Below are 57,347 nucleotides of genomic sequence, written 5' to 3'. Positions count from 1 at the left end.
CAGCTCAGCAGCCAGAGGAATCAGCTCGGTCAAAAGCAAGGATAACGCATTGTCGTTGTCACGCAAATGGTCATCTCCATTCTTGTCGGCGCCCTCCTTTGCAGATAGTACGGATCCTCCAGTCACCCGCTGATTGATCTTATGCCAGCTGCTGCGCTGTTCCGGCGGCATCTCAGCCAGCAGCTCTGCCTGCAGAGCAGAGCCCTGTGCCCATATGCAAAGAGCTTCAAGAACACGCAGCTCCTGCAGCAGCACCGGGGTTACGTCTCCGGCAGTCAGCAGGTCCCGGCCTTGGCGGATCAGCGCCATTGCTGCAGCAGCTTCGTCAGTAATGATTCGGGCGCGGACCCTGTGCACAAGCGTAGCCTTTTCCAGCGGAAAAACCTGGTGCGGCAGTCCGCACACAGCCTCATAGGCATCTGCTGCGCAGAGTGCGTTAACGATTGCTGCCCTTCCGGCAGGCTGCTCCGCCGGGACAAGCTGCTGCAGCAAGGCGGCTATGCTGTGGTCAGGCACGTCCAGAGACTGAAAGGAGGTCACGATGCCCAGCAGCGCCGGTGCATATAAGGGCAAATATTGCAGCGAATGGTGGAACAGCCTCGCGGCTTCCTCCGGCTTAGATAGCTGAAGGGCAATCAGCCCCATGCGGTGCAGCGGGCGGAAGGTGGTGATGCCGTGCTCACTGACGTATTTTTCGTGGAAATCAGGATTTTCTGCTAATGCAACGGCCCGCTCATAGGACTGAAAAGCACGCTCCAGCAGCCCCTGGCCCTCCAAGGACTGGCCCAGCAGGTAATGCAGATCCGGGTAATCGCTGTAACGTTCAAGCTCCTTGGCCAGCAGCGCGTCTATCGCACTCATTTTTGCGGCGGACAGATAGATTTTGCCTAAATCGCGGATCATGGCCGGACGGTACGAAGCGGGAAGCGGTGCCCGGCTCAAGGTGTAGCGCAGCAGCTCCTCCGCCTCCTGCAGCTGTCCGTTCTGACAGCAGGCAACCGCCAGATTGTAGCGGTAAAAGTCATCCTCCGGGTGCTCTGCAACGGCGGCGCGCAGCAGCCTTTCGTTGCGTACAGCTTTATTTTTGCGGGACATCATCTCCGGCAGATAGCCGGAATGAAGCAGCTGAACGGTGCTGTGCACAATCGCCTGCGTGCCGTGCCTGCTGATAATGGACTGATCGATGCCCTCATGGATTTTTCCTGAGAAGCAGTAGCCCTGTCCACCCCGGAATAGACGTACAGCCCGGTGGTACAGGCGCTCTTCTGCCTGGTGTCCGATTACATTTTCAATAGTGACGGTAAAAGCCTCGGCTGCTGTATCCGGCAGAAGCTGGCGTATTTTTTCCAGCGGAGTATTCAGCATCTCATCGGCATCAAGGACCAGAATCCAGTCGGTTGCGGCATGGCGGAGTCCGGCATTGCGGGCTTTTGCGAAATCATCCTCCCATTTGTGCCGCAGCACCCTCGCCCCATAGGCTTCAGCGACAGCTATCGAATCATCCTCCGAGCCTGTATCGACAGCAATGATCTCGTCGGCTCCGGCTACGCTTTTCAGACATACAGGCAGCAGTACAGCTTCGTTGCGTATAATCAGATGAACTCCAATGGTAGGTCTGTTCATGAAGAGCTCCTTCCTTGCAGGCACATTCAGCAATCCTGCAGCAGACAGCCGGCTTTGACCGGCATATGTATTACTCCCTGTATCCAGAGGAAGAAAAGAGCACATGACCTTCCATGCACTCTTTGCCTCTACAGGATATGACAGAAGAATAGCTTACGTTCCCTGGGCGTCAAAAATGACATTAATTGCCGAAGCTGCCCCCGGTGTCGCTGATTGATACGAAAGACGGGTGTATTTGAGGAACCGTGCCGGCACAATGACATCTACCGAACCGGCAGGGAGCGGATTATCCCCGGTGGTATCAACAAAATAATTCGTTCCGTCCGCGCTGATTTCAACCCGTGTATTCACCGGATTCGCCCCTGTATTCAGCACGAAGTAGGAGTAGGTACCAAGCACGCTTGTTGTATTTGCGGGAAGCGGAGTGTAAGCATCAGCGGTGGGAATTGCCAGCGTGGCCTGCTCAATAAAGCTGCGCTGTGAGATCGAGGTTACACTGCTTAACGTACCGGCTGTGATCGTAGCGCCAAGCACGCTGGTGATCGTACCGTTCAGCAGGTTGGTTAATGTACCGGCAGTAATCGTAGCCCCAAGCACACTGGTAATCGTACCGTTCAGCAGGTTGGTTACAGTCCCAGCAGAGGACAACGTACCGGCAGTAATCGTAGCGCCAAGCACGCTAGTGATCGTACCATCCAGCAGGTTGGTTACAGTCCCGGCAGAGGACAGGGTACCAGCGGTAATGGTAGCGCCAAGCACGCTAGTGATCGTACCGTTCAGCAGGTTGGTAACAGTTCCGGCAGAGGACAACGTACCAGCGGTAATTGTAGCCCCAAGCACGCTAGTGATCGTACCATTCAGCAGGTTGGTAACAGTTCCGGCGGAGGATAATGTACCAGCAGTAATGGTAGCCCCAAGCACGCTAGTAATCGTACCATCCAGCAGGTTGGTAACAGTCCCGGCGGAGGACAACGTACCGGCAGTGATGGTGGCTCCAAGCACGCTAGTAATCGTACCATCCAGCAGGTTGGTAACAGTCCCGGCAGAGGACAACGTACCGGCAGTAATCGTAGCGCCAAGCACGCTAGTGATCGTACCATCCAGCAGGTTGGTTACAGTCCCGGCGGAGGATAATGTACCGGCAGTAATGGTAGCGCCGAGAACACTGGTGATGGTACCGTCGAGCAGGTTGGTTAACGTACCGGCTGTGATCGTAGCCCCGAGCACACTGGTGATCGTACCATCCAGCAGGTTGGTAACAGTCCCGGCGGAGGACAACGTACCGGCAGTAATGGTAGCCCCGAGCACACTGGTGATGGTACCGTCGAGCAGGTTGGTTAACGTACCAGCAGTAATGGTAGCCCCAAGCACGCTAGTAATCGTACCATCCAGCAGGTTGGTAACAGTCCCGGCAGAGGACAACGTACCGGCAGTAATGGTAGCCCCAAGCACGCTGGTAATCGTCCCATCCAGCAGGTTGGTAACAGTCCCGGCAGAGGACAACGTACCGGCAGTAATGGTAGCCCCAAGAACGCTGGTAATGGTACCGTTCAGCAGGTTGGTAACAGTCCCGGCGGAGGACAACGTACCGGCAGTGATCGTAGCTCCAAGCACGCTGGTGATCGTCCCATCCAGCAGGTTGGTAACAGTCCCGGCGGAGGACAATGTACCGGCAGTAATTGTAGCTCCGAGAACACTAGTAATCGTACCGTTCAGCAGGTTCGTTACCGTACCGGCAGAGGATAAGGTACCGGCGGTGATTGTAGCCCCAAGCACACTAGTAATCGTCCCATCCAGCAGGTTGGTAACAGTCCCGGCGGAGGACAATGTACCGGCAGTAATCGTAGCTCCGAGAACACTAGTAATCGTACCGTTCAGCAGGTTCGTTACCGTACCGGCGGAGGATAAGGTACCGGCGGTGATCGTAGCGCCAAGCACGCTGGTAATGGTACCGTTCAGTATGTTGGTTACTGTACCGGCGGAGGACAGTGTACCGGCGGTAATGGTGGCCCCGAGAACGCTGGTAATGGTTCCGCCCAGGATGACGGTGGTCAGGTTACCGCTGGGATCGGTTGTCAGCGGGAGGTCGTTTAAGGTGGACGGGTCCCGGCCAAAAATGAGCGTGCGCAGATTGTCCGGGTTGGATTGAAACGAGCTATAATTTGGCACAATGGTTCACCCTTTCTTCATAGAATAGAAAAATACAGGACCTGCTCGGGCAAAAGACCCAAACCGTCGTCTGGGTCTTGAACACAATAGGTCTCTGCGTAATGGAATACACGGCAAAGCCTGTACGGCTGCAAATAAGCCATTCGAATGGTGTGATATTAATATATGGCAATGACAAGAGGATGTTTGGGCAATGGAAGCAAAAATACGCAGATTTCCAAACAACCTGCGGCCGCCGGCAGCATAAAATGAAAGTATGCTAGAAAGAGGGGAGAGGCGGGAGAATGCCGAACGATGCTGTTTTTAACCAGAGCAGCCAGCCACTATTTACGGAACAGGTCAACACCTTTATTGCTCCGGCAATCGATTCCTTCCCGGAATCCGATGCGGCCATGTCCGGCCTGCTGTTCTCCATTCCGTTTGCTTCTACAGTAACGACAGCTGCTCCGCTCGTGATTCAGCTGTTTAATCCCGCGGGCAGCGGACGCACGGCCTATATATCACGCGTAACCGCAAGCTCGGCAACGGCTGCAGTAACATTGTCGCTGCTGCGCAACGCAACAGTAACGGGCGCAACGGGGACACCGGTTAATTTTAATTTTGGAAGCAGTGTAACGAGTGTGATGACGGCCCGCACCTCCACTGCAGCACCAACCGGCTCACCGGCCACCCTGGCCTCGCTGCTGCTGGCGGCAGGTCCGGTCATTGTCGATTTTAACGGGCGGATTGTCATCCCCCCGAACAGCTCCCTGACGGTCTCCATCACCATTGCCTCAGGAAGCTCAGCTGCAACCGGCTCGATCAACTGGTGGGAATATTAAAGCGGGAAGGGAGGTATTCCAGTGCCTAACCATTATGTGTTCAATGACAATGATCAGCCGCTTTTTGTGGAAATGACCAATACCTTCCGGTCGCCGGATATTACGGCTCCCCCCGAGCTGGGCGCATCAGAAAGCGCAGTCCTGTTCTCAACCAATGCTTCCGCCAGCGCTACAGTAGTTCTCAGTCTGATCTCGGCCATTATCTCGGTCCGGATTAACAATCCGGCTGGCAGCGGCAGAACGGTCTACATTTCGCGGATTACCGGCAGCATCGGGGGCTCTTCCCTGCTGTCCAACATGTCCGGCACGTTTACGATCGTAAGAGGCGGAACCTTAACCTCGCCTGCAGCCCTGCCTGCGGTGAATAATAATCTGGCCAGTGCCGCATCCAGCGGCATGACGGTGCAGTCCTCTACGTCTGCAATCAGCGGCGGAACAGTGCTGAACAGCTACCAGCTGGCGCCGGGCAGCTTTACCCAATCCTTTACCGGAAGTATTATTGTCCCTCCCGGCAGCTCACTGTGTGCCAACGTAACCTCATCCAGCTCTGCGATCGGCCTGGTCATTACTTCCGCGTTAAGCCTGACGTGGTGGGAGCGCTGAGCTGTCTCCGGCGTAAGAGCTGCCAAGTTTTTAGCGGTATGTCCGGTGCGTTCACTGCGGCACTCCAGCCAGAAATTAAATCCTCCGGCCTTGACGATTACTCCGTTAAGGCTTATTTTGCATGTATTGGATACAATGTAGGTATGCGCATCATATGCTGTATATTTCCAGAGGAAAAGAGGTCTGTTATGGACAGCTGTTTGTTTATCCACGGCTTTACCGGCGGCGAGCATGAGATTTCTCCGTTGTCCCGATACATGGAGCAGCATCAATACCGTTCCAGAACCTTCACGCTTGCAGGCCATGGGGGCGGCAGGCGGGAGCTCAGGCAATCTGACAGATACCGCTGGCTGGAGAGCGCCGAGCATGAGCTGAACAAGCTGCTGGAGGAGCAGGAGGCTGTGCATCTGATCGGATTTTCCACAGGAGCGCTGATTGCCTCCCATTTGTCTGTGCAGTACCGTCCGGTCGTCAAGTCGCTTACCCTGCTGTCAGCTCCCGTCTTCCCGCTAAATCCGCTGGAGATTGTGAGAACACTGGGCAGCCCGGCTATGCTCAGAAATTATCTCAGCAAATTCGGCTCTACGCCGCCAAAAGCCACACGGGAATTCCAGCGCCTCGTCCGTGAGAGCTTTGATATTTATCCGCAGATTACAGCGCCGACCCTGATTGTGCAGGGCACAAGAGACCACCTCGTCAAAACCAAAAGCGCAGGCTTTCTGGAACAGACGATTCCATCCGGACAAAAGCAGGTGCTGATGGTGGAAAAAAGCGGCCATATGGTCTGCCACTGCAGCGATCAGGCACGGGTACTGCAGAAGGTGCTGCATTTCATCAAACAAGCGGAGACTTTATGAGTCTGCGGCTGAAGGGAATTGACAACGTATACAGCAGATGGTAATTTCAAATTAGAGAAACCGGTTTCCCTGGCGAAAATAAGCCGATAATCACTTACATTCAGCAAAAGAGCTGCATCCGCCCCGGGAATCCGGACGATTTTACCTAATGAGGAGACTGTAAAATATGCCGACACGCTGGTTCTTCCATCATACTGCTGAAGATCCGTTTGCCTTTCCCGCCGGACAAGGGGCGCTGAAGCTGCGCCTGTTCGTACCTGCCGGCGAGCAGCTGTGCTGCACCGTCATCCATTCCGACCGTTACGAATCACCCGGAAAGGAGCAGCCGCTGCCGATGGAGAAGATTGGCGCAGCAGGCGTTTATGAGATTCATGAGGCGGTTATCCAGACCGCAACCGGCAGATGCCGTTACATATTCTATGCGGCCAATCCGGCGGGAGATTATGCATGGTATGGAGAGAGGGGCATGGCCGGGAACCGTGAGCATGCCGGGGCCTTTCAATATGCCTATGTACACCGGCCGGAAGCGCTGGCGCTGCCGGCATGGAGCAGCGGAGCGGTTGTATACCAGATTTATCCGAGCAGCTATAATCAGGGGAACCTGCAGGGTATTACTGACAGAATCCCTTATCTTCAGGAGCTGGGCGTTACCGTAATCTATATGACGCCGATTTTTGAATCACCGTCCGGGCATAAATATAATACCTCCGATTATTACCGGATTGATCCCGATTTCGGCACTGCAGACGATTTGAAAAAGCTTGTAGACGAAGCCCACCGGCATGGTATCCGGGTGCTGCTGGATGCGGTGTTCAATCATTCCGGGGATACATTTTTTGCATTCAGGGATGTGCTGGACAAGGGGGAGACTTCGCGGTATAAGGACTGGTTCTTCATCCGCTCTTATCCGGTCAGCCAGCACCCGGAACCGACCTATGAAACCTTTGCCAGAGCGGAAGCGCATATGCCCAAGCTGAATATGAACAATCCGGAGACTGCAGATTATATGCTTGCTGTCGCCAGGCATTGGGTGCGTGAAGCAGGAATCGACGGCTGGAGGCTCGATGTGGCCAATGAGGTAGACCCGCAGTTTTGGACCCGGCTGCGCCGAGAGCTGAAGGCAGAATTTCCCGAGCTGCTGCTGATCGGGGAGATCATGCATGCATCAGGCCAGTGGCTGAGAGGCGACCAGTTTGACGGCGGAATGAATTATGTGCTGCGGGAGGCGGTGCTGGAGTTTTTTGCGCTGCAGTCGGCAGGACCGGCACGTTTTATGGAGCAGCTGCTGCATATAGAGGCGCTGTACAATGACCAGGCCAACTCGGCTATGTTCCAGCTGCTCGGCAGCCATGATACTGAACGTTTTTTGACCGCCTGCAAGGAGAACGGGCGCGGCTGGGACAAGCAGGGAACAGCGCTGGCCCGGATGAAGCAGGCTGTCTTTTTCCAGATGACCTATATCGGTATCCCCATGATCTATTACGGTGATGAGATTGGCATGGAGGGCGCGACGGACCCGCACTGCCGAAAGCCGATGCTGTGGAAGGCTGAGGACCAGAATAAAGAGCTGTATGAATGGTACAGAAAACTTATAGCCTTGAGAAAACAGCATATTATCCTGCAAAAGGGCGCATTCCGCCCATGGTTCACCGATGAAGCCCGAAGTGTCATAGGGTACATGCGCCGCTGGGAGCAGGATAAAATCGCTGTGCTGATCAATCATTCACCGAATGCCTATCAGCTTGAGCTGAGCAGCATCCGCAGTGATAAAAACGTGCTGACCGAGCTGCTCAGCGGACTGACAATCCGCAACAACGAAAAAATAGTTGTAGAGCTTGAACCGTTCGGCTGTATGTTGCTGTATTGACGGCTATCTGCTTTTCTTGTTTTTCCGGGCGCGGTATTCCTGATTCTCCCACTGCTTCAGCAGCGGATACGGGTCAAAGGCCCATTCTGTAATACCGCGGTCACGGTAGATGCCGTAATGCAGATGCGGAGGGAACTTGCCCTGGGTACCAGGACTGCCGTAGCCCGAACTGCCGACCCAGCCGACGATTTGACCCGGCGTTACAATATCCCCGCGGGCAACAGATTTGTCGTAGCCGGATAAATGCGCATAGTAGTGGTAGCGGTTTTCGATATCACGGATGCCGATCCGCCAGCCGCCGTAGCGGTTCCAGCCCTTCGTCTCGACAATCCCGAAGCAGGTGCTGCGTACAGGCATACCGTGGGGGGCAAAAAGATCTGTCCCTTCATGGATACGTGCGCCTCCCCAGCTCCGGCCGGTTCCCCAGGTGCTGCGGTAGGCATAGGAGTTGCCGATGGGCAGCGGAAAGGCGCTGCCGGACAGGTCAAGCCGCCCGAAATGCTCGTACAGCCTGGCAAACTGGTTAACCCGCTGCGCGGCACGGCCGTTATGATAGTACTCCCAGATGCCGATACTGAAGTCACTTGCGGAGGTCCCGTATTTCAGCAGATGCCTGGCCATGCTGTAGAGCAGGTCGGCATCATTGTCCGGATCGGCATTGCCGTCCCCGGAGCCGTCGTAGCCCATCCCGCCAAAAAAGGAAATCGACTCCGGCGAGGTGTCTGCCTGATCCGGGTTCAGCGGCCCGGCCCATACCGGGGCAGGGATGCTGATACCGGTAATGCGTGAGGAGTCCGGGGCTTCCTTGGCGGACTTCTTTTTGGCGATGGTCCGCTCGTACTGGTCAATCGCGGCGAAGCGGAACCAGGGAATGCCGGTGGCCGCGCTCATCTGTTCATATAGTTCCTTCCGTGCAGCCAGCGGGTCCGCTTTGCCGGCGGCAGAGGCGGCTGCCCGGTCTGCACTGCACAGCATAAGGGCTGCGGCAAGGCACAGCACGGTTCTCCAAGTTGCTTTTCTTTTGCGCAGGGCCAGCATGATAACTACCTCCTGTATACAATCAGCTCAGCAAGAGCTGCCGGATGCTTTTGTTATAGAGTGAGGCAAAGTGCTGCATTTTATCCGCATCTGTCTAAAGGTACCAGTAAGCCTCAGAGAAATCCGTGCAGGCAAATTTCACAAAAACAGGCAATCGCCCATTGCACATGCTATAATATGAGGCAACGGCTACGTTGAAACTTTTACAGTTGAAAGGCAGGCGACACGCGCTTGATCGTTATAGGTGGAAAAGGCTACGAGCTGATGCTCGACCATAAAGACGGCTGGAACCCGGAGGCATTCCGCGGGCGGTACAGCGAGGTGCTGGACCGTTATGATTATATTATTGGTGACTGGGGCTACAGCCAGCTGCGGCTGAAGGGGTTTTTCCGGGATAACCATCCCAAGGTAAACCGTGATACGGCGATTTCCGGCATGGTTGATTATATTAATGAATACTGCAACTTCGGCTGCGCGTATTTTGTGCTGCATAAATCGAAAGAAATGCCCAAAGAAGGGGAATACAAGGATATTCTGATCAAAGAGGTTTCTGAACCCGCAGCGGCGGCGGAGGATTCCAAGCCGGAGCAGACGGAACCTGCGGCAACGGTCAGAGTACACCGTGAAGGCCCGAACAGAGCTGCGGACCGTAACAAGGACGGGGGAGCCGGCAGAGAGCATGCAGGCTCAGGTAAAGAGCGGCCTGTACGCGAGCATCAGAGCCGGAATCACCGGAACAAGGATGCACAAGGCAAGAAGAGCTATAAGGACTCCCAGAACAGGCAGCATAATCAGAAACAGAACCACAATCAGAAAGAGAATCACAACCAGAAAGAGAATCACAACCAGAAAGACAATGCGAACCAGAACCAGAAAGACAATGCGAACCAGAACCAGAAAGACAACGCGAACCAGAACCAGTCAAATAATCCTTCGATTTAATCCGGCTTGAGATCTGCAGTCAAACCAAAGAGCATCCCGGCAGCCATTTATGATGGCTGCCGGGGTGCTCTTTAGTATATTGATTTATTTTACAGATAATTTCAGCTGATTGGCTGCAGCATTGTAGCTCCAGGTGAAGGCCGGGAATTTCTTGGCGAACGCGCTGACATCGATCAGCGTCTCATCATTTTTGGATATGGCTTCTTTGGAGGCCAGGGTGAAACCAAAGGCTTTGCCGGCTCCGTTCGTAAATACAGCCTTCTTGTTCTTGGCATCCCAGGCAATATCGCATTCAACAAGGGCAGCCAGCACGCGTGCCGAGGCATACACTTTGTTATTCTGCTTCAGCAGACCGATATTTCCGGCAAAAGCATGGCCGTTGACGTCCAGGATATGGTTGTCGCCCGCAAGCGTAATTGTGGTCATGCCGGCAATCCGCAGGGCAGCTACCAGCTGTGCCGTTTTGCCTTGAACCTCAATGTCCGGAGCGAGACCGACATGGTTGAAATCCTCCTTGTTCGGAGTCAGGTATTTCATCGTAGTCAGCTTCAGCATATCACCGTTAGATACGGGGAGCAGGCTCTGAATCCGGGCCTTTCCGTATGAGCGGGTGCCGACAATGGTAGCCAGCTTGTTATCACGCAAAGCACCGGTCAGCGCTTCGGAGGCACTAGCTGTATATTCATTAGTGAGCACGACGACCGGAACCCCGATCTTGCTGCCGTCTGTAATGGTTTCAGGCACCAGCCGGCCATCCTGGGCAGCGGTATACATCATGATGCCGGAATCTATAAACATGGAAGCAATGTTGTAGGCAGAGTCCATATAGCCGCCGGTGTTGTCACGAAGGTCAAGAACCAGTGATTTCATGCCTGCTGCACGCATACTTGCAAGGACCTTGGCGAATTCCTCATCGGCAGTCTGGCTGAAGCCCGTAATGGCAATATAGGCTGTATTACTGCCGACGATTTGGCCGGTCACAGATGCATTGGTAATGGCATTGCGCGTAACGACGATCGTTTTGCTGGCTCCGTTTCTGCTGATCAGCAGGGTAACCTTGGTTCCGGCTGCTCCTGCCAGCTCTTCGCCGGAAGTTTCGCTGATCGCAACCCCGTTAATTTTGAGAATGGTATCCCCGCGCTTCAATCCTGCCTGCTCTGCCGGCGAGCCGGGCATAACCTCTTCAATATACAGCTCTTTGGAGGTATAGATATACATCAGACGGATGCCGATGCCTACATATTCCAAATCCACCTGATGCTCAAATTCAGCTGCTTCCTCCTGATCAAAGTAGACGCTGTACGGATCATCGAGCGAGTTGACCATGCCGTCAATAGCGCCGCGGATCAGTGTATCCCGGTCAACGCCCTCAACATTGTAGCTTTCGAGATACTGCATGATCTCGTTGATCAGATCGGTGTTCGAGCTGGCTTGCGCAGTATCCGCTGCCAGTGCTGCCGGTGAGAAGACAAGGGATAAAGCCAGACAGCCGCTTACAACAGCGGAGATCATTTTTGCCGGTTTCATAAAATAGATACACCCTTTAAATGGATTTGTAGTTGCATTAGGCAACTTATGATTGCGGATGGCCGGTCAGCTAGTCAAGATAATAGAAATCATCAATCATCCAGCCGCCGGTCTCTGTCTGATAATAGATGAAGATCATAGTCTGATCCACGCTTTCTCCATCTGCGGCATCCTTGACGGTTGTTTGCGCATAGACAGCAGCTTCACCGTCAGCAAAGTAATAGATGTTAGATTGATTCAAAGTATAACTTAAGTCGAATTCGCTGAAGAATTCCTCCAGGGATGCCCGGGTATCCGTATCATATTCTTCATCGTAGGAGTACATTTGAGCGAGTGTGGCACTTGCATCCTCGGCAGACATAGCCTGGAAATACTTCGCCAGACTCTCTTTAATAGCAGCCGCATCGCCCTGTGGTACAGTTGCAGCCTTCATTCCCTGCTCCTTGGTGAGCAGCACGGTTCTGTCCTCGTTGGTGATTTCGGAGATCTTCCATGTTCCGTTCACACGCACAAGGCTGTACAGATACTCGCTCCGCTCATCAGGAATATAATATCCGCCGGTCCGGATCTCCTTTTCAACCGTGTAAGCAGTCGCTTCGTTCCCCTGGATGCTGAGAACCTTGAGTGATTCAAGCGTGGTTTTTATATCATAGCTCTGGAAAAAATAACTGAGCGAGGTCACCTGGTCAGTTAAGCTGTCTGCATCATCAACAAGGGAATAGTAGCTGACCGCCTTCTCCTCATTGTAGTACTGGATAGCCTGCTTGATCAGCGCTGTAATAGCCTGCTCGTCGCTTGCTGCTGTTGTGGCGGCGGTTGTAATCTTCACGCTTCTGCTGGAGGCGTCCCACACCGCAGTGCCTCCGGTGGCTTCAGCTACAAAACGGAGCGGAATGTAGGTTGTGCCGTTGCTGGATACAGGGGCAACCGTCAGTTTTTTGACCGTACCGTTGACTGTAGCCAGCTTGCTGCCGATCTTGAGGGAAATGGTGAGGTTTGGGCTGGAGCCGGTCACTGTTCCGGTTGCGGCATCCCAGAGCACCTGCATGCCAAGCTTCTCAAAAACAACCCGGAACGGCACCAGCACGGAGTTGTTGTTCAGATAAGGCGTACCGGCCGGAAAGGTTAGATTAGTGCCGTTAACATAGACCGAAATAGGCTTTTCTGCCGCAAAGGCAGGGACGGACAGGACGAGTGCCAGCAGGCTGGTCCCGATAATGGCTGAGCATTTTTTCAACTAGATTTCTCCCCTTTATAGTTAACAAACTCTATGTAAAATAGGTTCATTATACCATTAGAATTTTTTCTCTGTCTATCCATTCATGTCAGCAATAATAGAAAACTTTGTAAAATTTCCTGCGCATAAAAAAACCGGGACTGCTGTTGTATCCCGGTTGAACTGCATCATGCTGGAAATCAGATGCTCTAGATGAGAAAAGCTTCACGGACGCGGTTCCAGAAGGGGAACGGCCGGTACCTGGCGAAGCTGATTTTTTTGTCTGACACCTGGCAGCGGACAGAGATAAGATCATCAACTGGAATGTTGATATGGTCTACTGTCAGAAGAAGGCGCTGCTCTTTGCGTGAATAAATATCGCAGTGATGATGCTTCGGCAGCAGAAGCGGCGAGCCCATCGTGCGGAACACGCGGTTGTTGATGGAGGCGATCTCGGAAATCTGCAGCGCATCGATCGAAGGGTGCATCATGGCACCGCCAAGGCTTTTGTTATAGGCTGTGCTGCCCGACGGGGTGGAGACACAAAGGCCGTCGCCCCGGAACATCTCAAAGTTATCATCGTTGATGTCCACCTGGATGACCACAGTCCCGTCAACGCCCTTAAGCGTAAATTCGTTCAAGGCTATATGGGAGGTGGATCCGGACTTCTTATGGATCTCCAGCTCAAGCAGCGGGTACCTTACGATACGCGGCTTGTGCGGCGGAAGATCCGTGGTGCCGCACATATGGTCGATCAGGGCTGGCAGCTCTTCCGCCTGCCAGTCGGCATAAAAGCCCAGATGCCCGGTATGCACGCCCACAAAGGCAAGATTGGGAATCTGATCAATGAACGTGTGAAAGGCATGCAGCATCGTTCCGTCCCCGCCAATCGAAATGACGATTTCCGGGGATTCTGCATCCAGTATCAGGCCTCGCTCCGCCGCCAGCTTGTGAAATTGCTCCGCAAGTTTGATGGACAATTCGTCTCCGCGGTCCAGAACATAATATCTCAAGATGTACAGGCTCCTTTGTATGTTTCAGTCATACAAAGATCATAATCAATCTTGAACTGGAACACAATATAAGGGCCTGCAAAGAATCGCTGACGGCGGTGCATAATCTGCGGAAGCCGGAACAGGGCTGTGCCAATTCAGGGCTGCCGCAGCCGCCGGGTAAACTGCTTTAGCAGCCAGATTATCAGCGACAGCAGGAGGGCCGCTCCGAGGAGCAGACCCAGCAGGGCCAGGCTGGCGGCAAAGGCTGAGCCCGGTGATCCCGTGAAGCCGGAGGCGGCCGGTAAGGTACTGAAGCCGGCGGACAGACCTGAGCCGGCAACAGGCTTCCAGAGCAGCAGCAGCAGGACTGCCGCCAGCAGGCCGTGCACCAGCCTTGCAGCCATAAAGGGCAGATAGCGCAGGCCGGTCCCGTTCAGGATGCTCGCCACCTGGGCATGTACGGACAATCCTCCCCAGGAGAGGATAAAGGCCGCCGCTGCCGCCTTGAACTGCAGCGGGATGGAGGAGGCCGCTTCACCAGCGGAACGGGCGCCGATGGTTACCTCAAAGAAGCCGCTGGCCAGCGCTGCGGACAGCTGCTGGGGGAAGCCGGCCAGGGACAGCACGCTGCCCAGGATGCTGAACAGTGCAGTCATAACGCCTGCACGGGTAAGCAGCTCCATCAGCACATTGAAGAATACCACCAGTCCGCCGACGACAATAATAAGCTGCAGGGAGGACTGGATGGAGCTTTTCAGCAGCTCCCCGAAGCTCCGTCCGTCCCTGCGCCGGGCTTCGGCCATGGAGCTTAGCGCCAGGCGGAGCCGGCCCTTGGCCGGCTGTAGGGACGCTGGCTGAGCTGTCGCTGCTTCTGCCGGCTGCGGGTCAGCATACTTGTCCCCCCGTCCGTGAAAGGACATCAGCAGGCCGACAATCAGGCCTCCGCCATAATGTGCAAGCGCCAGCACCAGCCCAAGGGAGGCATCGTGGAAAAAGCCGACGGATACGGCACCCAGCAGAAAAATCGGGTCTGAGGAGGTGGTAAATGCCACGAGGCGCTCTCCCTCCGCCCGGCTGACCAGCTGCTGCTCGCGGAGCTTGGCGGTTAGCTTGGCGCCGACAGGATACCCGGACACATAGCCCATTGCCGCGACAAAGCCGCCGCTGCCGGGGATATTGAACAGCGGGCGCATCAGGGGGTCAAGCAGCGCTCCGAACAGATGAACCACACCGAAGCCCAGCAGCATTTCAGAGATAACGAAGAAGGGAAACAGTGAGGGAAAGAGCACGTCCCACCAGATCGCCAGCCCGCGCAGGGCCGCAGCAAGCGTACTGGCCGGGTACACCAGCATCAGCATCATGCAGCAGGCCAGAAGCAGGCCGGGCAGCGGCCCCCCAAGCTTTTTCAGAGTCATCAGCAACGCCTCCCGGTCTATGCTTAGATGTATGCGGAAAGTTGGACAAACAGCACAAAAAAAACAGGAAAGCGGTTGCAGAAATCTGTGTTTTTCAGCCTTTATTATGGTATTATAAAAAAGAATAAACGGAATAACAGGGATGGAGTGATGGTGATGAGTGTAGTTGCCGGAGTTCTGGTTTGTGCTTTTGTATATGTAATCCGGGTCTCGCTCGTCCCTCCAGGTGATGAGGAGTTCAGGACCTATTAAATAATGTACCGGGTGCTAAACTTCGTTTAGCGCCCTTTTTTTAGAGCTGTTTTCAGTGTCCATGCAAAGTCCCTGGTTAGGCATCCATGCAAAGGCCCCACTTTGTGGGGTTATTTTGGTATAATAAAAAGGACGTACATTAATATGGAAGAAAGCTGGTAACCTCCATGAATCCAAACCAAAGTTTGTATGACAATCTGGGAGGCGCTGAGGGCCTTCACCGGCTGGTAGAAGTGTTCTATTCCAAGGTGCAGCTTCATCCGCAGCTCAGCCCGTTGTTCCCTGAAGATATCATTCCTGTTATGGAAAAGCAGTTTCAGTTTCTCAGCCAGTTTTTTGGCGGGCCGGCGCTTTTTTCGGAGCAGCACGGACATCCGATGATGCGGGCCAGACATATGCACGTTCCCATCACGCCGGAGCGCGCTGAAGAATGGCTGGACTGCATGAAAGACGCATTGGAGGAGACGGGAGTCGCTGAGCCGCTCCGTTCCGTTGTGCTGAGCCGGCTGTCCGGACCCGCACATCATTTTGTCAATATGCCCGAGGAATAATGAGCCGTTGATGGTGAAAGGATGAGGGCATTTTGTCAGAATTGATTCCCTTGTATTCGATAAAGGTCATTTGCATTAATTGTGAACACGAGTTTTCCACCTCACGGGTCCGTCCGAGCCTGAAACGGGCCATCCGCCGTGACGCAGATTTCTGCTCCTATTATAAGGATGAGAATCCCGATTACTATGTGGTTCGTGTCTGCCCGAGCTGCGGCTTCGCCTCCACCGAGAACTCTGCTGATAAGCTGGCTGAATGGCAGCGGAAGGCTTTTAATGAGCAGGTGGGGAGCAGGTGGCAGTCCCGTGATTTCGGCGGCAAGCGCACCTGGGATACCGCTCTCGAAACGTACAAGCTTGCGCTGATCTGTGCGCAGTGTATTCAGGATAAATCACGGATAATCGCCAGCCATCTGCACCATATTGCCTGGATGTACCGTTACACGGGGGATTCTGAGCAGGAGCAGCGCTTTCTGCGCTTTTCGCTGGAGGAATACATCCGGGTATTTGAAAATGACGGGATGGGCGGCAACGATGCCCGCCTGATGTTTCTGATCGGCGAGCTGCACCGCCGGGTGGGGGAGTATGCGAAAGCGGTCAGGTGGTTCTCCCGTCTGATTAATGACCAGCGGATTATGGATGCTGCGATGATCCGGGCAGCCCGTGAGCAATGGACGCTGCTCCGCGAGCAGATGCGCGGTGAGGATTCAGATCCGGACGGCCTGCCGTCAGACTTTATCCTGTAGCGCTTAATTAACAAAAAAAAGCGCAAACAAGGGAGCTCCCTTGTTTGCGCATTATGTGGCTGCTCAGCGCACGGCACGGTCAAACAGCAGGTAATCTGCATCATTGTCGATAACCGTCGGACTTGTGCTGCAGCAGGGGAATACGAGCAGTCTTTTTTTGCCGTCACGGATGAGCTGGAGCTCTTTCGGCCTGACCGGCAGCAGTACGTTCTCCTTGCCGCAGAAGGGACAGCTCTGCACATACAGGTCTCCGTAAATGATGTCATAAGGCCAGGTGTGGCTGAACGGAATCATTCTTGTTCCTTCTCAGGCGGTGCTTCCGTTCCGGCGTCCGTGGTCTGCTTCTTGGCCAGCTCGGCGACTTTCTGCAGCAAAATATGTTGAGGCATATGCATCAGGTGTTCCAGAGGAACGCCTAGCTGTTTGGATAGGGTAACGGCCGTTTCCGGCGAAATCTGCAGCGGCTTCATGTTGCAGCCCTCCTTCTGGGAATGTGTTAATTTGCTGTGCGGCAGCGCTTGCTGCAAGCACAGTTTTCGTATTCACTTTACCATGGCGCACTGCCAAATACAAAGAAAACCCAATATGAGCAAAGGAATGGTGGAAAGCATGAAACAGCCTATCTCAGTAACCTGGAATTTGGATTCAATTTTTCCCGGGGGATCCTCCTCCGCCGAATTCGGGGGATTTCTGATTAAGCTTGAAGAAGATATCGCTGCTTTACGGGAAAAGGTAAGCGGTGCTGTTTTTCCGGTCAGCGCATATGATACGAACGCACTCGATGATGTAATCGGGCTGCTGCAGAGCTGCGCAGGCCGCCTGACACAGGCTTCTGAGTTTGCCGGCTGCCTCGGTGCCCAGAACCAGCAGGACAAAGGGGCTGTGCGCCTCTCTGCCAAAGTAACCGGGCTGCGCGCCGGCTTTGAAGGCATCAGCTCGCAGTTCGACAACATCCTGCGCCAGACCTCTGACGAGGTGTGGGCACAGTGGATGGCCCGTCCCGAGATTGCACCGCTCACCTTCGTATTGAGTGAACGCCGCGATCAGGCCCGCGAGAAGATGAGCCCTGAGCTGGAAAGCCTTGCCCTGGAGCTGGCTGTTGACGGATACCACGGCTGGAGCGAGCATTATGAGACAATTGTCGGCAAAGTGGAAATTCCCTTTGAAGATGAAGAGGGCGTTAAGCTGCTGTCTGTCGGCCAGGCCTTTAACAAGCTGAGTGATGATGATGCCGGTGTACGTGAAGCGATGTTCCGCAAATGGGAGGAAGCCTGGACAGAGGCGGAGGACTACAGTGCGGATACACTGAATCATCTGGCAGGCTTCCGTCTTAAGCTGTACAAGGGGCGGGGCTGGGATGATGTGCTTAAGGAGCCGCTGGCCATCAACCGCATGTCGCGGGCAACCCTGGATATGATGTGGGAGGTTATTACCAAAAGCAAGCCGGCGCTTGTTTCTTACCTGCAGCGTAAAGCGAAGGTTCTCGGCAAGGATTCGCTGTCCTGGGTTGATGTCGATGCTCCTGTCGGCAAATCCTCCGGCAAAATCCCTTACGAAACAGCGGCAAAAGACATTGTAACGCAATTCCGCAAATTCAGTCCCAAGCTGGCGGATTTTGCCGAGCATGCTTTCGACAATGACTGGATTGAGGTCGAAGACCGTGCAGCCAAGCGTCCGGGCGGCTTCTGCGTATCCTTCCCGGAGAGTAAGGAATCGCGTATTTTCATGACCTACAGCGGTACGCCTTCCAATGTATCAACACTGGCACATGAGCTGGGCCATGCCTATCACTCCTTCCTGCTCGATGACCAGCCTTTCTTCAATCAGAACTATGCCATGAACGTTGCCGAGACGGCCTCGACCTTTGCTGAGGTTATCGTGTCTGACGCCCAGGTAAAAGCGTCCGCCGACGCCGATGAGAAGCTCGCGCTGCTTGAAGCGAAAATTCAGAACAGCGTAGCTTTTTTTATGAACATCCATGCCCGCTTCCTGTTTGAAACCCGTTTTTATGAGAAGCGCAAGGATGGCCTCGTCAATGCGGCTGAACTATCAGCGCTTATGGAGGAGGCACAGAAGGAAGCCTTCTGCGGCGTGCTGTCGGAATATCACCCTCATTTCTGGGCCTCCAAGCTTCACTTCTATATTACGGATGTCCCGTTCTATAACTTCCCGTACACGGTTGGTTATATGTTCAGTACGGGGCTGTACCGGCTGGCCCTGCAGGAAGGACCGTCTTTTGCTGATAAATACGACAGTCTGCTGCGTGATACCGGGGTAATGACACTTGAGGAGCTTGTGATGAGACATCTTGGCGTTGATCTTACAAAGCCTGATTTCTGGCAGGGTGCAGTAGAGCTTATTGTCGAAGACATTAACGAATTCCTGCAGATGACTGAGCAATACGCGTGAATGTTTGTCGAATATCGGACAAATCATAATATTGCAGAATAAAATGAATATTCAAGTGTACGTGTGAATGCGCAAAAGCCCCTAATCAGGGGCTTTTTTTATATGGTTTATTGTCGAAAGAGGTCGTATTTGTAAAGGTTTCTTAAAATTAATGCTGTAAACTGCGCATACATAGGGATATTCACCCAATTATGTTGAATAATGTTGAAGGTCCGAAAACTGTGTCCTATAATGAGCCTAAAGCCTTATATAAGGCGTGCTACACAACAAATTAAAGAAAAATTTCATAAAAAACGACTGAATAGCGATGTGCATATGATTTCCTAGTTTGTTTTGTCGAAGATTATCGTATGTAAGCTATGAAGCAAGTTTTGCCGAAGTAACGCAAGGAAGTAATGCTAAACAAAACTAAGCGTATGCTTCCGAAGCAAGTTTTGTCGAAGAGACCCAAGGAAGTAATGCTAAACAAAACTTTTAGGAGGAACAACATGCTACGAACGGAACAGCTATCTCTGGCAAGACAGGTGGATTTAGTATTTAAGGAGCTGCAGGAGGAATTGTCCGGGTTAAGCTCCGGCACGGTATTCATACAGATCAGAAATAATGTCATCGGCAAGTTCGGTATCCGCCATAATCCCTTGTCCGGACGCAGCGGTGCCTTTACTGATCCACAGGAGGGATTAACCGCTGGGCAGCAGTCCTCGTTCCGGCTTATGGCCCTGGAGAGCCTAAAGTACAAACGCCGCTGGACGCATGGAGAGATCAGCTATGAATTTGCTGTCCGCCAGGGCTTGGTGGTGGTTGATGCCACTCTGGAATCCAACTACAACATGGCTAACCTGATGATTCGTGCTCCGCGCGGCCCGCATTCCGGCGAGCTTTCCGACCAGTATCTCGGCTGAGCCATACATAGCTTCCAGTACAATAAAAAAGCCCGCCCGCGCTTCGGCATGAAGCGCAGGCAGGCTGTAAAGCTAGTCCGTCAAGGAATGAATCCTGCCGGATAAATCGGCTGAAAAGATGATGTTACGCACGACCGGAAAGCTGTTGCTCTGCCAGTTGTACTAGACGTTTGGTGATGTAACCTCCCAAAGAACCGGTTTCGCGGGAAGTGTAGTTACCGTAGTAACCATCTTGAGGAATCGTTACACCCAGCTCCTGTGCTGCTTCGAATTTCAACTGCTGCAGCGCTGCATTCGCTTGCGGAACGACCAGGTTGTTAGAACGGCTTCCACGACCTTGTTGACCTGCTTGACCCATGTTTGTCACCTCCTTCGTCCGTTGTGAAGATAGTATGGGCGCGGGGAGGAGAATTCATGCACGGAATCAGAAGTTTATAAGGCTGGAAATTATATGAAATTTAGAGCTTGGGATAAATGATTTCAAGTGTGCTCGGCAAAGCTACGGTATCACCGGGATTTAGGGTAATGAGCCCTGTGAAATCTGCATCCCGGTCAAGGTTGGGCGCATCCGGCAGCCAGGTATACGGCTCAGCGCATAAGTACTGGTCAGCCAGTCCCTTCGTATAGATAACCCAGTGGCGGAAATGGCTCCTGTCTGCTGTATAACGGATGCCATATCCGTCTTCACGCATCAGCAGGGCCTCTGACGGCTGCGGCCCGCCGGTTCTAAATACAGTGTCCAGATCCTTGCCTGCAAGGTTCATTCCATAATGTATGGAATCCAGCTCACCCAGAGGGAGCAGATTGCCGCTCGTAAGCAGCTCGTTATTCAGCTCATAGATGCCTTCTGCAGGCAGGGTCAGCTTCCAGCGCTGCGGTTCACCGTCAATCATGAACCAGGTATGGTAGCCTATTCCGAAAGGAATGCTTGTGTCTCCCAGATGGGTCACCTTCAGCGTCTGCTGCAGCCTGGCGTCCTGCAGCCTGAAGGTCATCTCCATACGCAGCGGTACAGGGAACTGTGACATCCAGCGGGGATCATCTGCGGTATTAAATTCTGTCGTTACAGCACAGCCGTCCTCATCTTCCTCGATATCACTGACGCACCAGGACTGGGTCCGGTGCAGGCCGTGGATGTGGTGATCTCCTGCCGAGTTCTGCTCGAACTGGTAGCTGGCGCCCTTGAACCGGAATTGCCCCTTGCGTATGCGCCCCGGGGGAACTAACAGCGGGATGCCGAAATGATAGGGCTTCTGCATATAATAGGCCAAGTCACTTTCATCAGGCGTGCGCAGGATTTGCCGCTCTTCCTTGCGGTCCCATAAGGAAATAACGTTATTTCCGAGCCGCGGCAAAAGCGTGACTTCCAGTTCACGGCTATGCAGAATATAGGTATCATAACCGCCCCACTGCCCTTTGGTCACCTGTTTCATAAGAGATATGCTCCTTTAACTTAACTTGATGGCATAGAACATGGATATCTTTATCATAACAGATTTATTCAGCGGTGGATAAGCGATTTGACAACTTCACAGTCACGCTCTATGATGAATGCATTAAGATATGATTACAATGTGATGACAGGGACAAGTAAGCAGACAGTGCGCCTTCAGAAAGCCGGTGGTTGATGCGAACCGGCAGGACACTCCTGGCTGAATGGACCCTTGAGCGCCGTGCTTGAACAGGCTGCAGGCCCCAGTAGACCGGACGGCTCTTCCCCGTTAACGGAAGCTAAGGCCTGCTATGTGCATTGTTCCGCCGGAACATCACAAGCGGCGAATAAGGGTGGCACCACGGTCTCACGTCCCTTGCGGATGTGGGGCCTCTTTGCGTTCTGTTCACATTGAAATACATTCAGGAGGTATGAAATCATGGCTAAAAAAGTATTGTCGGGCATTCAGCCCAGCGGCTCACTGACACTTGGCAACTATATCGGCGCGATCAAAAATTTCGTGAAGCTGCAGCAGGAGCATGAATGCTTCTTCATGGTCGTAGATCTGCATGCCATTACAGTGGCCCAGGACCCGGCAGCGCTGCGTGAGAATTCAGAATCTGTTGCAGCCCTTTATCTGGCAGCAGGCATTGATCCGAAGATTTCCAACGTCTACATGCAATCACATGTGCCGCAGCACGCAGAGCTGGGCTGGATTGTAACCACACTGACTGCAATGGGGGAGCTTGAGCGGATGACGCAGTTCAAGGATAAATCCTCAGGCAAGGATTCGGTGGGGGCAGGACTGTTCGTGTATCCGTCGCTGATGGCCGCAGACATACTGGTCTATAATGCCGACCTCGTGCCGGTCGGGGAAGACCAGAAGCAGCATCTGGAATTAACCCGTGACCTGGCAGGACGGTTCAACCACCGTTTCGGAGATTTCTTCACTGTACCTGAGCCTTATATTCCGGAAGTAGGGGCACGGATCATGTCGCTTGACGATGCAAGTAAAAAGATGAGCAAAAGCAACCCGAATGCGGGCAGCTACATTGCACTGCTTGACCCGCCTGACGTCATCCGCAAAAAGATCAGCCGGGCGACAACCGATTCAGGGCGTGAAGTAGTGTACGATCCGGCGAACAAGCCGGAGATCAGCAATCTGATGAGCATCTATGCAGAGTGCTCGGGACTAAGCCTGCAGCAGATTGCCGACCAATATGAAGGACAAATGTACGGAGGCTTCAAAAAAAATCTTGGCGAGGTGCTGGTGGCAACACTGGAGCCGCTGCAGCAGCGTTATCAGGAAATCCGCAGCTCGGGCACGCTAAGCGGTATTCTGGCTGAGGGTGCAGAGCGTGCGCGGAATGTAGCCTCCGAAACCTTAGCCGGTGTTAAGGAACGGATGGGCTTCCTGCCTTACCGTTAAGAGGAACGCTGTGCGCGGGCCTCTGCCCTGCGTCTGAGCCTGGCTTTGAGGATAAAGCCCCAGCCGATATTAAGGATGCACAGCAGGCCCAGCAGCAGCGCCAGCCAGAGATTATAGCTGATACTGATTGAAGCGGCTGTAAGAATGAGGATTGAAGAGGTTGAGAACCAGAGAGACAGACCTTTACCCATATGTGCCAGCCTTCCTTTCTATATTAGCCATGGATTGATCCTGCAGGGTTATAACCTGCGGGATTTTTTTGTATGCAGAAGAAGGAAATATCTTCACAATGAAGAATTGCTACTGAAAACGCTTTATGGAGATTGTGCCCTAAGCTGCTGCAGTCGTCAAGAGGGGGAATACATGGGGCACAGGCCAAACAGGCAGAGCAGCCATTCCCTGAATACAGAGAATGCTGTTCTGCCTGTGTTTCTGATACATGTGATAACTAAAGCTTCATGGAGCCGGGATCAATGGCAAACCGTTCATCCAGCTTTTCGCTGCTGAGCCAGCCTACATAGGTGTTAAGCACATGATAATCATTGTCCATAGCCAGTACGGCTACGAAAGGGAATTGCTTGCGGTGTAAATAACGCACATCCCCCCAGCGTACAATATAACCAGAGGTGAGCTCCTCAACCTCAGCCACAGCATAGGAGGTAAAGTACAGAAAGGCCTGGACATCGGGATGTGATTTGGAATGCTCTACAGCGGGGTGGGTGGAGCACACTGCATGCTTGAACCATTCCAGCCGTCCCCCGTTCAGCAAACCGACGTTGTAGCTGCCGTCCTGCTTGGCTTTGACCACATTCCAGCGCGTCGGCGAGATTGACGGGATGACAATATAGCGGTCACCCTGATCATGGTGCATATCCTTGTTCTTGATGTTGTGCGTTATCCGGGCGTGCACAACCGTCCTCCAGACATAGTAAGCTGCTACGCAGATGTACAGGATGGTGAACAGCGGCGCCGGAGGCACCATACCGCTGATCCAGAGAATGATTGCAGCTGCGTGGCTGCCGAAGATAAACGGATCAAAGATATGGATGATGTTCCAGGCAATCCATTTCTCGGTGAACGGCCTGGCGGCCTGGGTCCCGTAGGTGTTGAACATGTCCGAGAATACATGGACGGCAACGCCGATAAAGCTCCAGAGCGCGATATGACTTAACGCCTGCAGATCCGTAAAGCCGAATAACGGGCCGATTACAATGGTAATCAGGGCCGGCCACAGCAGCAGGAAGGGCATGGAATGCGTGATTCCCCGGTGGTTACGGATGTACAGGGCATTATTCTTGAGGCGCAGCGCAGTATCGGCATCAGGTGCTTGAGAAGCCAGTACAGTGGCGATCATGACGGCTCCGGCCAGGGAAGGCTGTGAGGCAACGACAGGATCGACGAAGGATAGTCCGGCGAGCCCCAGGCCCATTACAAAATGTGTAGCAGTATCCATTGGTCAGATCTCCTTTGTACGGAAGTTCTCTATTAATAACTACCCAATTTCAGGCTGACTTATTTAGGCGGAAGAGAAATAAATAAAGTCACGTAATTGTCGAAATGATGAACATCTTGGTCAATGATTGTCAAAGTCTTTTGCGGTTTGATATGATAAAGTTAACAGCGGAACGAAATTTAATCTCAAATATGAGCGGTTTAAAGGACCAAGGCTCCTGACCGAACGCTTAGAAGTCCCTAAGAAGGAGGAACACCAAACGTGGACAATCAATTAAGATATCAGGCTTCTTCCGATTCCGCGGCAGCACAGGCCAAATCGCCCCGGGAAGGCGCAGGCTGGCGTGATTTTATTACAGTAACGAAGCCGGGCATTATCCGCTCCAACCTGATCGCAGCCTTTGCCGGGTACTGGGTGGCATCCGGCTGGGATGTGCAGTATGGCAAGTTAATTCTGACACTGCTTGGTACGATGCTGGTAATGGCCTCTGCCTGTGTGTTCAACAACTATTTTGACCGTGATCTGGATATGAAAATGGAGCGGACACGCGAGCGCGGTCTGCCAACAGGCAGGCTGAAGCCGAATGTTGTGCTGATGTACGCTATCGGGCTCGGGATTGCCGGTCTGGCTGTACTGTTTGCATTCTGCGGTATGCTGGCCGGATTGTTTGGCATTGTCGGTGTATTCGTGTATGTTGTCATCTACACGCTCTGGCTAAAAAGAACATCGACCTGGAGCACCTCAGTGGGTGCCATCTCCGGCGCTATGCCGCCGGTCATCGGTTATGTTGCCGTTACCGGAACGGTTGATCTCGGCGCCTGGCTGCTGTTCGCAATGCTCTTCCTCTGGCAGCCGCCCCATTTCTGGGCCCTTGGCATACGCCGCAAAGAGGAGTACAGAGCCGCAGGCTTTCCGCTGCTTCCGGTAGTAAAGGGAGTGCGGCGCACCAAGTTCCAGATGATCCCTTACGTGGCACTGCTGCTGCCTGTACCTGTGCTCATGTATGCCTACGACTATGCCGGGATTTTTTATCTCGTTATATCGCTCGGGCTGTCTGTAGCCTGGCTATACCTGACTATAATCGGCTTCAAGGCAAAGGATGATGATGCCTGGGCCAAGAAAAATTTCTTCTTCTCCATTAATTACCTCACTGTCAGTCTGATCGCGCTTGTGCTGAATACGATCCACGGATAAGAGGGGGGAAGCCTGTGCAAACCTTGAAGCGCTACAAATGGACCTGGCTGCTGCTGCTGGTTGCTGTGGGTATGGCGGTTTATCTGGCAGTCAGCTCAATGGTTCCGGCCAAAAGCAGGCTGCCGGTCATCGGGGAGGTACAGGACTTCTCCTTGGAAAATGTGGACGGTAAACAGATTACGCTGGCAGATACGCAAGGGAAGGCGCGGCTGGTGTATTTCTTCTTCACCGAGTGTCCGGATGTATGTCCGATTACCACGTATATGCTGTCTGAAACCCAGGATTTGCTGGTCAAGGACGGCAGCTTCGGTAAAGATACGGCTTTTGTATCCGTCTCCTTTGATCCCGAGAGAGATACGGCCTTGGCTATCAGGGCGTTCGCTGACCGTTTTCACGCGAATTATGACGGCTGGTACTTTCTGCGGGGTGACCAGGAGCAGGTGCGCAAGCTTGCAGCAGATTCCTTCAAGGTTCTTATCTACGGGGATAACAAGGATAACTTTGCGCATGCCAACCTGATCGGACTGGTAGACCGGGATAATCAGCTCCGCGGACTGTATGATGCCGGTGATACGGAGAATATTACGCCCGAATTCCTTGCCGGTGCACTGAAAAGACTGGCCAGGGAATAACAGCAGGGATAATTAAAAAACGCCTTGTCCGGCTCCTCTGCAAAGGGAGACCCGGACAAGGCGTTTTTTTTACATACGTTAAAGGAAAGGGAGCGGCTGGGGATAAATGATGTATTCCTCAAGTCCGGCCTTTTCAAGCTGGGTAATGCTGTATTCGTCAGGAGTTCCTTCGACACCTGCGTAGCCTCTGCGGGTATAGATATGAACCGCATCCGGAAAGGCATCGCGCAGAATACCGCGGATTTTTTTGCCTGAGCTGTCGTTATCCATATAGAGGTACACCTCACCGTCCCCGATTTTGCGCCGCAGTGTGTCCAACTTCAGGGTGTTAAGTGTACCGAAGGTGCATTGGATGTCTACTTCCGGAGTTAGCACGCGGCGCAGACGGCTCTTGTCGTTTTTGCCTTCAACAATGATTGTAATGGACATGGGACGTCACCTCTGAATATGAAGTATCTGGAAGGGGCGGGTAAGCTTAAGCGGATTAAATATTAATACCGCTGCTTACCGCTTATTTTACCTAAGCTTCGTCATTTTTAACAGCAGGAAGGCGCAATAAGCGGAATCATTCCCCGGGAAATGTCGTAAAAAGAAAATGGCCCGGCAGAGGCCGGGCAGCGGTATGGCTGATTATAGCAGTAAAAGAGGGCGGACTTTGGCGTGATTTGTTGCAGCTGTGTTTTAAGCGAGATTAGGCTGCGGGATTGTTCAGGCCGGGATGATAGACGGAAGGCCTGCTGATGCTTCTGGGCGGAAGCAGCAGAATAGCCGTCATCAGCAGCACGAAGGCAATGAAGTAAGGCGAGACATGTCCGCGAAGCTGTCCGGCGGCAACCGGTCCGGCAAAGGCGCCAAGCGACATGGCAATCGACTGCAGCGAGAAGGTGCGGCCTAAACGGCCGCCGCTGCCCAGGCTGATGAACAGCGAGGCCATCGCCGGGAACAGCACGCCCTTTGCCGCTCCAAGCAGGAACAGCACTACGCCCGCCGGAACAGTTGTAAATGCGGCCAGTGTAAAGAAGCAGAGCGCCATTGCCAGCAGTGCGGCCGCAATCCGGCCGGACGGAGACACGCGGTTGAGGAACATGAGGCAGAGTGTGGCCAGCGCTCCGAGACTCATTAGCGAGAGTAATACGCCTGTTGAGACCATGCCGTCCTGCCCCTGGGACAGGGGCAGCTCGAAGAACAGGACGCCCTGTGAGCAGGAGACGAAGAAGGGCAGCAGATAATAACGCCTGCTGGTTCCGGCTTGTTTGCCGGAGGGCAGAGCCGGCTTCAATGAGGCTGGCTCTGACTGAGGCTGAGGCTGTGAAGCCAAAGCGCGGGCCGGCGCATGCTTTGGCACGCTGATCAGAGCCATAAGGCCTGTAGCAATCAGGAGCCAGCCGAGTGTGGTGAAGGTGCCGGAATACCCGGCCTTATGCACAATATAGGCACCGGCTGCCGGGGAGACCACTGAGGCCAGCGTATGGATGATGCCATGCCCCGACATATATTTGCCCTGGGTGGTTGAATCGCTGGACAGTGAGGCCAGCAGTGTCATGCAGGCTGGAGAGAGAAAAGCCAGCGCAAAGCCGCTGGCAGCCCGCAGCACGAGCAGATGCCAGGGAAGCTGGGCGTAAGCCTGCAGAAGCAGCAGGATTCCGGCTGCTACCAGGCTGAAGACGATATAACGGCGGCTGCCGTTTTTGTCAACGAGTACGCCGGCCAGCAGGTTGCCGGGGAGATGGGTCAGCGAATACATGCCCATCATCCAGCCGATAAAGGCGGGGCCTGCACCGAGTGACATGGCAAACGGGGTCAGGATCGGATACTGGGCGTGCAGGTCAAAAAAGGCCAGGAACAGGAACAGATACAGCCACAGTGCGGTTTTCACGGTATACACCTCCGGAAGGACCGGCTACAGCCTATAAAACAGGCCTGCCGGTGTCTTTTTGAATATCGGCATTAGGGCAGCTTCGGCCAGCGGGTTGCAATCAGGCCTACTTGTACTTTACGTGCGCCGCGGGGGGCTTATACCACTTTATTCGTCTAACCTGCATGCCGCCGGGCAATCATGAATTATATGGGGCATTCATGTATAATAATGAATATGAATATTGCGATAGGGGTGTTGTGAAAGTGATGGATCCGGCAGTATGGTCACAATTTATCAGAGAGAATTGGCTGGTTATTGTAATAGCGCTTATCATTCTGTTTGCGGTTATTAATCTGGTCAAAACGATGCTGAAGTGGGCAATTGCAATTATTATTATCGCCGGCCTGTTTATCTACAGCGGGGTTACTATGGATCAGATCGGTGATGCAGTGAACAAGGTGGCTGACAGTACGGTAAGTACACTGAAGAGCGAAGCGCAGGAGGTTATGCTGAGCGAAGCCAAGGAAGCAAGGTATACCTCGAACGGGGACGGCACCTTTACCATTACAACGCCGAATCTTGAGGTTAAGGGAAGCGCCGGAGAAGACAAGGTTGAAGTGACCTTCCGCGGTGTCAGCCTCGGGAAATGGAGTATTAACGATACGACTAAGGCTTTTATTGATGAGGCGAGGAAAAACGGGAATTAGTGTGCAGAAAGGAGAATGGACATGCTGGACAGCTGGATAGCAAGCCTAAGTGAAGCTAACGTCATCTCGGTCCTGTTGCTGCTGGTTGTGTTCTTTTCCCTCCTGCAGGGCTACAGCCGCGGATTCAGCCGTGCGGCAGGCGGATTGTTCGGCCTGCTGGGAACAGGGCTGCTGACTGCGGCAGCCCTGATTATTGCTGTGCCTGCGGCCTTGTATTTTTCACCGGTAGCCGAAGGCTGGGCAGAATCGGTTGTGCTGCCGGACACGAGGCTCAGCGGCTGGCAGCAGCTGTATTACACTGCTGTGTCTGTGCTGGCGGGCTCACCGCTGGTGCGGTTTTTCCTGCTGCTTCTGCTGGGCTACAGCCTGATCCGCCCGCTGCTTGGCCTGCTGTTTATGTTCCTGCCCTTCCGTCTGGCGCGGCAGGGCGAGCGGCCGCACAGCCGGAAGATTACCGGGACCAGCCGGCTGGCAGGTGCGGTTATCGGGCTGGCTGTCGGGCTGGTGCGCGGACTGGTGCTGGTCTTCGCCTTGTATATCGGAGTAGGGCTGAATCCGGACAGCGGATTCAGCCGCTATGTCGAATCCTCTCCTATATACAGCCAGAGTGCGGCAGCGGTGTTTGAACCGATTGCCGGTGATAATGTGCGGAGCAGGCTGCCTGTCCTTACCAAAGCGGTAGCTGCCGAAATGAACGATATCCTGCGCCGCAAATATGAGGTAATTGATCATGACATCTCACCCGACATTGAGCAGGCAGCAGCTGATATTGCCGGACAAGCCGCTGATCCTGAGGCCAAGGCCAGAGAGCTCTACGACTGGCTCGGCTCCCGGATTACCTATGATTACAGCAAGGCTGATAATTATGAGCAGAACGGGATCTGGAAGGAACAGACGCCGCAGGATACCTTCGATACCCGGCTTGGGGTCTGTATTGATTATGCCCGGCTCTATGCGGTAATGGGCCGTTCCCAGGGGCTTCAGGTCCGTGTTGTTACCGGCAGGGGCTATGACGGACAGGGCGGCTACGGGCCGCATGCCTGGAATGAGGTCTATATCCCTGACCGGCAGGCCTGGATTCCCCTAGATTCCACCTGGGCCTCCAGCGGAGACTGGTTCAATACCAAGGATTTTGCGGATACCCATATTAAAGAGGATGTGCTGTGACAAAGAGGAACTCAGACCCTGTTATATGGTACAATTCGTAGGAAGTAATGTGCATGATAGGCCGCAAAGGTTTATTTAAGCTGTAAAGGAGTGAAAAACTGTGAGTTTTTTCCGTAAGCAGGCCTCTCCGCCAGAAAAGGAGACCACCAAGAGCTCTCTTGGCCTGCGGATTAACGTGTTTTTTTTCAGCACGTTCGTTATTTTCTGCGTCATTATTATCCGTCTTGCAGTTGTGCAGTTTGTTGAAGGGCCTATGCTTACTGAGGTGGAGACCAGCCGTGATACCAAAAATGTCCCGCTTGCAGCTATCCGTGGCGTGATCCGTGCGGCAGGGGGCGAGGAGCTTGCCTATTCAACATCAGTACAATCGTTATACATTACACTAACTAAGGAATATACAGCCAAAGCCACGGACAAAATCACCGGCGAAACAGCATTGACCCCGGAGGCCAAGGCGAAGGGCGAGGCGCTGGCGGCGAGGCTGGTGGCCGATTTCAAGCAATATGGTGATCCCGCTGCAGTACAGCTGACGGAAGAGGACATCATTAGTTCGCTGGATTTGTATTTCAAGAAATATTCAGGCTTTATGGCACGGCGGATCAAGGCAGGGCTGACTTCGCAGGAAGTGGCTTATTTTATGGAGCACAAAAGTGAATATCCCGGTCTTGAAATTGTTGAGGAGAGCAGCCGCCACTATGATAAGGACACAGTAGCCGTGCAGACGATCGGTTACATCAAGCCGTTTAAATCCTCCAGCAGTCTGGACATCTACAAGAACATTCAGGCGGCGATGAAAAAGATTGATGCCGATCCGGGCCTGAGCTATAAGGATGATGAATTTGTAGGCTTCGACGGGCTTGAGCTGCAATACCAGCGCGAGCTGCGCGGCAAAAACGGCTATCAGGTCATTTCGGTCAATCCGCAGAATATGGCTGAAAAGGTCGAAGAGGTTGTGCCGCCCGTTAAAGGCAACGATGTATGGACGACGATCAACAAAACCATTCAGATGAAAACGGAGCAGGCAATTACGGATCAGATCGACTGGCTGCATTCCCATGCTGTACAGGGTAAGACTCATCCTGACGCCCTGACAGGTTATGCGGTAGCGATGGAGGTTGATACGGGAAATATCGTTGCGATGGCGAGCATGCCGGACTATGATACGAATGTGTGGACGGCCGACAAGATGGATACGAAGGTATGGAACGAAATTATGGGTAACTATCAGAACGGGACCATTACGCCGTATTCCTCGGGAATGTCGGGACATGAGTTCGGTTCTACCGTGCTGCTCGGCTCGACCATTAAGCCGCTGAGTGTGCTTATCGGCCTGAATGAGGGCTTTTTCACGACTTCCACCATCTATCAGGATAGAGGTATTGCCTATTTCGGTAAAAATGACAATGCCTCTGTCCGTAACGCTTCCGGTCACGTGTACGGATCGATGGACCCGGCCAGAGCGATTGAGAAATCCTCCAATGCCTTCATGGTTGATATGATCGGCAAGAAGCTGTGGGAGAAGTATCAAAATAAGGGGATTGAAGTCTGGGACCAGTATATGAAGGAATTTGGACTAGGCGTTTCGACCCAGAGCGGATTGCCGAGAGAGTTCCTCGGACAGATCAACTATACCGATACTAAGGCAGCAGGAAGTGCGCAGGCTGCGCTTGTCTATGCTTCCTTTGGCCAGCAGGGACGTTATACCGTGCTTCAGCTTGCCCAGTATACTTCTACTCTGGCCAATGAAGGTGTGAGAATCAAGCCGCAGCTGGTCAGCAAAATTACCGACTCTGAAGGGAATGTCGTTAAGCAATTCCAGCGTGAGGTGCTGGATGAGGTCACTACCTTCGACAAGGCACATTGGAGGGAAGTTATTAAGGGCATGAAGAGTGAGGTTTCGGCGTTCTCTGATTTCGCTTATGATTTTGCCCGCAAGACGGGAACCTCGCAGCAGACGGACAGAACAAATACCAACCGCGATAACGGGGTATTTATTGCCTTTGCCCCGCGCGAGAATCCTAAGCTGGCTGTTGCCGTAGTTATTCCAGAGGGCGGATTCGGCTCTAACAGTGCTGCCCCGGTAGCCCGCAAAATTTTTGATGCGTATGACTGGGAATACGGCCTTGACGGTGTACCGAAGAAGACCCAGCAGGCTGCTGACGGAGCTGCTTCTGCAGCAGACGGAGCAGAGACAGATGGAGCCACAGACTGACAACAACAACTAAACTAAACAAAACCCTCTATAAATGAGGGCACACAAGAAATGGAGGGGTGGCAATGACTGCCAGATACCGCCTGCTTGCACTGGATATGGATGGAACCCTGCTGAATGATGAACAACTGATAACGCCCAAAACGGTGGAATGGATTCAAAAAGCGGTCGATGCCGGCGTTCACGTCTGCCTGTCCACAGGACGCGCATTCCGGAGCGCCATGCCTTATGCAGAGCAGCTCGGCCTCAAGACTCCGATGATCACTGTGAACGGCAGTGAAATCTGGCGCGAGCCGCATGAGCTGTACCGCCGCTCGCTGATGGACCCGGCGCTGATCCGGCAGCTGTACGATATTGCCGGCCAGCACGGCATCTGGTACTGGGCCTATTCCACAGAGCAGGTGTACAACCGCAACAACTGGGATGGAGACATTATGGGCCGGGAGTGGCTCAAATTCGGCTATTCGACCGAGGATGACGAGATCCGGCACAAGCTGCTGATGCAGCTTCAGGATTTGGGCGGCCTGGAGATTACCAACTCCAGCCCGACTAACCTGGAGATCAATCCGCTTGGCGTGAATAAGGCCTACGGAATCGGTGAGGTGTGCAAGCTGCTAGGAATCGACATGTCAGAGGTGGTTGCCGTCGGCGACAGCCTGAATGATCTGGCGGCAATTCAGGCCGCCGGTCTGGGTGTTGCTATGGGCAATGCCCAGGAGACAGTGCAGCAGGAAGCGGATGCCGTAGTTGCCTCGAATAACGAGGACGGCATCGCTGAAGTGATTGAGAAATATATATTAGGTGTAACTGCAGAATAGCTGCAGTTTGTACACTTGTATTTGGGCAAAGGTGGCTCCCGCGTTTTTGCGACGTGAGTTCAAGGAAGTTAATGCTATCAAAACTGGAGGCTAAAGGAATGGTAATCCTGGGTTGGATTCTGATCATTGCTTTGTTTGCGGTAGGGCTGGCGGGGGCGGTGTATCCGATACTGCCCGGTGCGCTGGCGATTTATCTGGCCTTTTTTGTATACGGCTGGTTCTTTTCGTTCGGATCGTTTGGAGTCTGGTTCTGGATTATCCAGACCCTTATAGTAGTTGTGCTGTTCGTAGCGGACTACGTGGTCGGGGCGTGGGGCGTCAAAAAATTCGGAGGCTCCCGTGCCTCGGTTATCGGGAGTACCATCGGGATCATCGTTGGACCGTTCGCTATTCCTGCCTTTGGCCTGATTCTGGGCCCTTTTATCGGCGCGTTCATTGGCGAGCTGATCGCCGGCTCCCAGCCCGGTAAAGCGGTCAAGGTCAGCTTCGGCTCCCTGCTCGGCTTGTTCAGCAGCACCGTAGTCAAAATAATCCTGCAAATTATGATGGTGGTCCTCTTCTTTATCTGGATCTCTGTGAACTAAATTAACAGCGAAGAAGGCGAAACAGTTTGTCCAAGAAAGAGTCTTTTGTCAAAGGCACACTTATTCTGGCGGCAGCCGCGCTCATAGCCCGCGTTCTCGGGCTTGCCCAGCGGGTGCCGCTGGAGCATTTATTGAATGTTACCGGTGAAGCTGCGTTCACACAGGCCAACCAGGTGTATCTGCTGCTGCTACCGCTGGCTACCGCCGGAATTCCAAGCACGCTCAGCAAAATGGTATCCGAGCGATACGCTCTGAACCGGCCGGATGAGGCTCAGCAGGTGTACCGGGCAGCTCTAATTTTCTCTGCAGTTGTAGGTGTTCTGATGAGTATTGCCCTGTACATAGCAGCCCCTTATTATGCAGAATATGCGAAGGTTCCCGAGAGTACACTTGCAATACGGGCTATTGCTCCGGCGCTGCTGCTGTTCCCCACCATTGCCATAATGCGCGGTTATTTCCAGGGCCGTAACAACATGATGGCCGGCGGGATTTCACAGATTGTTGAGCAGATTGCCCGGGTATCCACTGCGATCCTGCTGGCCTATATTCTGCTAAAGCAGGGCTACGACAATACTTGGATGGCTGCCGGCGCTTCGTTCGGCAGCGTGTTCGGCAGTGTCGGCGCCTTCGGGATTATGCTGTATTATGCAATGAAAATGCGCCGTACTGAAGACAAGGCGGCATTATATGATTCAAGCGCGGCCAGACTTCCGCTGCTCGGTATTTATAAGGATATTTTCAAATTATCCATTCCGATTGTATTGTCTTCTATTACTGTGCCGGTCGTGAATTTTATCGATTCTTCACTGATTGTACCGCTGCTCAGCGGACAGATCGGAATAGAGGATGCCACCGGTGCCCTGGCGATTTACGGCAGCCGTGCGATCAGTGTTGCCGGTATTCCTCCGGTGCTGGCAATTGCGCTGAGCACTTCACTGATTCCGATTATTTCAGCCGCTTACGCCCGTAAGGATGAGCAGCATCTGCAGCGCCAGGTCACGCTGGCCATGCGGATCTCCATTCTGACCGGAACACCGATTGTAGTCTCGCTGATGGTCGCTGCTTATTCGATTAACGGCCTGCTGTTCACTACTCTGGACGGCAGCGGAATAGTCGCTATGCTGACGGCCGGAACGATTTTCCAGATTACAATGATGACAACGAACTCCATCCTGCTGGGTATGGGTAAATCAAGGATTTCCATGTACTATGTGTTTGCCGGCATCCTGACCAAGCTGGCGGCAAGCTTCCTGCTTAGCAAAGTATTTGGAATATACGGGATTATCGGAGCTACGGCACTCTGCTTTATCGTCATTACGCTGCTCAACCTGCGCATGCTTAAGAAGATCGTGTCCTTTACCATTATGGGCAAGCGCTGGGGCGGCTTCGCTGTTGCCGTACTGGCCTCCGGCGGAATCGGCTATGGGCTGAATGAAGCAGGCATTATGCTTACCCGCCTGATGCCGGACCGGCTCGCGTTCCTCATAACCTGCCTGGTTGTAGGCGGAGCTGTAGTCATTATTTATCTCGTACTGCTTATCGTGCTTGGTGTGCTCAGCCGTCAGGAGATTGCCGGATACCCGCGTGTTCTGCAAAAGGTGCTTAACCCGCTGATGAAGCTCCAGCCTGCCAGAGTGCGTACACACGAATAATGCTGTGATGTTTGTCTTAATTTTATGCTTTTGAATTGACTTCCTAAGCACAATTTGCTTCACTTAGAGAAGGAACACATACAGTTTAACCAGGAAAGGATTGACCTTTGCATGGACAAAATTTCATCTGCTGCTGATTTTCAGGTGGCGGTTCAATCGCCGCGCTTAACAGTTGCCGTATTTAAGGCAGACTGGTGCTCTGACTGTAAATATATAGATCCGTTTATGCCTGAGGTTGAGCAGAAATACGCGGATCGCCTGACTCTGGTTGAGGTGGATGTTGATGCTGTCGGTGACGTCAGCCAGGAACAGAACATCCTTGGTATTCCCAGCTTTGTAGCCTACAGCGAGGGACGTGAGCTTGTCCGCTTCGTCAACAAGCTGCGCAAATCCCGTGAGGAAATCGAGAATTTCCTGGACCGGGCGCTGGAAGTGTATCTGACCATCAGCAAGTAATGACTACCAGAAGTAATGTAATTTCTACAGCCTGAAGCACAAGCACCGCTTTCGCCTTGAACAGAGCAAAAGCGGTGCTTTTTTCAAACAATCATAAGGGTTCATAGGCAAGCCGTGTCCATATATCTCCTTCCATTCATCTTTGTACAATGGGGTGATCAAAGTGACGACAGCTCATTTGAAGTGGCTCAGCTACATAACCTGCCTCATGATGTTCCTCGCCTTGTTCGGAGGCGCCGTCGTAACCAAAACAGGCTCCGGCCTGGAATGCGGCAATGAATGGCCGCTCTGCCACGGTAAGCTCATTCCGGCATACACACTCGGCTCAATGATCGAATACACCCACCGCTTGTTCAGCGGCCTTGCCGGCCTGCTGTCACTGGCTTCCATGGTTTTGTTCCTGCGGTTTGCGCGCCGGCGCAAGGAACTGCTTGGTTATGCACTCTTAACCCTTATATTCGTTGTCGTGCAGGGAGGAATGGGAGCGCTTGCGGTTATCCGTTCGCAGTCGGCGGCGGTGATGGCGCTGCATATGGGCTTTTCCCTGATTGCTTTTGCCAGCTCCCTGATGCTTGCTCTTGGAACCAGGAGATGGCATGAATCTGCGGGACAGCAGGAGGCAGACGGCCCCCCGGTGAGCCGGGGCTTCCGCAACTTAACCTGGATAACGGCGTTATATTCTTATATCGTTGTGTATATCGGCGCTTATGTCAGTCATACGGATTCACAGGGAGGCTGCTCCGGCTGGCCGCTCTGTAACGGGGAATGGTTCCCTGAGCTTACAGGCGGTGTGGGGATTGTGTTTATGCACAGGGTGGCGGCAGCGCTGCTGTTTCTTTTGACGGCCATACTGGGTCACCTGGCATTCTGGAGATATAAGAAGCTGCCCGAGCTGCGGATGCTGGGAGTAGCCGCGGTTACGCTCTGCCTGCTGCAGGTGTTCAGCGGTGCGGCTGTGGTCCATACGCTGTATAACGATAAATTGTACATATTTGCTGCGCTTTCCCACATCGTGCTGATTGCCGGATTATTCGGGGTTCTGAGCTATATGAGTGTGCGGGTGTGGCAGCAAAGCGGGAAATAAAGAGTGAATATGTTGAAAATAAGTATCTGTTTGGGTTAGGGGGAACAAAACGTGGGATTCATAAATTTACGCCAGTGGATGGAGCAGCTCCGCAAGGACAAAGAGCTGGCTGTGGTGGAGGTTCCTGTGGACCCTTATCTGGAGCTCCCGGAGATTCACCGGCGTGTCTTACGGGAGGAAGGGCCGGCACTGCTGTTTACAAATGTAAAAGGAACCCCGTTCCCTGTGGTGACCAATCTGTTCGGGACCTTCCGGCGTGTGGACAGGGCGTTTGGCAGCAGGCCGGAGCAGCTGCTGAAGTCAGTGGCCGGAGCCGCTGAAACGCTGCTGCCGCCCTCGCTTCCGAACATGTGGAAGGAAAAGGCGCTGGTCTACAATCTGCTGAAGACAGGCATAAAGCATGTGCCGCAGGGGGAAGCGCCGGTTCTTGGCGTCTGCCGCACAAAGGCTCCGCTTGAAGAGCTGCCGCGTGTCACCAGCTGGCAGGAAGCGGGCGGCCCTTATATTACGCTGCCGCTTGTGTATACAGAGAGCCTGGCTAAGCCGCAGAAGCACAGTCTCGGCCTACACAGGCTCCGCTTCATCGACCACAGCACAGCCGAAGCTGACTGGCAAAGAAACCAGGGAGCGGGCCTGTTTCAGCAGGAGGCCGCTGCCCTCGGTGAAGCCCTTCCGGTCTCTGCCTTTATGGGCGGACCGCCTGCGCTGATTGCAGCAGCCAGCGCCTCTCCCGGCGTAAGGCTGCCGGGTCTGGTGCTTGCTTCGCTGATTCTCGGCAGCAAGCTGCCGATGGTCAGCGATCCGCTGGGCGGCCACCTCATTCCGGCGGAGGCGGAGTTTGCGCTCCGGGGTCTTGTCCCGCCGCAATCGGCTCCGCAGCAGGCTCCGGTTATGCACGTACAGCGGATCTGGCACCGCAAGGATGCGATTTATCCGGCTTCCATCGCTGTTACTCCGCAGGAAGACAACTTCTACCTGGTTAATTACCTCCAGCAGCTCCTCTCTCCGGTACATCATCTGGCTATGCCCTCAGTGGACGCTTTCTGGACGTATTCCGAATCTGGCCCGGGAGGATTGTCTGCAGCAGCTGTGCAGGATAATTCCCCGCAGGAGGCGCTGGCTGCCGCCTTCCGTATTCTTGGTGAACGCCAGCTGTGCAGCAGCAGGCTGCTGCTGCTGACGGGCGGCCCGGCAGTCTTTGCCGATCTTCCGGCTACTCTGGAGCATGTTCTGGAACGCTTTAATCCGGCTGCCGGCCTGCATGTGTTTAGCTGCGCAGCTCCGGACGGGAATGAACGCAAGCCTGGTTCAACCAGCCAGGCGGTAATCATGGGAGTAGGACCCGCCATACGGGAGCTTCCCCGTATCTATACAGAGGGACAATTGCCAGGAATTACGGAAGCCATTCCTTATTGCGGGGGATGCTTAACCGTTTCCGGTGCATCCTATGAAGAGGACCCGGAGCTTCCTGTCCGGCTAAGTGCTGCGCTTCGCGCACAACAAACAGCCTGGCCGCTGGTTATAGTGACGGATCATGCTGCTGAGGCAGTACGCACCCAAAGCTCCTTTTTATGGACAGTATTTACCCGGTTTGATCCGGCCGGGGATATCTATGCCGCATCTGAGCTGCGGCAGCATCATATCAGCTACAGACTGCCGGTTGTCATCGATGCACGCATGAAGCCTGGATATGAAGAGGAGCAGACACCCTGCAGCAGTACACTGGATTTGGTTGACCGCAGCTGGAGCCGTTATTTTCAGCAGTAAAGCTTAGCTAACCATTCATTAAAGGCCGGCATTATACATTCTTCGTAACCTTAAGGAGGACAAGTCATGCTGCGGATACTACTGGGAGAGCCGCCGCGCAGCAACAGCGGGGTGCTGGCCGAAGCGATGGACAACATGGCACGGGTAGCGTCCATGCTGCGCAGGGAAATGAACGACCATGAAGATCATGACCATGAATACCGCAAGCTGGAGATCTGGACACGCGGCCTGATTTCCTCGCTGGATGAGCTGGAGCAGAGCTGCTTCGCAGCAGCATTTTACCGGAAAAAGGTCGTCGCCGGGTACATGGATGACATGACGGTGGAGGAGCAGGGGGATTACGCGCGTTATGTTTATTTTTATAAAAACGGCTTTATCCGTGTCTTCTCACTGCTGGACAAGCTGGGAACAGTCCTGAACAGCCTGTACGGCTTGAATACAAGCCAGAACAAGGCCCACTTCTCCTATTTCACGGTGCTTAGGCAGTTTCAGCTGCTTAAAACGCATAGTCCGCTGGCGGATGAGTTGGAGAACATCAAAAATTCCTACCGGGAGCCGCTGCACAATCTGCGGAAGCGCCGCAACGCCGAGATTCATTACATGAACGCCGAAATGCAGGATGATCTGTGGCAGAGGCATCAGGGCCTTCATGACAAAATAAGGCTTGAGGATGTCGACAGTCATCTGGAGGATCTGAAGCAGGGGGTAGAAATGGTCTGTAAATCTTTATGCGCAGCCTTCCGTTACAGCAATGAGCAATGGCATAAAAACAAGGCTATGGCTAATAAACACGCCGGGACAGAAGCACGTTAAAGCGACAAAATCTTCCTTTGACAAAAAAGCACAAACTCACTATACTTAGGCTTGCATTATATTCTTACATTTAGCGACAAGTATTGCTTAATAATTGTATATTTTCTTATCGAGAGCGGCGGAGGGATAGGCCCGATGAAGCCCGGCAACCGATTTGTGTACAGCCCTTTAATTCTGCGCTGCCTGCAAATGTCATGGTGCTAATTCCTACAATGCCGCACGGATGCGGGCGTTGGCAGATGAGATGGCATTGTAACTAAACGCACAGGGCCTCTTGCGATCTGCAATGATCGGAAGGGGCTTTTTGATTTAAATGGCACCAGAATAAAGGGGGAACGACGGAAATTGATAGAGCTGAAAGAGTTGACCAAGGTATACGGAAAGGGCAGCAAAGCCGCAACAGCGCTCTCGGGCTTGAATCTGTCCATTAAAAAGGGTGAAATCTTCGGGGTAATCGGCCATTCCGGTGCCGGTAAAAGCACGCTGATCCGCTGTATCAACCTGCTGGAGCGCCCGACCTCCGGCGAGGTATGGGTAGACGGTGTTGAGCTTACCGCTCTCGGCAAGGGGCAGCTGCAGGAGAAACGGCGCAAGATCGGCATGATCTTTCAGCACTTCAATTTGCTGTCCTCTGCTACGGTGTATGACAATATCGCGTTCCCGCTGAGGCTCGCCGGCACACCCAAGGCACAGATTGATCAAAAGGTGAAGGAGCTGCTGGTACTGGTCGGCCTGGAGAACCATGCAGGCAAATATCCGGCCCAGCTCTCCGGCGGACAAAAGCAGCGTGTCGGCGTTGCCCGTGCGCTTGCCAGCGATCCTGATGTGCTGCTGTGTGACGAGGCCACCTCGGCGCTGGACCCGCAGACAACCGATTCCATCCTGCGGCTGCTGCTGGATATTAACCGTAAATTCCATTTGACGATTGTACTGATCACCCATGAGATGCATGTCATCCAGAGCATCTGCGACCGGGTAGCCGTTATTCACGGCGGCGGCATTGTGGAGCAGGGGGAAGTAGCTGAGGTATTCCTGAAGCCCAAGCATGAGGTGACCAAGGATTTCATCCGCAGTGAAGCCCAACAGGACGGTCCGCTGAGAGCTGCTCTGGAAGCAGGCAGCAGAGAGAATGCACAGGCGGTTAAGATTACCTTTCTGGGGCAAAAAACCTATGAATCCACCTTGTCTGAGGTTGTACGCGAAACCGGCGTCAGCTTTGCCATCCTGCAGGGTACGATCTCAACCATCAAAGATGTGCCTTATGGCCAGCTGATTGTCCGGTTTGAAGGCGAGCCGGGGGCAATTAATGCTACGCTTACTAAACTGGCGGCACAAGGACTCGATGTGGAGGTGATTTCCTGATGGGCGGTCTTAATTTTAATGATATTAACTGGCAGGAAATGGTGGATGCATCCGGCGCCACATTAAAAATGTTGGCGTATTCCGGAATTTTCACAATTATTCTTGGTTTACCACTCGGAATTGTGTTATATTTATGGGGAAGATCAAATAACCCTATTATCAGAGTTATTTACTCGGTATTATCGCTGGTTGTAAATATCCTGCGTTCTGTTCCATTCCTGATTCTGATGGTAGCCCTGATCCCGCTGAGCAAGACGATTATGGGCACTTCGATCGGGGTGCTCGGAACGATTCCGGCGCTGGTTATCGGTGCGGCCCCGTTCTTTGCCAGACTGGTGGAGACGTCGCTGCGTGAGGTAGACCGCGGGGTTATCGAAGCGGCACAGGGCATGGGGGCTTCTACAGGCCAGATTGTCATGCGGGTGCTATTGCCGGAAGCCCGTCCAGGCTTGCTTGCCGGAGTGACGATTACTCTGGTAACCCTCGTCTCCTATACCGCAATGTCGGGGATGATCGGCGGCGGCGGTCTTGGTGACCTGGCGATCCGCTACGGTTATTACCGTTATGAGAAGGAAGTCATGATTATCTCTGTAGTGCTGATGGTTATACTAGTTCAGCTGCTCCAGATGGCCGGTGACAGGCTGGTTCAATATTTTACCCGGAAATAAGGTACTTCCAAATATAGCCTTATTCATAAACACATTTTAGAGGGGGATTTACAGATGAAAAAAGTACTACTGACGTTCTTTAGCTTGACCCTGGTATTGGTGCTGGCAGCCTGCGGCAACAATAACACTGCTAATAACGCTGCGAACTCTGCAGCAACTAACGCTCCGGCAGCTGATGCTTCCGCTGAGCCGACTACAGAGCCTGCCGCTGATCCGGTAACGCTTGTTATCGGTGCTTCTCCTGTACCGCATGCCGAAATTCTGAATGCTATTGCTCCGCTGCTTGAAGCACAGGGCATCAAGCTGGAAGTTAAAGAATTCACTGACTACATCCTGCCTAACACACAGCTGGCCGAGAAAGCACTGGATGCGAACTTCTTCCAGCACAAGCCATACCTTGATGACCAGAATACAAAGAACGGTTCGGACCTTGTATCTGTAACTGCAGTTCACGTTGAGCCATTCGGCGCGTATTCCAAAAAAATCAAATCCGTTGACGAACTGGCTGACGGTGCAAAAGTAGCAATCCCGAACGATGCAACCAACGGCGGACGCGCACTGATCCTGCTGGCTAAGAACGGCCTGATCACGCTGAAGGATGACACTAACATCACTACAACCAAAGCAGACATTACTGAAAACCCTAAGAACCTGGAAATCATTGAACTGGATGCAGCAATGCTGCCGCGCCAGCTGGATGAAGTAGACATTGCACTGATCAACACTAACTTTGCGCTTGAAGCCGGCCTGGTTCCAACGAAGGATGCCCTGTTCATCGAGGGTGCAGATTCCCCTTACGCCAACCTGCTGGTAGCCCGTCCTGACAATAAGGATTCCGATGCAATCCAGAAGCTGGCTGCTGCCCTGAACTCCGCAGAAGCTAAAGCATTCATCGAAGAGAAATACGAAGGTGCCATTATCCCTGCGTTTTAAGCTGCTGATCTACACAGCTTCGTAATGTATAAGAGGCTGTCCCGGACAGGTCATTTGATGACCTTGCGGGGCAGCCTCTTTTTGGCTCAGGCTTCTGGCAAAAGCACCCGGGTTGTGGCACCGGAGGAATTCCTCTATAATAGAAAAAATCCCGCCCCCTTATTCAGGAAGCGGGACGGTATAAAATGGGATTAGAATACTTGGACAACTTCTTCTACGCCTTCTACTTCTTCAATCAGGGCGCGTTCGATCCCGGCTTTCAGCGTGATCGTGGAGCTCGGGCAGCTGCCGCAGGCGCCCATAAGCTTCAGCTTAACGATGCCGTCTTCAACGTCGATCAATTCCACGTCGCCGCCATCGCGCTGCAGGAACGGACGAAGTTTATCGAGTACTTCCAGAACCTCATCATACATGGTGGCGCTTTGTACATTCTCACTCATTTCTCAATCACTCCTTTCGTAAACTTATTATAGTACAAAAAGTTAAAAAATAAAATGGTTAGCACAGAATAAGGAGAACAACATGAGGCCAATTATTGAATTTTGTGCCAGTAATATCGGGCACGGGACAGGACCGCTTATGAACAAGCTGGAACAGAATCCCGAATATGATGTTGTAGAATACGGCTGTCTGAATAACTGCGGGGAATGCTATCTGAGACCGTTCGCCATGGTTGACGGCGAGATCATTGAAGCGGATTCCCCGGAGGAGCTGGAGCAGGCCATAGAGGCTGCCATTAAGGAGCAGGAAGCCTGGGACAGCCTTGATCTGGACTAGCGCTCCACTTGATGCACTCAGCTCAGCCGAAATGCCGCTTGGACATCCAGAGCACTCCGCTCTTCAGCAGGCGGGGAACACGCCCCATTACCGAGCGGCGGCCCATCAGGCCGAACCCGGCATTTTTGCCCAGGGAACCGAGTGTTCCCTTTAGCTTAATTGCATGAAGCCTCGGGGTCTCACCCCGCCACAGGGAACGGAGAATATACGCTACCTGCTCCCCTTGGGCGCCTGCCGCCTGTGCGCTTGGTGCAAAGGGCAGGCTGGCACAGTCGCCGATCACATATACCTCCGGATAATCGGCTATGTCGGAGTGAGGGCCGATTATAAGCCGGCCGCTGCGGTCTTTGGGCAGCTCAAGCTGCTGTACTACCTTGACCGGCTGTATACCTGCTGTCCATACCGTTACATCTGCAGCGATCGCCTCGGTGCCGTTAAAGACGGCACCGTTTTCAACGTGGGACACGGAGATGCGGCCCAGCGTCTCGACCTGATGCTCGCTGAACCATTCCTCCACATACCGGGACAGCTTGGCCGGAAAAGCGGACAGGACACGCTCCCCGCGGTCAAGGATCCGGATGTTGAGGTCGGGACGGCTCTCGCGCAGCTCTGCAGCCATCTCCACACCGCTGAGTCCTCCGCCTACAATATTCACTGATCCGTAAGGCTTAACGTCATTGAGCCGGCGGTAAGTCTCTCTGGTAGCCGAGAAGCTCTGAATACTGCAGGTATGCTGCTCAGCACCCGCGATACCGTGATAGTTATCTGTACACCCAAGCGCTATAGCCAGAATATCATAAGGAACCGGCTCACCTGATTCAAGAAAAATAAGCCCGCTGTCCAGATCAATCGAGCCTACCTCGCCGTAGCGTACGGTCAAACGGGGATGCACGGGAAACTGGATGCGCAGATGATAGTCGTTCACAGTACCTGCGGCAAGCGCATAATATTCGGTCTTGATTCCCTGATAAGGCATCCGGTCAATCAAAACAATTTCCACATCGTGGGGCAGATGGTGATTGAGCAATTCCTGGATCAGGGCAAGGCCGCCGTAGCCGCCGCCAAGGACAAGTAGTGTTCTCATGAGACCAGTCTTCCTTTCACATATGGCTGTAATATGGCATTGCAACAGGCACAGTAACGCTTTTCTATTCTATTCGTAGACCTTGACTTCGTTGTAGAAGGTATCCCGCTCGACTGGAATACGTCCGGCGCCTTTGACGAGCCAGATCAGCTCTTCTCGTGTCATGCCCTCCGGTGTTAATGCTCCGGCAGCATGGCTGATCCGTTCCTTCAGGATGGTACCGTGTACATCGGATGCGCCGAAGCTCATGGCAACCTGGGTCAGCTGTACGCCTATATTAATGAAGTAAGCCTTGATGTGATCGAAATTGTCGAGCATCAGACGGCTGACAGCAATGGTCTTGAGATCCTCATAGGCAGAGTTGCGGCGCATAATGCCCGCATTGCGGTTCTTAGGCTGCATGGACAGCGGAATGAACACCATAAAGCCGTTCGTTTCGTCCTGCAGCTCGCGGATTTGCAGCATATGGCGGATACGGTCCTCGCGCGATTCGATTGAGCCGTACAGCATTGTTGTGTGGGTTCTCATGCCCATCTTGTGGGCGGTGCGGTGAACCTCCAGGTATTCTTCAACGTTCGCTTTATCGACACGCATTTTTTTGCGGTACTGGTCGGAGAGAATCTCCGCTCCGCCGCCGGTCAGCGACTTCAGTCCTGCTTCACGCAGCTGCTCCAGCACTTCGCGGATGCTGAGTCCGCTGATACGGGTGAAGAAATCAATCTCTGCCGCCGTATAAGCCTTAAGGGTCACCTCAGGGAACCGTTCATTCAGCGCCTTGAGTGAATCAACGTAATACTGGAAGGGCACCTTATCATTATGGCCGCCGACAATGTGGAATTCGCGGACTCCCGGGTGGATATGCTGTTCGACATATTGCACCATTTCAGGGCCTGACAGGGTGTAAGCCCCCTCTTCGCCGTCATCCTTGCGGAAATTGCAGAAGGCGCACCGGGATTCGCAGACATTGGTGAAATAGAGGCTCATATTTTCGATAAAATAGACCTTTTTCCCGTTCTTGCGCAGATTGACCTCATTAGCAAGCTGGCCGATCGTCAAGAGGTCATCGCTTTCATATAAATAAACGCCGTCTTCCAGATTCAATCGTTCGCCGCCGCGTACTTTTTCAATAATGTCCGCCATTCTGGCATCGGTGTGCGGGGTTATAAGTGTAGACATACAAATTCCTCCTGAAGGTTAGACTTCCTGAACCGGCGGTCCATGAATAAAAATAAAGAAAGAGGCAACCAGCCTCCGTGACAAATTTCCGAATTTTACAGATCATCGCTTAACCTATTATAAACCTCTCTCCAAAGGTGAGCAACCGCCCTGGGAAGTTAGCATTTTCCTGTTTGGCCGCCGGGGCTGCGGGAGTTATGACTTGAGCGTAGGAGCGGAGTGGAGTATACTGAATTTTATATAGAGTATAACTTTTAGCCGGAAGGCTTATGACATCATATAACTTTTAGGAGGCTAGACTATGATTACAATCAGTAATACAGCGGCCGGACAGCTCAAGACAATGCTGGCTGACCAGGAAGTGCCTAACATGTTCCTTCGCCTTGGCGTAACTGCCGGCGGCTGCAGCGGTTTCTCATATGCTATGGGATTTGACGATAATGAGACCGAGCAGGATGTTTACATGGATGTTGAGGGGCTCAAGGTAGTGGTCAGCAAGGACGACATTCGTTACCTGAACGGCCTGGAGATCGACTTCGAGGAATCCGGCATGACCGGCGGGTTCACCATCCACAATCCTAACGCCACAGTTACCTGCGGCTGCGGGTCTTCGTTCCGAACGAAGGAAGAAGCAGGGAATCCGGCGGCTGAGCCTTGCTAAGCAAAGCTTAAGAAGTCAAGGAACTTTAACACACTATAATCTAAAATCTGACCTCTTGGAATGTGTAGCAGAATACACTTTCGGGAGGTTTTTTGTTTACAGGAGGAAATCCGATCACCCGTCTTGAGTGTTATTGTGGTGCAGGGAGGGTGTATCCGCCCTGTCTCTATCTGAGACGGGGTGTAAACGGTCAGCTGCTAACGGACCACAGCGGCGTTATTTTCTGTATAGGGCTCATTATACTAGGCTAACGGACCGTAGTGCCCTTATTAATGTATAATGACCATGGCCGAGGCGATTTTTAAGTAAATAAGGTCGATGGTGTCCGATAGTCTGATAATAATCCGGCTTTGCCAGGAATAAGATCATCTGGGTCCGTTAGGGGTAATCCGGCGGAAGTGAACCACTGTATAACTCAGGGGGATGCTAAGATGCTGACATTCAGGTACATAAAGCGCAAAAAGGCCCGGAGAGAGCTGCTGGAGCTGCAGAGGGATTTGATTTTTTATGAGCCTCTCTATTCGGCGGTTCATCCATATCATGAATGGTTCAAGGTACAATGGGAGCTGTTACGTGCCAGGAGTGAAATGAAGCTGCAAGCAGATCCGGACTTGTACAGAGAAATAATCTCCCATATCCCGCTGCAATTGACGGTATTTAGGCAGACTATCAGGGATTACGGGGAAAATGTGGATACGAGCTATTTTGAGGCGACAATCGAATATATAGAACATTTGCTGCAGTCAGGCGATGAAAAATATCACTATATGATTATATTTGATCATATGCAGATATTTGAGCGGGCGGAGTATTATTTATATCTGAAAAAAAGGGAAGCGGAGCTGCAGGCCCTTCTGGGTATAGATGACAATAAAAGCTGAATATCAAGAAGGGGCATTAATGCCCCTTATAGTTCTTCACCAGCTCATCCATAACGCGGCTGGTACGGATGGCAGTCAGGCCCGTGCTGAGGGCTGTCCCGCGTCCAAGCAGCTCATCGGTAATGGACTGGATTAGCGGCTGCTGGATATGCGCCGGGTGGGGAATGAATTCCGGCTGCTCCCCGTTCTCTGTCCGCAGGATGACCGGCCGGTCCGCGAAGGTTGAGAAGGTGATGCTGCCCAGGCTGCCTACAATCTCAGTCACATCCTCGTTCGTGTAGGCATTGAAGCACCAGATCCCCGTCCCGTGGATACCGGATTCAAACCGGTACCGCCCGGAGACAGTATCCTCAGGCGCATAAGAGCTTCCAAGATTAGAGGCATGTCCAGCCGCATCTGTAACCGGACCGAGCAGGAAATCCAGCAGATCCAGTGTATGGCTGCCCACGTCCAGAAACAGGCCGCCGCCGGAAATAGCCGGATCCACCCGCCAGTTATTCCTGCCTGAAGCTTCGAGCGGTTTGGTCATATGCATGGTGCGTACAAACCGGGGCTCGCCAATGGCCCCCACATCCAGCCATTCCTTAATCCTGCGGAACCGGGGCAGTGCCCTACGATAATAAGCCACATACAGCGGAACGCCAGCCTGTTCACAAGCAGCCAGCATAGTCTCGCATTCTGCCGTATTAAGGCCCATCGGCTTCTCGACGTAGACAGGCTTGCCGGCCTTTGTCGCGGCTAAGGTGTATTCCATATGCGTAGAAGGCGGCGTTGCTATATACACGGCATCTACGCCGGGATCTGAGATAAGCTCGGCTGCGCCGGAATACCAGCGCGGTACGCCGTGCCGCCGGGCATAGTCTGCTGCAAGCTCTGCGTTACGGCGCATGACGGCGGCAAGCTGTGAGCCTTCTGCCTTCTGCAGCGCAGGTCCGCTCTTGACCTCGGTCACATCACCGCAGCCGATAATCCCCCAGTTAATCTTTTTGTCCATGTACATATCCCCTTCCGGCAAACAAGGCCAGCTATCTCATATATGTAGTATAAATAGAGTATTATAATAGTAGAAAAAAAGTTTTGAGCGGTTCGGCCGGTCTGTTTGCACAAGCCGTCTGCAGGATTCTACATAGAGTATATAGTGTTCCTGAACAAGCTGCTCAAGCAGGGCTGATGAATTTATAATTGATCATAAAGACAATCAGGGCGGCAGCAGCGAGGGAAAAAGCAATGCAGCCTGCACCGAGAAGCCGGCGGCGGCTGCGGATAAATCTGAAGCCGAGTGCGCAGACAAGGATAGTAGTACCTGCCAGAACGACAGACATGCCGATCATCGCGAACCAGTACAAGACCTCGAATAATTGAGCCATAAGAAAGCCCCCTCTCCCGGTAATCATACATTGAACATCAAAGAAATTCCAGCGGGAGGAGGCTGGCATAGAGCGGGTTTATAAGATTTTTATAACAAATATCAGTACTTTTGACTTGGGCCGTACCGGTTATTGCCCTCGCTGTCCAGGCAGGCGAAAATAAATAAGATCAGGTACCCGAGATAGGGGATCAGGGCAAGCAGAATCCAAAAGCCTGTTCTTCCGCTATCATGCAGCCGGCGGACCAGAAGAGCCCAGGAGGGGATTAGAATGAACCAGTAATAGACCGACCTAATTATAGGGGCTGGTTCAAAAACTGCCTCCATAAACACGAGCAGAAATCCGATTAGAAAGTTAATTACTGCAAACATCCAGAATTCAATACGTCTAGCTCTTCCTGAGAAATTAAAATAGTTTCTTATCGCATTCAGATACCATTCCATGCAGAGTGATCCTCCCTGTTTATACGGCTCTGTTTCCGTATTTTACAAAAATTATATGCGGTACAGCGTCATCTTGTACAATCATTTGCTGGCAGGACAAATTCACGTGGACATAAGGCCTGGAGCCATATGCCCTTTTTTGCTGTGAGCGGCTTTTACACGGACAATCATACAGGAGGGCAGCTCCTTTTCTGAGTAATCTATAGGGTAGGCTGGGATTGCGAAAGGAGAGGTGACAATGGCGGGAAGACAACTGGCCAGCAAATGGCTGAAGACCGAGGCGCTGCTCAGCGATTCACGGGTTGCCGGTTACATTCCGAGAACGAAGGGATATAACGCTGCCGGACTGTCAGCAATGCTGGGCAGATACGGGAATGTAGTAATCAAACCGATTGTCGGCGGTGGAGGACATGGTGTAATCAAGGTGTTCCGGGACAGCCGGGGCTACGGGTTCACTTACAACCATCATACCCGGATGTACCGTGATTTTGGATCCATGAAGCGTGCGCTTGACAGAGTGAAGCTGAGACGGCGCTATATGATTCAGCAGGGCATCTCACTTGCCCGGATTGCCGGGCGTCCGATTGATTACCGGGTTAAGGTTGTGAAGAACGGCGATCACTGGGAATTCCGCTCGATGGTGGGAAGACTGGCGCGTCCGGGGTTATTCGTAACTAACCTTTGTAAAGGCGGAACCATGATGACCTGCCGGCATGGGCTGCGCCGTTCACTTCCAAGCATAAGCGCGTCGGCCAAAAAAGCCGAAATGCGCCGGCTGACGCATGTCTGTATCGAGCTGCTGGAAAGGCATTTTCCGGGGATCGGCGAGCTGGGATTTGACTACGCCGTAGATCACAGGGGGAAAATATGGATTCTTGAGGTTAACACAAGACCGAAATGATTAATCATTTTTTTGGAATTGACGATAATGATAACTATAAGCTAAAATTGCGTTTAGTATTTCCAAATTTGAGGTAATATGAGGTATTAAATTCTAAATTTTGTGAACGTTCTGGAAAATTTTTTAATATCAACAAGGTGGAAATACCCTGTGCATAACTATTATCCCCATATTCCACTGTGAAGGAATTGGATTTATTATCCTTACTAACAAATTATGCACAGGATTTCCACAGTGGGCTGTGGATACTAAGAACGCTTGTTCGATTAATAATAGTTTGCTATGATAGATTCAGATTCAAACAAAGGAAAGGTAGGTGAACGTTGTGGTTGAATTATCGGATGAGATGCTGCTCGACTCGTACCAAAGAGCGTTAGAGCTACAATTGGAGCATGATTTCATCGCTCTGTTGCTCGCTGAAATTCGCAAACGGAACTTACACTCTCCAGTACATGCGGTTTTGCACTAAGACACATCGTATATTTTCTGCAGCAGCTGCTCTGTCTAACCGCAAGCGGCACAAAATAGGGTATCTTTTCAAGTTGGAGTGGAATCAACCTGAAAGGATACCCTTTTATTATTTATATGCGCTGTAACGGATGATTACAGCTTAAGATTACTGCTGTGTCCCGGTGAAAGCTTGGCATCCGGATCGAGATAGACCTTGGCGTTATTGACGGCAGTTGGTGCTTCACCGAAGCCCACCGCAATCAGCTTCAGCTTGCCGGGATAAGTAGTAATGTCACCGGCGGCGAAAATGCCCGGAATGCTCGTCTCCATACGCGAATCCACCACGATGGAATTACTCTCAATTTCAATTCCCCACTGTGCAATCGGACCCAGAGAGGATACAAACCCGAAGTTGACGATAACACTGTCCACTTCAATTTCCTGTGTCTCCTTGGTTTTAATGTGGGACAAGGTTACCTTGGTAATGAATTCTTCCCCGTGCAGCTCAGTGATCTCTGAAGGGGTAATTACATTAACCTTGGAAGCCATCAGCTTCTCTACACTGTGCTCATGCGCGCGGAACTTGTCGCGGCGGTGGATCAGCGTAACCTGCTCGGCGATCGGCTCAAGCATGAGAGCCCAGTCGACTGCCGAGTCGCCGCCGCCGCTGATCAGCACCTTCTTGCCCTGGAAGGCATTCAGGTCACTTACGAAATAATGCAGATTGGCTTTCTCGAACCGGGCTGCCTCCGGAAGTTCCAGACGGCGCGGTTCAAAGGCGCCTACGCCGGCTGTAATAATAACAGCCTTGCTGTGGTATTCCGCCTTATCAGTAGTTGTTACGAAGTGGCGTTCGTCCCGTTTCTCAACAGATACGACCTTCTCTTCCAGACAGATGTTGGACTGGAACAGGTCCATTTGCCGGGACAGGTTGTCTACCAGCTCCTGTGCGGTAATTTTCGGGAAACCGGCCACATCATAGATGTATTTTTCCGGGTAAAGCGCGGCTAGCTGGCCTCCCAGCTGGGGCATGCTTTCAATAAGGGTTACAGACGCCTGGCGCATACCGCCGTAGAAGGCGGCAAACATGCCGGCAGGACCGCCGCCTATAATTAACAGGTCGCTCATAGGAACGCCGGATTGCTCTAGTGTCACTATTATTACACCTCCGAGTTGATAGTTTCAAAATGCCATACTTAGGTACTTACTCATTATAATCATTGTGGGACTACCCTGCAAAGGCTTAAAATGGACGGAAAGATGTGACGTTTTTTTGTATGATTATATTTGATTAAAACGATACTAAGGTTTACAATGGATATGGTTATTTTAGAAATCCTTTAAGTTTTATTGGAAATTCTTCCGAATTTAAGTGTATAAATTCACAAAAGAAACTAAAATATTTTACAAAAAATAACACATAGACAGATTCACCTGTTGGAAGGAGCCGGAACATGAGCAGTATTCCCAAAATTGTCATCCTAGGCGCGGGATATGGAGGTATTTTGACCGCCCAGCGGCTGCAGAAAGCTTTGAATTATAATGAAGCTGATGTGACCCTGGTTAACCGCCATGAATATCATTATTTCACTACCCATCTGCATATGCCAGCTGCGGGAACGGACAGCATTGAACATACACGCGTATCTATCTCCAAACTAATAGACGAATTTAAGATCGACCTCGTGAAATCTTCCGTGCAGGAAATCCGTACCCAACAGAAAAAAGTAATTCTTGAAGACGGCACGCTCTCGTATGACTACCTTGTCATTGCCCTCGGAGGCGAGCCGGAAACCTTTGGTATTCCCGGACTTGATAAATATGCGCTGACCATCCGCAGCATTAACTCCGTGCGGCTGATCCGTGAGCATATTGAATATCAGTTTGCCAAATATAAGAACGAAAATAACGCCCAGGAGCATATTAACTTTGTGGTCGGCGGAGCGGGCTTCAGCGGCATTGAATTTGTGGCTGAGCTGGCGGACCGGATTCCTGCCCTCTGCAAGGAATACGATGTAGACCCTAGTCTCGTTAATATCTACAACGTAGAGGCTGCCCCTACGGCACTGCCGGGCTTCGCACCTGAGCTGGTTGAGCATGCGATGGCTGTGCTGACCAAGAAGGGGATTACCTTCAAGATGGGCGTGGCTATTAAGGAATGCCTGCCCGGCGGGGTCATTCTCGCAACCGGTGAAGAAATCAAGGCCTCGACGATTGTCTGGACCGGCGGCATCCGCGGGAACCGGCTGATTGAAGCAGCAGGCTTTGAAGCCATGCGCGGACGGGTGAAGGTGGATGAGTACCTGCGTGTGCCGGGGCATGAAAATATCTTTATCATTGGCGACGGCTCCCTGATGATTAATCCGGAAGGACGCCCGTACCCGCCGACGGCACAGATTGCGATGCAGCAGGGCGAGTGCTGTGCCCACAATCTGGTGGCGGCGATCCGCAGCCAGCAGCCGAAGAAGTTCGTCTTCAGCAACAAGGGAACAGTAGCCTCACTAGGCAAAGGCCAGGGCATTGCGGTAGTCGGCGAGAAGACTTATAAGGGCTGGACGGCAGCCCAGCTCAAAAAAGTAGTCGATATGCGTTACCTGTTCATCATCGGCGGCATTCCGCTGGTGCTGAAGAAGGGAAGGTTCTTCTAGGATGCGCCACTGCAGCGTACAAGTCCGCGGGCTGTTGACGCGTGAGGAGCTGGACCGTTACAACGCTCTGATCGAAGTGGGATCTTATCTGGAGGATCAGAGCCGGTATGACCTGGCTTACCCGGTCCAGAAGGAGATTGATCTGCTTATTCAGCCCGCCATCGAGCGGCTGAAGGATAAGAGCCGGGCCCGCGACAAGGCGACGGCAGAGTATCTGGAGAGCCTGCGCACAGAGGATGATGATGAGGACGAATAACTTCACACAGTATGAATAAGGTACGGAGGGCGGGCTGCTAACACGGCTCTCCGTTTACAATAGCCGCCTTTAAGGGCGGCCGGTTAATGGCTAACAGCAGAGAAAAAGACCGCTACCTTTGACAGGGGCGGTCTTTTTTTTCGGCGGAACGGGCTTTAGAACGGTTAGGCTGAGACGTTTCCACCTGAAAGCTTTTCGGAAAAACGTCCCCTATCGAGGCGTAAGCAGTCTGCGGAATTGGATTAAGTCGAAAAAGGTTAGCTATTTGTCAGGGAAACTATATAGTTGAGGGGTTAGTTGGAAAAAAGATGCTTAATTTTACTGTTTTTACGTCCAAAGAGGAATTTAGGCTGAAATAAGTGTCGATTTTACAACTAATCAGTAGTATTCCAGTGAAATCGAAGAATTAAGTGTCATAAATCCAATTAATCGTTGAGACTATTGCTGGGGATCGGCCAGGCCAGCCAACCATAACCAAAGAGGAGGGTCTCCCGCAGGAAACCATCCTCTTATCATAAATTACAGCTTAAGCAGCTCTTCAAAGCTTTCCGGTGTCAGCAGGTTGCCGACATAGAACGGGCCGAACTCGCCGTAGCGGGCGCTGACCTCGTCGAAGCGCATTTCGTACACCAGCTTCTTGAACTGCAGCGCATCCTCGGCAAACAGGGTTACGCCCCATTCCCAGTCGTCAAAGCCGACGGAGCCGGTGATGATCTGCTTCACCTTGCCGGCATAGCCGCGGCCGATCAGCCCGTGCGAGTGCATCAGCTCCCGGCGTTTATTCATATCGAGCATATACCAGTTGTCGGCCAGCTCGCGCTTCTTATTCATCGGGTAGAAGCAGATATGCTTCGCCTGCGGCAGAACCGGCTTCAGGCGTGCCGCCACATGCGGATTCTGCATCGGATCACTGCCGTCTCCGGCACTTCCGCCTGCAGCATAGTTGCTCAGCTCGACGATACTGACATAAGAATAAGACTTCGTAGTATATTGGGCAAAGGCAATTTTGTTAAAGGCGGTTTCAAGGGCGTTCAGCGCTTCCAGGCTTTCCCGCAGAAACATCATCACGAAATCGGCCTTCTGTCCGACGATGGCGTACACCGCAGTGCTTCCTTCCTTGGCTTCCTCGACCGGCCCCCACTCCTCCATGAAGGCATGGAGCTCTTCCAGGGCTACGGCGCGCTCCTCGTCATCGGCAGCTGTCCAGGCCGTCCAGTTGATTGAGCGGAAGTCATGCAGGGCATACCAGCCTTCCAGCGTCAAAGCGGCTTCGTTCATGTTCGTTCTCACTCCTTAAAAGTTATAAGCTAAAGGCGTTAAATCCGGTTCCAAAGCATACGCTTCTATGTATGATCCGGTTAATCTATATGCATTGTATCGCATGCGGACGGGCAAGAGCAAACGCGGGGCTGCTGTTTTGGCTGAAAGCGGATTCGGAAGACAAGAATGTTCATTGCTTCGTTACATTTTTTCTAGTAAACTTACTATTAATTAAGCAGTGGTGTGCGGTTATTTATAGAAAGGGGATGGCGGTAGGATGGGATTTCTTCCTGTATTTGTTCTGGCCGTGTTGTTCTTTGTCATGATGTTTGGCATTGGCTTTATCCTTAACATGTTAATGAAGACAACCTGGTTCCCCGCCTACCTGTTCGTGATTGTTATCCTGCCTGTGGTGGTCTATTCCATCTGGGACCGCAATGCCATGACGCTCTGGGAGCATCTCGGCAGCTTCCGCATCGTTGATTATCTGACCGGAATTGCCGGGCTTACGGGTGCTGTGCTGAGCGGCTGGACCATTCAGAAGCTGCGGCTGGGCGGCTACAAGATGTTCTAAAGAGCAAGACTGCATATAGACGGCTGCTGTTCCTGTAAGGGACGGTGTGGCCGTTTTTTTATCATTTTCGGGGACAAGGCCGAATAACTTGAAGGATGGCTGGAAAGATGCGGCACCGGACTTTCTCTTATTATTCGCTATCCTCAGCAAGATTTCAAAAGTTGTCGATAATAGGCCGAAAACCGGGTTATTTGGTTCTTTTTTTACATTTCCGAACGGATGTTTTGTGATAGAATAGAAATCTGTATGAATTCGTATATAAAAGGGGGAGATATCCGCAGATGCGCATGAGTAACCTGCATCATTTCACCGAACATCACCGGTACTGCGTTTCCCGCGAATTCGGTCTTAGCCATGTTGATTCCCGTATGCTGGGCTCGGTCTATCAGCCGATGGTAGGAGCCTTTGCAATCAGCCTTTACAGGCTGCTGTTTGAGCATATTCCTGCTGAATCGATCGGCTACTCTGCTGTAGAGCAGCAGCGCAGGCTGTTTATGACGCTTGGCGTTGAACCGAACGAGAAAGGCCGCAAATATTTAGTGGACCAGGCTTCCCGGCTTGAGGCGGTGGGGCTGCTTGCAACCTGCCGGATCTATATGCCGGAGAATGATGATTATATGTATGAGTACGAGCTGCTGCCGCCGCTGTCTCCGGCTGATTTTTTTGCAACCCAGCATCTGACGCTGCTTCTGCGTGACAAGATCGGCAAATTTGCTGTTCTGTCGCTCCGTGAGCAGTTCTGGAGCCGTGAACCGGAGGAATGGAGCCGCCGCTCGGCCCTCAAAGAGAATATTTCCCTGCCCTTTTATGATATTTTCCAGTTAAATACCCATGTTATAGATTATGAGCTGGAGCAGGCACTGGCTGAAGTAGCTACAGTGAAGCAGCCTGGCTTCAGTGAAAGCAGTGAAACGGCTATCGGGTACAGCGACATTATTCTGCGTTTTCCGCGGGAGTCGGTGAACCGGGTCCATGTGGAGAAGCTGCGCTTTGACCATACCCAGATGGGCGTGATCAACTATGTGGCCCGCAAATATGATCTGGGTCCGCAGGACCTGTGCCGGCTGCTGGATGAAGACGGAATGTTTACACCGGACGGCGAGGTTATTCTGGATACACTGCAGCATAGTGCCAGCCAGCATTTCCGCCAGGACATGAAGCGCCAGGAGAAACGGGAGATTGCGGCGGCTAAGGTCGTCTCGCTGCGTGCGGCGGCATCGGGTGACCTGGATGATCAGGTGATTCCGCAGGAGCAGCCGGTGGAGATGGAGTATTATGTCGAGGTGCCTCCGCAATTCCTGTCCAAATGCGATATACACCAATATAATATGATGCTGCGCAACGAGCCTTATACCCGGCTGCTGCAAACCTTTTTTCCGGGGGCGGTTCCGGGCCAGCTGATGGATATCTTCGAGAAAATAGATCTGAACTACAAGCTCAGCGGTGAAGTCATCAATGTGCTGATCCATTATCTGATGACAATGGTGGCTTCCGGCGGCGACCAGCGGATGAACCGCAATTTTGTGGAGGCGATAGCCTCGAACATGCTGGTCAAGCAGGTGAATACCTACGAGAAGGCTGTTCACTACATCCGTGACCAGTCAAAGGTCAAAGGAAAGGGGTCTGCCTCCGGTACCGCCGGAGCAGCTTCAGGAACGCGGCAGCGCACCTATAACAAGGGCGGACGTGCTGCGAAGCCGGACATTCCGATTGTGCTGGATGACGGAAGCGCGGGCACAGTATCGGAAGAGGAATTCGCGGCGATGATGAAGAAAGCGGCCGAGATTAAGGCCAGTAAGAAGAAGGGCGCCCTGAGGACGCCGTAAAGAAAGCGAGGTGCAGCCATGGAGTCGATGAGCGAAGTGCTGCGTTCGATGAACAATCCGGCCCTGCGCCAGCGTTCCCGCGATCTTGAGCAGAACCTGCTGAGTAACCCACTGGTGCAGCAGCTGAAGGCCGAGCATCCAGAGCTGGATGACCAGCGGCTGAAGCTTCACCTGAGCCAATTGTTCCAATATGTGCGGGAGAGCCGGAATTGTGCAAACTGTCCGGGCCTGGAGAATTGCCCGAATGATTTCCAGGGTCATTACAGCAAGCTTACGGTAGAGAGTGTAAACGGTACGCCGGATTTATTTGAGCGCAAGACAGCCTGTAACCTGAAGATTGCCCAGGATAATCAGGACAGCATCCGCAGACGGATCCGCAGCTTCTATGTGGATGAACGCGTGCTGAACGGCGGCTATGATGAGATGGATATTATGGGCAAGGACCCGCGCCGGGCCTCTGCCGTGAATAAAATTTTTGATTATATTACCGGAGTGAGGGAAGACGGGCTTACACCGCAGGGGATTTATCTGCATGGTACCTTCGGCACCGGCAAAACCTTCCTGATGTGCTATCTGCTCCATGAGCTGGCGGTCGCCGGATACAGCGGCGTCATTGTCTATATGCCGGATTTCATTGAGGATCTCAAGTCGATTATGCTGGACGGGCAAAAGCTAAAGGAAACGGTGGATACACTGAAAAACTGCGACCTGCTGATTTTCGATGATATCGGTGCGGAAAATCTGAATCCGTGGGCGCGTGACCATGTGCTGGGGGCCATTCTAAATTACCGGATGAACCGCAAGCCAACCTTTTATACGTCCAATTATCCGCTCGACGGACTGGAGAAGCATCTGAGCTTCACCAGTAAGGATGGGGAAGAGCAGCACAAGG

58 protein-coding genes and 1 riboswitch (2 of these 59 cut by a window edge) are annotated in these 57,347 nt (G+C 52.7%); of the genes, 35 read left to right on the top strand and 23 right to left on the bottom strand.

Features of this window, described 5'->3' with window-relative positions; genetic code table 11:
* A protein-coding gene (locus R70723_RS26375; protein ID WP_039876939.1) for a glycosyltransferase family 2 protein crosses the window boundary here: on the bottom strand, positions 1-1,623 show its 5' portion. Its footprint begins 453 nt before the window's first position; 1,623 of the gene's 2,076 nt are visible here — the first part of the coding sequence; it begins with the start codon at positions 1,621-1,623; its stop codon lies beyond the left edge, outside the window.
* A 153-nt stretch (positions 1,624-1,776) separates the two neighbouring features.
* The gene (locus R70723_RS34155; protein WP_231574783.1) at positions 1,777-3,792 is read right to left on the bottom strand and encodes a DUF6385 domain-containing protein; all 2,016 of its coding nucleotides are present in this window, start codon (positions 3,790-3,792) and stop codon (positions 1,777-1,779) included.
* Positions 3,793-4,076: 284 nt separating this feature from the next.
* Between R70723_RS34155 and R70723_RS26360 the strand changes: the two genes are divergently transcribed.
* From R70723_RS26360 to R70723_RS26345, 4 genes are all read left to right on the top strand, one after another.
* Entirely contained in the window at positions 4,077-4,613 is a 537-nt protein-coding gene (locus tag R70723_RS26360; protein WP_039876936.1) for a hypothetical protein, read from the top strand.
* 21 nt (positions 4,614-4,634) lie between these two features.
* A complete protein-coding gene (locus R70723_RS26355) occupies positions 4,635-5,216 on the top strand; it encodes a hypothetical protein (RefSeq protein WP_039876934.1) in 582 nt (193 codons plus the stop codon).
* A 188-nt stretch (positions 5,217-5,404) separates the two neighbouring features.
* Positions 5,405-6,073, top strand: coding sequence for an alpha/beta hydrolase (locus R70723_RS26350; protein WP_039876931.1), 669 nt, complete (start codon positions 5,405-5,407; stop codon positions 6,071-6,073).
* A 166-nt stretch (positions 6,074-6,239) separates the two neighbouring features.
* Positions 6,240-7,940 carry an alpha amylase N-terminal ig-like domain-containing protein gene (locus R70723_RS26345; protein ID WP_039876930.1) on the top strand — a complete coding sequence of 567 codons (1,701 nt, stop codon included), beginning with the start codon at positions 6,240-6,242 and terminating at the stop codon, positions 7,938-7,940.
* A gap of 3 nt (positions 7,941-7,943) precedes the next feature.
* On the opposite strand, the gene R70723_RS26340 is transcribed toward R70723_RS26345, so the two are convergent.
* Complete coding sequence (locus tag R70723_RS26340; protein WP_039876928.1) at positions 7,944-8,978, bottom strand: M23 family metallopeptidase; 1,035 nt, start codon at positions 8,976-8,978, stop codon at positions 7,944-7,946.
* A 231-nt stretch (positions 8,979-9,209) separates the two neighbouring features.
* On the opposite strand from R70723_RS26340, the gene R70723_RS33850 reads away from it, so the two are divergent.
* The gene (locus tag R70723_RS33850) at positions 9,210-9,920 is read left to right on the top strand and encodes a YutD family protein (RefSeq protein WP_076418505.1); all 711 of its coding nucleotides are present in this window, start codon (positions 9,210-9,212) and stop codon (positions 9,918-9,920) included.
* 84 nt (positions 9,921-10,004) lie between these two features.
* Here R70723_RS33850 and R70723_RS26330 read toward each other — a convergent pair whose 3' ends face one another.
* From R70723_RS26330 to ylbJ, 4 genes are all read right to left on the bottom strand, one after another.
* Positions 10,005-11,447, bottom strand: coding sequence for a S41 family peptidase (locus R70723_RS26330; RefSeq protein WP_039876927.1), 1,443 nt, complete (start codon positions 11,445-11,447; stop codon positions 10,005-10,007).
* Positions 11,448-11,517: 70 nt separating this feature from the next.
* Positions 11,518-12,684 carry a copper amine oxidase N-terminal domain-containing protein gene (locus R70723_RS32375; RefSeq protein WP_052421477.1) on the bottom strand — a complete coding sequence of 389 codons (1,167 nt, stop codon included), beginning with the start codon at positions 12,682-12,684 and terminating at the stop codon, positions 11,518-11,520.
* A 188-nt stretch (positions 12,685-12,872) separates the two neighbouring features.
* Positions 12,873-13,676, bottom strand: coding sequence for an NAD kinase (locus R70723_RS26320; protein ID WP_039876925.1), 804 nt, complete (start codon positions 13,674-13,676; stop codon positions 12,873-12,875).
* A 137-nt stretch (positions 13,677-13,813) separates the two neighbouring features.
* Complete coding sequence (gene ylbJ / locus R70723_RS26315) at positions 13,814-15,073, bottom strand: sporulation integral membrane protein YlbJ (RefSeq protein ID WP_039876922.1); 1,260 nt, start codon at positions 15,071-15,073, stop codon at positions 13,814-13,816.
* A 419-nt stretch (positions 15,074-15,492) separates the two neighbouring features.
* Between ylbJ and R70723_RS26310 the strand changes: the two genes are divergently transcribed.
* Together R70723_RS26310 and R70723_RS26305 are read left to right on the top strand one after the other, a co-directional pair.
* Positions 15,493-15,876 carry a globin domain-containing protein gene (locus R70723_RS26310; RefSeq protein WP_039876920.1) on the top strand — a complete coding sequence of 128 codons (384 nt, stop codon included), beginning with the start codon at positions 15,493-15,495 and terminating at the stop codon, positions 15,874-15,876.
* 32 nt (positions 15,877-15,908) lie between these two features.
* A complete protein-coding gene (locus R70723_RS26305; RefSeq protein WP_039876916.1) occupies positions 15,909-16,619 on the top strand; it encodes a DUF2225 domain-containing protein in 711 nt (236 codons plus the stop codon).
* A 63-nt stretch (positions 16,620-16,682) separates the two neighbouring features.
* On the opposite strand, the gene R70723_RS26300 is transcribed toward R70723_RS26305, so the two are convergent.
* Both R70723_RS26300 and R70723_RS26295 read right to left on the bottom strand, forming a co-directional pair.
* Positions 16,683-16,913 carry a hypothetical protein gene (locus tag R70723_RS26300; protein ID WP_039876915.1) on the bottom strand — a complete coding sequence of 77 codons (231 nt, stop codon included), beginning with the start codon at positions 16,911-16,913 and terminating at the stop codon, positions 16,683-16,685.
* Positions 16,910-17,089 carry a YycC family protein gene (locus R70723_RS26295; RefSeq protein WP_039876914.1) on the bottom strand — a complete coding sequence of 60 codons (180 nt, stop codon included), beginning with the start codon at positions 17,087-17,089 and terminating at the stop codon, positions 16,910-16,912. The genes R70723_RS26300 and R70723_RS26295 overlap by 4 nt, the downstream gene beginning before the upstream one ends.
* A 139-nt stretch (positions 17,090-17,228) precedes the next feature.
* Between R70723_RS26295 and R70723_RS26290 the strand changes: the two genes are divergently transcribed.
* Positions 17,229-19,028, top strand: a complete 1,800-nt coding sequence (locus tag R70723_RS26290) for a M3 family oligoendopeptidase (protein ID WP_039879302.1) — start codon at positions 17,229-17,231, stop codon at positions 19,026-19,028.
* A gap of 488 nt (positions 19,029-19,516) precedes the next feature.
* Entirely contained in the window at positions 19,517-19,930 is a 414-nt protein-coding gene (locus R70723_RS26285; RefSeq protein WP_039876913.1) for a hypothetical protein, read from the top strand.
* A 124-nt stretch (positions 19,931-20,054) separates the two neighbouring features.
* On the opposite strand, the gene R70723_RS26280 is transcribed toward R70723_RS26285, so the two are convergent.
* Positions 20,055-20,288: an alpha/beta-type small acid-soluble spore protein gene (locus R70723_RS26280; RefSeq protein ID WP_039876911.1), complete on the bottom strand. Its 234-nt coding sequence runs from the start codon at positions 20,286-20,288 to the stop codon at positions 20,055-20,057.
* 100 nt (positions 20,289-20,388) lie between these two features.
* Positions 20,389-21,363, bottom strand: coding sequence for an aldose 1-epimerase (locus tag R70723_RS26275; protein ID WP_039876909.1), 975 nt, complete (start codon positions 21,361-21,363; stop codon positions 20,389-20,391).
* A gap of 438 nt (positions 21,364-21,801) precedes the next feature.
* On the opposite strand from R70723_RS26275, the gene trpS reads away from it, so the two are divergent.
* Entirely contained in the window at positions 21,802-22,791 is a 990-nt protein-coding gene (gene trpS / locus R70723_RS26270) for a tryptophan--tRNA ligase (RefSeq protein ID WP_039876906.1), read from the top strand.
* Here the strand turns inward: trpS and R70723_RS26265 are convergent.
* On the bottom strand, positions 22,788-22,982 hold the full coding sequence (locus tag R70723_RS26265) for a hypothetical protein (protein WP_039876903.1): 195 nt from the start codon (positions 22,980-22,982) through the stop codon (positions 22,788-22,790). The two genes, trpS and R70723_RS26265, sit on opposite strands and share 4 nt — an antisense overlap.
* A gap of 257 nt (positions 22,983-23,239) precedes the next feature.
* Positions 23,240-24,244, bottom strand: coding sequence for a metal-dependent hydrolase (locus R70723_RS26260; protein ID WP_039876900.1), 1,005 nt, complete (start codon positions 24,242-24,244; stop codon positions 23,240-23,242).
* A 261-nt stretch (positions 24,245-24,505) separates the two neighbouring features.
* Between R70723_RS26260 and cyoE the strand changes: the two genes are divergently transcribed.
* Together cyoE and R70723_RS26250 are read left to right on the top strand one after the other, a co-directional pair.
* Positions 24,506-25,438: a heme o synthase gene (cyoE, locus tag R70723_RS26255; RefSeq protein ID WP_039876899.1), complete on the top strand. Its 933-nt coding sequence runs from the start codon at positions 24,506-24,508 to the stop codon at positions 25,436-25,438.
* Between the two features lie 14 nt (positions 25,439-25,452).
* The gene (locus R70723_RS26250; protein ID WP_039876898.1) at positions 25,453-26,070 is read left to right on the top strand and encodes an SCO family protein; all 618 of its coding nucleotides are present in this window, start codon (positions 25,453-25,455) and stop codon (positions 26,068-26,070) included.
* A 78-nt stretch (positions 26,071-26,148) separates the two neighbouring features.
* Here R70723_RS26250 and R70723_RS26245 read toward each other — a convergent pair whose 3' ends face one another.
* Positions 26,149-26,499 carry a DNA primase gene (locus tag R70723_RS26245; protein WP_039876897.1) on the bottom strand — a complete coding sequence of 117 codons (351 nt, stop codon included), beginning with the start codon at positions 26,497-26,499 and terminating at the stop codon, positions 26,149-26,151.
* A gap of 262 nt (positions 26,500-26,761) precedes the next feature.
* Entirely contained in the window at positions 26,762-27,946 is a 1,185-nt protein-coding gene (locus R70723_RS26240; protein ID WP_039876894.1) for an MFS transporter, read from the bottom strand.
* Between the two features lie 248 nt (positions 27,947-28,194).
* Between R70723_RS26240 and R70723_RS26235 the strand changes: the two genes are divergently transcribed.
* The 13 genes from R70723_RS26235 (at position 28,195) to R70723_RS26175 (ending at position 42,151) form a co-directional block, all read left to right on the top strand.
* A complete protein-coding gene (locus tag R70723_RS26235; RefSeq protein WP_039879300.1) occupies positions 28,195-28,635 on the top strand; it encodes a hypothetical protein in 441 nt (146 codons plus the stop codon).
* Between the two features lie 21 nt (positions 28,636-28,656).
* Entirely contained in the window at positions 28,657-29,802 is a 1,146-nt protein-coding gene (locus tag R70723_RS26230) for a transglutaminase domain-containing protein (RefSeq protein ID WP_039876892.1), read from the top strand.
* A gap of 100 nt (positions 29,803-29,902) precedes the next feature.
* Positions 29,903-32,014, top strand: a complete 2,112-nt coding sequence (locus tag R70723_RS26225) for a peptidoglycan D,D-transpeptidase FtsI family protein (RefSeq protein WP_039876890.1) — start codon at positions 29,903-29,905, stop codon at positions 32,012-32,014.
* A 65-nt stretch (positions 32,015-32,079) separates the two neighbouring features.
* Positions 32,080-32,832 (top strand): Cof-type HAD-IIB family hydrolase, encoded by a 753-nt coding sequence (locus R70723_RS26220; protein WP_039876888.1) that lies wholly within the window; start codon positions 32,080-32,082, stop codon positions 32,830-32,832.
* Between the two features lie 98 nt (positions 32,833-32,930).
* Positions 32,931-33,416: a DUF456 domain-containing protein gene (locus R70723_RS26215; RefSeq protein WP_039876886.1), complete on the top strand. Its 486-nt coding sequence runs from the start codon at positions 32,931-32,933 to the stop codon at positions 33,414-33,416.
* A gap of 26 nt (positions 33,417-33,442) precedes the next feature.
* Positions 33,443-35,068: a putative polysaccharide biosynthesis protein gene (locus R70723_RS26210; protein WP_039876882.1), complete on the top strand. Its 1,626-nt coding sequence runs from the start codon at positions 33,443-33,445 to the stop codon at positions 35,066-35,068.
* Positions 35,069-35,179: 111 nt separating this feature from the next.
* Positions 35,180-35,524 carry a thioredoxin family protein gene (locus R70723_RS26205; RefSeq protein WP_039876880.1) on the top strand — a complete coding sequence of 115 codons (345 nt, stop codon included), beginning with the start codon at positions 35,180-35,182 and terminating at the stop codon, positions 35,522-35,524.
* Positions 35,525-35,687: 163 nt separating this feature from the next.
* Complete coding sequence (locus R70723_RS26200) at positions 35,688-36,608, top strand: COX15/CtaA family protein (protein ID WP_039876878.1); 921 nt, start codon at positions 35,688-35,690, stop codon at positions 36,606-36,608.
* A 78-nt stretch (positions 36,609-36,686) separates the two neighbouring features.
* Complete coding sequence (locus R70723_RS26195) at positions 36,687-38,375, top strand: UbiD family decarboxylase (RefSeq protein WP_372238265.1); 1,689 nt, start codon at positions 36,687-36,689, stop codon at positions 38,373-38,375.
* 66 nt (positions 38,376-38,441) lie between these two features.
* The gene (locus R70723_RS26190; RefSeq protein WP_039876872.1) at positions 38,442-39,188 is read left to right on the top strand and encodes a Cthe_2314 family HEPN domain-containing protein; all 747 of its coding nucleotides are present in this window, start codon (positions 38,442-38,444) and stop codon (positions 39,186-39,188) included.
* Positions 39,189-39,291: 103 nt separating this feature from the next.
* Positions 39,292-39,434: riboswitch (SAM riboswitch) on the top strand.
* 99 nt (positions 39,435-39,533) lie between these two features.
* Positions 39,534-40,550, top strand: coding sequence for a methionine ABC transporter ATP-binding protein (locus tag R70723_RS26185; RefSeq protein ID WP_039876868.1), 1,017 nt, complete (start codon positions 39,534-39,536; stop codon positions 40,548-40,550).
* Positions 40,550-41,218 (top strand): methionine ABC transporter permease, encoded by a 669-nt coding sequence (locus tag R70723_RS26180; RefSeq protein WP_039876866.1) that lies wholly within the window; start codon positions 40,550-40,552, stop codon positions 41,216-41,218. The genes R70723_RS26185 and R70723_RS26180 overlap by 1 nt, the downstream gene beginning before the upstream one ends.
* Positions 41,219-41,272: 54 nt before the next feature.
* Positions 41,273-42,151 carry a MetQ/NlpA family ABC transporter substrate-binding protein gene (locus R70723_RS26175; protein ID WP_039876864.1) on the top strand — a complete coding sequence of 293 codons (879 nt, stop codon included), beginning with the start codon at positions 41,273-41,275 and terminating at the stop codon, positions 42,149-42,151.
* A gap of 191 nt (positions 42,152-42,342) precedes the next feature.
* Here the strand turns inward: R70723_RS26175 and R70723_RS26170 are convergent, their stop codons facing one another.
* Positions 42,343-42,591 carry a NifU family protein gene (locus R70723_RS26170; RefSeq protein WP_036701687.1) on the bottom strand — a complete coding sequence of 83 codons (249 nt, stop codon included), beginning with the start codon at positions 42,589-42,591 and terminating at the stop codon, positions 42,343-42,345.
* Between the two features lie 82 nt (positions 42,592-42,673).
* Here R70723_RS26170 and R70723_RS26165 point away from each other — a divergent pair, with 82 nt between their 5' ends.
* Positions 42,674-42,928, top strand: a complete 255-nt coding sequence (locus R70723_RS26165) for a YuzB family protein (protein WP_039876862.1) — start codon at positions 42,674-42,676, stop codon at positions 42,926-42,928.
* A 22-nt stretch (positions 42,929-42,950) separates the two neighbouring features.
* On the opposite strand, the gene R70723_RS26160 is transcribed toward R70723_RS26165, so the two are convergent.
* Together R70723_RS26160 and mqnE are read right to left on the bottom strand one after the other, a co-directional pair.
* Entirely contained in the window at positions 42,951-44,012 is a 1,062-nt protein-coding gene (locus R70723_RS26160) for an NAD(P)/FAD-dependent oxidoreductase (RefSeq protein WP_039876861.1), read from the bottom strand.
* Positions 44,013-44,081: 69 nt separating this feature from the next.
* Positions 44,082-45,188 (bottom strand): aminofutalosine synthase MqnE, encoded by a 1,107-nt coding sequence (gene mqnE, locus R70723_RS26155; RefSeq protein ID WP_039876857.1) that lies wholly within the window; start codon positions 45,186-45,188, stop codon positions 44,082-44,084.
* Between the two features lie 301 nt (positions 45,189-45,489).
* On the opposite strand from mqnE, the gene R70723_RS26150 reads away from it, so the two are divergent.
* A complete protein-coding gene (locus R70723_RS26150) occupies positions 45,490-45,849 on the top strand; it encodes a HesB/IscA family protein (RefSeq protein WP_039876856.1) in 360 nt (119 codons plus the stop codon).
* A 431-nt stretch (positions 45,850-46,280) separates the two neighbouring features.
* Positions 46,281-46,730 carry a hypothetical protein gene (locus R70723_RS26145; RefSeq protein ID WP_039876854.1) on the top strand — a complete coding sequence of 150 codons (450 nt, stop codon included), beginning with the start codon at positions 46,281-46,283 and terminating at the stop codon, positions 46,728-46,730.
* A gap of 16 nt (positions 46,731-46,746) precedes the next feature.
* On the opposite strand, the gene R70723_RS26140 is transcribed toward R70723_RS26145, so the two are convergent.
* From R70723_RS26140 to R70723_RS26130, 3 genes are all read right to left on the bottom strand, one after another.
* Positions 46,747-47,724, bottom strand: a complete 978-nt coding sequence (locus R70723_RS26140; protein WP_039876851.1) for a Gfo/Idh/MocA family protein — start codon at positions 47,722-47,724, stop codon at positions 46,747-46,749.
* 163 nt (positions 47,725-47,887) lie between these two features.
* Positions 47,888-48,097, bottom strand: a complete 210-nt coding sequence (locus R70723_RS26135; protein ID WP_039876850.1) for a hypothetical protein — start codon at positions 48,095-48,097, stop codon at positions 47,888-47,890.
* A 101-nt stretch (positions 48,098-48,198) separates the two neighbouring features.
* A complete protein-coding gene (locus R70723_RS26130) occupies positions 48,199-48,540 on the bottom strand; it encodes a DUF805 domain-containing protein (protein ID WP_039876848.1) in 342 nt (113 codons plus the stop codon).
* Between the two features lie 238 nt (positions 48,541-48,778).
* Between R70723_RS26130 and R70723_RS26125 the strand changes: the two genes are divergently transcribed.
* Positions 48,779-49,441 (top strand): YheC/YheD family protein, encoded by a 663-nt coding sequence (locus R70723_RS26125; protein ID WP_039876847.1) that lies wholly within the window; start codon positions 48,779-48,781, stop codon positions 49,439-49,441.
* A 325-nt stretch (positions 49,442-49,766) separates the two neighbouring features.
* Entirely contained in the window at positions 49,767-49,910 is a 144-nt protein-coding gene (gene sda, locus R70723_RS33095; protein WP_144027164.1) for a sporulation histidine kinase inhibitor Sda, read from the top strand.
* A gap of 134 nt (positions 49,911-50,044) precedes the next feature.
* On the opposite strand, the gene R70723_RS26120 is transcribed toward sda, so the two are convergent.
* Positions 50,045-51,019 carry an NAD(P)/FAD-dependent oxidoreductase gene (locus R70723_RS26120; protein ID WP_144027165.1) on the bottom strand — a complete coding sequence of 325 codons (975 nt, stop codon included), beginning with the start codon at positions 51,017-51,019 and terminating at the stop codon, positions 50,045-50,047.
* A 326-nt stretch (positions 51,020-51,345) separates the two neighbouring features.
* On the opposite strand from R70723_RS26120, the gene R70723_RS26115 reads away from it, so the two are divergent.
* Entirely contained in the window at positions 51,346-52,539 is a 1,194-nt protein-coding gene (locus R70723_RS26115; RefSeq protein ID WP_039876843.1) for an NAD(P)/FAD-dependent oxidoreductase, read from the top strand.
* Position 52,540: 1 nt separating this feature from the next.
* Complete coding sequence (locus R70723_RS26110) at positions 52,541-52,795, top strand: hypothetical protein (RefSeq protein WP_039876841.1); 255 nt, start codon at positions 52,541-52,543, stop codon at positions 52,793-52,795.
* A gap of 519 nt (positions 52,796-53,314) precedes the next feature.
* On the opposite strand, the gene hemQ is transcribed toward R70723_RS26110, so the two are convergent.
* Positions 53,315-54,073 carry a hydrogen peroxide-dependent heme synthase gene (hemQ, locus tag R70723_RS26105; protein WP_039876839.1) on the bottom strand — a complete coding sequence of 253 codons (759 nt, stop codon included), beginning with the start codon at positions 54,071-54,073 and terminating at the stop codon, positions 53,315-53,317.
* A 259-nt stretch (positions 54,074-54,332) separates the two neighbouring features.
* On the opposite strand from hemQ, the gene R70723_RS26100 reads away from it, so the two are divergent.
* The 3 genes from R70723_RS26100 to dnaI form a co-directional block, all read left to right on the top strand.
* Entirely contained in the window at positions 54,333-54,629 is a 297-nt protein-coding gene (locus tag R70723_RS26100; protein WP_039876836.1) for a YuiB family protein, read from the top strand.
* A gap of 281 nt (positions 54,630-54,910) precedes the next feature.
* Entirely contained in the window at positions 54,911-56,455 is a 1,545-nt protein-coding gene (locus tag R70723_RS26095; protein WP_039876834.1) for a replication initiation and membrane attachment family protein, read from the top strand.
* Between the two features lie 18 nt (positions 56,456-56,473).
* Positions 56,474-57,347: the 5' portion of a primosomal protein DnaI gene (dnaI, locus tag R70723_RS26090; RefSeq protein WP_039876831.1), read on the top strand. It continues 83 nt past the right edge of the window; 874 of the gene's 957 nt are visible here — the first part of the coding sequence; the start codon lies at positions 56,474-56,476; the stop codon falls past the right edge of the window.

The organism is Paenibacillus sp. FSL R7-0273 (genome assembly GCF_000758625.1).
In the GTDB taxonomy this organism is placed as follows: Bacteria; Bacillota; Bacilli; order Paenibacillales; family Paenibacillaceae; genus Paenibacillus_AQ.
The sequence above is the reverse complement of the archived record's forward strand: the minus strand, read 5'-3'. Positions and strand labels throughout refer to the sequence as shown.

Coding starts and splice junctions, on each gene's coding strand:
- R70723_RS26095 (WP_039876834.1), top strand. CDS start 54,911: ATGCGCATGAGTAACCTGCATCATTTCACCGAACATCACCGGTACTGC.
- R70723_RS26235 (WP_039879300.1), top strand. CDS start 28,195: ATGGATCCGGCAGTATGGTCACAATTTATCAGAGAGAATTGGCTGGTT.
- mqnE (WP_039876857.1), bottom strand. CDS start 45,188: ATGTCTACACTTATAACCCCGCACACCGATGCCAGAATGGCGGACATT.
- R70723_RS26245 (WP_039876897.1), bottom strand. CDS start 26,499: ATGTCCATTACAATCATTGTTGAAGGCAAAAACGACAAGAGCCGTCTG.
- R70723_RS26360 (WP_039876936.1), top strand. CDS start 4,077: ATGCCGAACGATGCTGTTTTTAACCAGAGCAGCCAGCCACTATTTACG.
- R70723_RS26130 (WP_039876848.1), bottom strand. CDS start 48,540: ATGGAATGGTATCTGAATGCGATAAGAAACTATTTTAATTTCTCAGGA.
- R70723_RS26165 (WP_039876862.1), top strand. CDS start 42,674: ATGAGGCCAATTATTGAATTTTGTGCCAGTAATATCGGGCACGGGACA.
- R70723_RS26170 (WP_036701687.1), bottom strand. CDS start 42,591: ATGAGTGAGAATGTACAAAGCGCCACCATGTATGATGAGGTTCTGGAA.
- R70723_RS26265 (WP_039876903.1), bottom strand. CDS start 22,982: ATGGGTAAAGGTCTGTCTCTCTGGTTCTCAACCTCTTCAATCCTCATT.
- R70723_RS26100 (WP_039876836.1), top strand. CDS start 54,333: ATGGGATTTCTTCCTGTATTTGTTCTGGCCGTGTTGTTCTTTGTCATG.
- R70723_RS26175 (WP_039876864.1), top strand. CDS start 41,273: ATGAAAAAAGTACTACTGACGTTCTTTAGCTTGACCCTGGTATTGGTG.
- R70723_RS26115 (WP_039876843.1), top strand. CDS start 51,346: ATGAGCAGTATTCCCAAAATTGTCATCCTAGGCGCGGGATATGGAGGT.
- R70723_RS26290 (WP_039879302.1), top strand. CDS start 17,229: ATGAAACAGCCTATCTCAGTAACCTGGAATTTGGATTCAATTTTTCCC.
- R70723_RS26205 (WP_039876880.1), top strand. CDS start 35,180: ATGGACAAAATTTCATCTGCTGCTGATTTTCAGGTGGCGGTTCAATCG.
- R70723_RS26180 (WP_039876866.1), top strand. CDS start 40,550: ATGGGCGGTCTTAATTTTAATGATATTAACTGGCAGGAAATGGTGGAT.
- R70723_RS26220 (WP_039876888.1), top strand. CDS start 32,080: ATGACTGCCAGATACCGCCTGCTTGCACTGGATATGGATGGAACCCTG.
- R70723_RS26260 (WP_039876900.1), bottom strand. CDS start 24,244: ATGGATACTGCTACACATTTTGTAATGGGCCTGGGGCTCGCCGGACTA.
- R70723_RS26275 (WP_039876909.1), bottom strand. CDS start 21,363: ATGAAACAGGTGACCAAAGGGCAGTGGGGCGGTTATGATACCTATATT.
- ylbJ (WP_039876922.1), bottom strand. CDS start 15,073: ATGACTCTGAAAAAGCTTGGGGGGCCGCTGCCCGGCCTGCTTCTGGCC.
- R70723_RS26345 (WP_039876930.1), top strand. CDS start 6,240: ATGCCGACACGCTGGTTCTTCCATCATACTGCTGAAGATCCGTTTGCC.
- R70723_RS26110 (WP_039876841.1), top strand. CDS start 52,541: ATGCGCCACTGCAGCGTACAAGTCCGCGGGCTGTTGACGCGTGAGGAG.
- R70723_RS26230 (WP_039876892.1), top strand. CDS start 28,657: ATGCTGGACAGCTGGATAGCAAGCCTAAGTGAAGCTAACGTCATCTCG.
- R70723_RS26300 (WP_039876915.1), bottom strand. CDS start 16,913: ATGATTCCGTTCAGCCACACCTGGCCTTATGACATCATTTACGGAGAC.
- hemQ (WP_039876839.1), bottom strand. CDS start 54,073: ATGAACGAAGCCGCTTTGACGCTGGAAGGCTGGTATGCCCTGCATGAC.
- R70723_RS26280 (WP_039876911.1), bottom strand. CDS start 20,288: ATGGGTCAAGCAGGTCAACAAGGTCGTGGAAGCCGTTCTAACAACCTG.
- R70723_RS26295 (WP_039876914.1), bottom strand. CDS start 17,089: ATGAAGCCGCTGCAGATTTCGCCGGAAACGGCCGTTACCCTATCCAAA.
- R70723_RS26145 (WP_039876854.1), top strand. CDS start 46,281: ATGCTGACATTCAGGTACATAAAGCGCAAAAAGGCCCGGAGAGAGCTG.
- R70723_RS26195 (WP_372238265.1), top strand. CDS start 36,687: ATGGAGCAGCTCCGCAAGGACAAAGAGCTGGCTGTGGTGGAGGTTCCT.
- R70723_RS26160 (WP_039876861.1), bottom strand. CDS start 44,012: ATGAGAACACTACTTGTCCTTGGCGGCGGCTACGGCGGCCTTGCCCTG.
- R70723_RS26350 (WP_039876931.1), top strand. CDS start 5,405: ATGGACAGCTGTTTGTTTATCCACGGCTTTACCGGCGGCGAGCATGAG.
- R70723_RS26310 (WP_039876920.1), top strand. CDS start 15,493: ATGAATCCAAACCAAAGTTTGTATGACAATCTGGGAGGCGCTGAGGGC.
- R70723_RS26135 (WP_039876850.1), bottom strand. CDS start 48,097: ATGGCTCAATTATTCGAGGTCTTGTACTGGTTCGCGATGATCGGCATG.
- R70723_RS26215 (WP_039876886.1), top strand. CDS start 32,931: ATGGTAATCCTGGGTTGGATTCTGATCATTGCTTTGTTTGCGGTAGGG.
- R70723_RS26190 (WP_039876872.1), top strand. CDS start 38,442: ATGCTGCGGATACTACTGGGAGAGCCGCCGCGCAGCAACAGCGGGGTG.
- R70723_RS26330 (WP_039876927.1), bottom strand. CDS start 11,447: ATGAAACCGGCAAAAATGATCTCCGCTGTTGTAAGCGGCTGTCTGGCT.
- R70723_RS26120 (WP_144027165.1), bottom strand. CDS start 51,019: ATGAGCGACCTGTTAATTATAGGCGGCGGTCCTGCCGGCATGTTTGCC.
- R70723_RS26340 (WP_039876928.1), bottom strand. CDS start 8,978: ATGCTGGCCCTGCGCAAAAGAAAAGCAACTTGGAGAACCGTGCTGTGC.
- trpS (WP_039876906.1), top strand. CDS start 21,802: ATGGCTAAAAAAGTATTGTCGGGCATTCAGCCCAGCGGCTCACTGACA.
- R70723_RS26150 (WP_039876856.1), top strand. CDS start 45,490: ATGATTACAATCAGTAATACAGCGGCCGGACAGCTCAAGACAATGCTG.
- R70723_RS26125 (WP_039876847.1), top strand. CDS start 48,779: ATGGCGGGAAGACAACTGGCCAGCAAATGGCTGAAGACCGAGGCGCTG.
- R70723_RS26140 (WP_039876851.1), bottom strand. CDS start 47,724: ATGGACAAAAAGATTAACTGGGGGATTATCGGCTGCGGTGATGTGACC.
- R70723_RS26285 (WP_039876913.1), top strand. CDS start 19,517: ATGCTACGAACGGAACAGCTATCTCTGGCAAGACAGGTGGATTTAGTA.